Annotated in this window: 64 protein-coding genes and 3 tRNA genes (1 of these 67 running past the window's edge); 45 read left to right on the top strand and 22 right to left on the bottom strand. The window is 69.0% G+C overall.

Annotation, left to right across the window (positions count from 1 at the left end):
- Positions 1 to 1,514, bottom strand: partial view of a carbamoyl-phosphate synthase large subunit gene (carB, locus tag ACTOWL_RS22135; protein WP_441323436.1) — the start only. Its footprint begins 1,738 nt before the window's first position; 1,514 of the gene's 3,252 nt are visible here — the first part of the coding sequence; the start codon lies at positions 1,512 to 1,514; the stop codon falls past the left edge of the window.
- 189 nt (positions 1,515 to 1,703) lie between these two features.
- Between carB and ACTOWL_RS22130 the strand changes: the two genes are divergently transcribed.
- The 4 genes from ACTOWL_RS22130 to ACTOWL_RS22115 all read left to right on the top strand — a co-directional run bounded on the left by ACTOWL_RS22130 (position 1,704) and on the right by ACTOWL_RS22115 (position 5,348).
- Positions 1,704 to 3,080, top strand: a complete 1,377-nt coding sequence (locus ACTOWL_RS22130; protein WP_441323435.1) for an adenylate/guanylate cyclase domain-containing protein — start codon at positions 1,704 to 1,706, stop codon at positions 3,078 to 3,080.
- A 10-nt stretch (positions 3,081 to 3,090) separates the two neighbouring features.
- Positions 3,091 to 3,963 carry an aldo/keto reductase gene (locus ACTOWL_RS22125; RefSeq protein WP_441323434.1) on the top strand — a complete coding sequence of 291 codons (873 nt, stop codon included), beginning with the start codon at positions 3,091 to 3,093 and terminating at the stop codon, positions 3,961 to 3,963.
- A 329-nt stretch (positions 3,964 to 4,292) separates the two neighbouring features.
- Positions 4,293 to 4,610, top strand: a complete 318-nt coding sequence (locus ACTOWL_RS22120; RefSeq protein ID WP_441323433.1) for a hypothetical protein — start codon at positions 4,293 to 4,295, stop codon at positions 4,608 to 4,610.
- Positions 4,611 to 4,961: 351 nt separating this feature from the next.
- Positions 4,962 to 5,348: a PRC-barrel domain-containing protein gene (locus ACTOWL_RS22115; protein ID WP_441323432.1), complete on the top strand. Its 387-nt coding sequence runs from the start codon at positions 4,962 to 4,964 to the stop codon at positions 5,346 to 5,348.
- 59 nt (positions 5,349 to 5,407) lie between these two features.
- Here the strand turns inward: ACTOWL_RS22115 and ACTOWL_RS22110 are convergent, their stop codons facing one another.
- From ACTOWL_RS22110 to carA, 3 genes are all read right to left on the bottom strand, one after another.
- Positions 5,408 to 5,551: a hypothetical protein gene (locus ACTOWL_RS22110; RefSeq protein WP_441323431.1), complete on the bottom strand. Its 144-nt coding sequence runs from the start codon at positions 5,549 to 5,551 to the stop codon at positions 5,408 to 5,410.
- 68 nt (positions 5,552 to 5,619) lie between these two features.
- Positions 5,620 to 6,204 carry a GNAT family N-acetyltransferase gene (locus ACTOWL_RS22105; protein WP_441323430.1) on the bottom strand — a complete coding sequence of 195 codons (585 nt, stop codon included), beginning with the start codon at positions 6,202 to 6,204 and terminating at the stop codon, positions 5,620 to 5,622.
- A complete protein-coding gene (gene carA, locus ACTOWL_RS22100) occupies positions 6,204 to 7,364 on the bottom strand; it encodes a glutamine-hydrolyzing carbamoyl-phosphate synthase small subunit (protein ID WP_441323429.1) in 1,161 nt (386 codons plus the stop codon). Before carA ends, ACTOWL_RS22105 begins: the two co-directional genes overlap by 1 nt.
- Before the next feature lie 155 nt (positions 7,365 to 7,519).
- Between carA and ACTOWL_RS22095 the strand changes: the two genes are divergently transcribed.
- The 6 genes from ACTOWL_RS22095 to ACTOWL_RS22070 all read left to right on the top strand — a co-directional run bounded on the left by ACTOWL_RS22095 (position 7,520) and on the right by ACTOWL_RS22070 (position 15,589).
- Positions 7,520 to 7,975 carry a GatB/YqeY domain-containing protein gene (locus ACTOWL_RS22095; protein ID WP_441323428.1) on the top strand — a complete coding sequence of 152 codons (456 nt, stop codon included), beginning with the start codon at positions 7,520 to 7,522 and terminating at the stop codon, positions 7,973 to 7,975.
- Between the two features lie 213 nt (positions 7,976 to 8,188).
- Positions 8,189 to 8,452: a type II toxin-antitoxin system RelE/ParE family toxin gene (locus tag ACTOWL_RS22090; RefSeq protein ID WP_441323427.1), complete on the top strand. Its 264-nt coding sequence runs from the start codon at positions 8,189 to 8,191 to the stop codon at positions 8,450 to 8,452.
- 56 nt (positions 8,453 to 8,508) lie between these two features.
- Entirely contained in the window at positions 8,509 to 10,347 is a 1,839-nt protein-coding gene (gene dnaG / locus ACTOWL_RS22085) for a DNA primase (protein WP_441323426.1), read from the top strand.
- 160 nt (positions 10,348 to 10,507) lie between these two features.
- Positions 10,508 to 12,460, top strand: coding sequence for an RNA polymerase sigma factor RpoD (rpoD, locus tag ACTOWL_RS22080; protein WP_441323425.1), 1,953 nt, complete (start codon positions 10,508 to 10,510; stop codon positions 12,458 to 12,460).
- A 225-nt stretch (positions 12,461 to 12,685) separates the two neighbouring features.
- Entirely contained in the window at positions 12,686 to 14,179 is a 1,494-nt protein-coding gene (locus tag ACTOWL_RS22075) for a mannitol dehydrogenase family protein (protein ID WP_441323424.1), read from the top strand.
- Between the two features lie 183 nt (positions 14,180 to 14,362).
- Entirely contained in the window at positions 14,363 to 15,589 is a 1,227-nt protein-coding gene (locus ACTOWL_RS22070) for an MFS transporter (RefSeq protein WP_441323423.1), read from the top strand.
- A gap of 49 nt (positions 15,590 to 15,638) precedes the next feature.
- Here the strand turns inward: ACTOWL_RS22070 and ACTOWL_RS22065 are convergent, their stop codons facing one another.
- From ACTOWL_RS22065 to ACTOWL_RS22050, 4 genes are read right to left on the bottom strand one after another with little or no spacing between them, the layout of a single operon-like run.
- Positions 15,639 to 16,517: a TauD/TfdA dioxygenase family protein gene (locus ACTOWL_RS22065; protein WP_441323422.1), complete on the bottom strand. Its 879-nt coding sequence runs from the start codon at positions 16,515 to 16,517 to the stop codon at positions 15,639 to 15,641.
- A gap of 23 nt (positions 16,518 to 16,540) precedes the next feature.
- Complete coding sequence (locus ACTOWL_RS22060) at positions 16,541 to 17,389, bottom strand: ABC transporter permease (RefSeq protein ID WP_441323421.1); 849 nt, start codon at positions 17,387 to 17,389, stop codon at positions 16,541 to 16,543.
- Entirely contained in the window at positions 17,382 to 18,203 is an 822-nt protein-coding gene (locus tag ACTOWL_RS22055) for an ABC transporter ATP-binding protein (protein ID WP_441323420.1), read from the bottom strand. Before ACTOWL_RS22055 ends, ACTOWL_RS22060 begins: the two co-directional genes overlap by 8 nt.
- A 1-nt stretch (position 18,204) precedes the next feature.
- Positions 18,205 to 19,212 (bottom strand): ABC transporter substrate-binding protein, encoded by a 1,008-nt coding sequence (locus tag ACTOWL_RS22050; protein WP_441323419.1) that lies wholly within the window; start codon positions 19,210 to 19,212, stop codon positions 18,205 to 18,207.
- Between the two features lie 395 nt (positions 19,213 to 19,607).
- Here ACTOWL_RS22050 and ACTOWL_RS22045 point away from each other — a divergent pair, with 395 nt between their 5' ends.
- The 3 genes from ACTOWL_RS22045 to ACTOWL_RS22035 all read left to right on the top strand — a co-directional run bounded on the left by ACTOWL_RS22045 (position 19,608) and on the right by ACTOWL_RS22035 (position 20,427).
- Positions 19,608 to 19,916, top strand: coding sequence for a hypothetical protein (locus ACTOWL_RS22045; protein ID WP_441323418.1), 309 nt, complete (start codon positions 19,608 to 19,610; stop codon positions 19,914 to 19,916).
- An 85-nt stretch (positions 19,917 to 20,001) separates the two neighbouring features.
- Positions 20,002 to 20,077 (top strand) — tRNA-Ile (locus tag ACTOWL_RS22040).
- Positions 20,078 to 20,184: 107 nt separating this feature from the next.
- On the top strand, positions 20,185 to 20,427 hold the full coding sequence (locus ACTOWL_RS22035; protein ID WP_441323417.1) for a GIY-YIG nuclease family protein: 243 nt from the start codon (positions 20,185 to 20,187) through the stop codon (positions 20,425 to 20,427).
- A 27-nt stretch (positions 20,428 to 20,454) separates the two neighbouring features.
- Here the strand turns inward: ACTOWL_RS22035 and ACTOWL_RS22030 are convergent, their stop codons facing one another.
- From ACTOWL_RS22030 to rlmB, 3 genes are read right to left on the bottom strand one after another with little or no spacing between them, the layout of a single operon-like run.
- A complete protein-coding gene (locus ACTOWL_RS22030) occupies positions 20,455 to 21,024 on the bottom strand; it encodes an SMI1/KNR4 family protein (RefSeq protein WP_441323416.1) in 570 nt (189 codons plus the stop codon).
- Positions 20,969 to 21,187, bottom strand: a complete 219-nt coding sequence (locus ACTOWL_RS22025; protein WP_441323415.1) for a hypothetical protein — start codon at positions 21,185 to 21,187, stop codon at positions 20,969 to 20,971. The genes ACTOWL_RS22030 and ACTOWL_RS22025 overlap by 56 nt, the downstream gene beginning before the upstream one ends.
- An 11-nt stretch (positions 21,188 to 21,198) precedes the next feature.
- Complete coding sequence (gene rlmB, locus ACTOWL_RS22020) at positions 21,199 to 22,095, bottom strand: 23S rRNA (guanosine(2251)-2'-O)-methyltransferase RlmB (protein ID WP_441323414.1); 897 nt, start codon at positions 22,093 to 22,095, stop codon at positions 21,199 to 21,201.
- 128 nt (positions 22,096 to 22,223) lie between these two features.
- On the opposite strand from rlmB, the gene ACTOWL_RS22015 reads away from it, so the two are divergent.
- The 26 genes from ACTOWL_RS22015 (at position 22,224) to ACTOWL_RS21890 (ending at position 35,474) form a co-directional block, all read left to right on the top strand.
- Positions 22,224 to 22,308 (top strand) — tRNA-Tyr (locus tag ACTOWL_RS22015).
- A 56-nt stretch (positions 22,309 to 22,364) separates the two neighbouring features.
- Positions 22,365 to 22,438, top strand: a tRNA-Gly gene (locus tag ACTOWL_RS22010).
- Between the two features lie 48 nt (positions 22,439 to 22,486).
- Positions 22,487 to 23,677, top strand: coding sequence for an elongation factor Tu (tuf, locus tag ACTOWL_RS22005; RefSeq protein ID WP_441323413.1), 1,191 nt, complete (start codon positions 22,487 to 22,489; stop codon positions 23,675 to 23,677).
- Positions 23,678 to 24,017: 340 nt separating this feature from the next.
- Positions 24,018 to 24,326 carry a 30S ribosomal protein S10 gene (gene rpsJ / locus ACTOWL_RS22000; RefSeq protein ID WP_026873858.1) on the top strand — a complete coding sequence of 103 codons (309 nt, stop codon included), beginning with the start codon at positions 24,018 to 24,020 and terminating at the stop codon, positions 24,324 to 24,326.
- 10 nt (positions 24,327 to 24,336) lie between these two features.
- The gene (gene rplC / locus ACTOWL_RS21995) at positions 24,337 to 25,086 is read left to right on the top strand and encodes a 50S ribosomal protein L3 (RefSeq protein ID WP_441323412.1); all 750 of its coding nucleotides are present in this window, start codon (positions 24,337 to 24,339) and stop codon (positions 25,084 to 25,086) included.
- Positions 25,087 to 25,089: 3 nt separating this feature from the next.
- On the top strand, positions 25,090 to 25,710 hold the full coding sequence (rplD, locus tag ACTOWL_RS21990; RefSeq protein ID WP_441323411.1) for a 50S ribosomal protein L4: 621 nt from the start codon (positions 25,090 to 25,092) through the stop codon (positions 25,708 to 25,710).
- Entirely contained in the window at positions 25,707 to 26,033 is a 327-nt protein-coding gene (locus tag ACTOWL_RS21985) for a 50S ribosomal protein L23 (RefSeq protein ID WP_441323410.1), read from the top strand. The genes rplD and ACTOWL_RS21985 overlap by 4 nt, the downstream gene beginning before the upstream one ends.
- Positions 26,034 to 26,037: 4 nt before the next feature.
- Positions 26,038 to 26,862, top strand: a complete 825-nt coding sequence (gene rplB, locus ACTOWL_RS21980) for a 50S ribosomal protein L2 (protein WP_441323409.1) — start codon at positions 26,038 to 26,040, stop codon at positions 26,860 to 26,862.
- A 12-nt stretch (positions 26,863 to 26,874) separates the two neighbouring features.
- Entirely contained in the window at positions 26,875 to 27,153 is a 279-nt protein-coding gene (gene rpsS, locus ACTOWL_RS21975; RefSeq protein WP_342239776.1) for a 30S ribosomal protein S19, read from the top strand.
- Between the two features lie 3 nt (positions 27,154 to 27,156).
- The gene (gene rplV, locus ACTOWL_RS21970; protein ID WP_342239775.1) at positions 27,157 to 27,537 is read left to right on the top strand and encodes a 50S ribosomal protein L22; all 381 of its coding nucleotides are present in this window, start codon (positions 27,157 to 27,159) and stop codon (positions 27,535 to 27,537) included.
- Complete coding sequence (gene rpsC, locus ACTOWL_RS21965; protein WP_395682332.1) at positions 27,537 to 28,283, top strand: 30S ribosomal protein S3; 747 nt, start codon at positions 27,537 to 27,539, stop codon at positions 28,281 to 28,283. The genes rplV and rpsC overlap by 1 nt, the downstream gene beginning before the upstream one ends.
- Before the next feature lie 5 nt (positions 28,284 to 28,288).
- Positions 28,289 to 28,708, top strand: a complete 420-nt coding sequence (gene rplP / locus ACTOWL_RS21960; protein ID WP_088152687.1) for a 50S ribosomal protein L16 — start codon at positions 28,289 to 28,291, stop codon at positions 28,706 to 28,708.
- Between the two features lie 2 nt (positions 28,709 to 28,710).
- Complete coding sequence (gene rpmC / locus ACTOWL_RS21955) at positions 28,711 to 28,917, top strand: 50S ribosomal protein L29 (protein WP_309791387.1); 207 nt, start codon at positions 28,711 to 28,713, stop codon at positions 28,915 to 28,917.
- A gap of 14 nt (positions 28,918 to 28,931) precedes the next feature.
- Positions 28,932 to 29,213 carry a 30S ribosomal protein S17 gene (rpsQ, locus tag ACTOWL_RS21950; RefSeq protein WP_441323408.1) on the top strand — a complete coding sequence of 94 codons (282 nt, stop codon included), beginning with the start codon at positions 28,932 to 28,934 and terminating at the stop codon, positions 29,211 to 29,213.
- 3 nt (positions 29,214 to 29,216) lie between these two features.
- Positions 29,217 to 29,585 (top strand): 50S ribosomal protein L14, encoded by a 369-nt coding sequence (gene rplN, locus ACTOWL_RS21945; RefSeq protein ID WP_026873847.1) that lies wholly within the window; start codon positions 29,217 to 29,219, stop codon positions 29,583 to 29,585.
- Entirely contained in the window at positions 29,582 to 29,902 is a 321-nt protein-coding gene (gene rplX / locus ACTOWL_RS21940; RefSeq protein WP_441323407.1) for a 50S ribosomal protein L24, read from the top strand. Before rplN ends, rplX begins: the two co-directional genes overlap by 4 nt.
- A gap of 8 nt (positions 29,903 to 29,910) precedes the next feature.
- The gene (gene rplE / locus ACTOWL_RS21935) at positions 29,911 to 30,450 is read left to right on the top strand and encodes a 50S ribosomal protein L5 (RefSeq protein ID WP_441323406.1); all 540 of its coding nucleotides are present in this window, start codon (positions 29,911 to 29,913) and stop codon (positions 30,448 to 30,450) included.
- A 17-nt stretch (positions 30,451 to 30,467) separates the two neighbouring features.
- Entirely contained in the window at positions 30,468 to 30,773 is a 306-nt protein-coding gene (gene rpsN / locus ACTOWL_RS21930; protein ID WP_342241624.1) for a 30S ribosomal protein S14, read from the top strand.
- Positions 30,774 to 30,785: 12 nt separating this feature from the next.
- Entirely contained in the window at positions 30,786 to 31,184 is a 399-nt protein-coding gene (gene rpsH / locus ACTOWL_RS21925; RefSeq protein WP_342241625.1) for a 30S ribosomal protein S8, read from the top strand.
- Positions 31,185 to 31,195: 11 nt separating this feature from the next.
- A complete protein-coding gene (gene rplF, locus ACTOWL_RS21920; protein WP_429227181.1) occupies positions 31,196 to 31,729 on the top strand; it encodes a 50S ribosomal protein L6 in 534 nt (177 codons plus the stop codon).
- Positions 31,730 to 31,740: 11 nt separating this feature from the next.
- Positions 31,741 to 32,106 (top strand): 50S ribosomal protein L18, encoded by a 366-nt coding sequence (gene rplR / locus ACTOWL_RS21915; protein WP_429227182.1) that lies wholly within the window; start codon positions 31,741 to 31,743, stop codon positions 32,104 to 32,106.
- A gap of 11 nt (positions 32,107 to 32,117) precedes the next feature.
- On the top strand, positions 32,118 to 32,723 hold the full coding sequence (rpsE, locus tag ACTOWL_RS21910; protein WP_441323405.1) for a 30S ribosomal protein S5: 606 nt from the start codon (positions 32,118 to 32,120) through the stop codon (positions 32,721 to 32,723).
- Positions 32,716 to 32,907, top strand: coding sequence for a 50S ribosomal protein L30 (gene rpmD / locus ACTOWL_RS21905; RefSeq protein WP_441323404.1), 192 nt, complete (start codon positions 32,716 to 32,718; stop codon positions 32,905 to 32,907). Before rpsE ends, rpmD begins: the two co-directional genes overlap by 8 nt.
- Positions 32,908 to 32,933: 26 nt before the next feature.
- Positions 32,934 to 33,449 carry a 50S ribosomal protein L15 gene (gene rplO, locus ACTOWL_RS21900; protein ID WP_441323403.1) on the top strand — a complete coding sequence of 172 codons (516 nt, stop codon included), beginning with the start codon at positions 32,934 to 32,936 and terminating at the stop codon, positions 33,447 to 33,449.
- Positions 33,450 to 33,531: 82 nt separating this feature from the next.
- Entirely contained in the window at positions 33,532 to 34,884 is a 1,353-nt protein-coding gene (gene secY, locus ACTOWL_RS21895; RefSeq protein WP_441323402.1) for a preprotein translocase subunit SecY, read from the top strand.
- A complete protein-coding gene (locus tag ACTOWL_RS21890; protein WP_441323401.1) occupies positions 34,881 to 35,474 on the top strand; it encodes an adenylate kinase in 594 nt (197 codons plus the stop codon). Before secY ends, ACTOWL_RS21890 begins: the two co-directional genes overlap by 4 nt.
- A 46-nt stretch (positions 35,475 to 35,520) precedes the next feature.
- On the opposite strand, the gene ACTOWL_RS21885 is transcribed toward ACTOWL_RS21890, so the two are convergent.
- Positions 35,521 to 36,414, bottom strand: coding sequence for a LysR substrate-binding domain-containing protein (locus tag ACTOWL_RS21885; RefSeq protein ID WP_441323400.1), 894 nt, complete (start codon positions 36,412 to 36,414; stop codon positions 35,521 to 35,523).
- Positions 36,415 to 36,518: 104 nt separating this feature from the next.
- Here ACTOWL_RS21885 and ACTOWL_RS21880 point away from each other — a divergent pair, with 104 nt between their 5' ends.
- The gene (locus ACTOWL_RS21880; RefSeq protein WP_441323399.1) at positions 36,519 to 36,926 is read left to right on the top strand and encodes a RidA family protein; all 408 of its coding nucleotides are present in this window, start codon (positions 36,519 to 36,521) and stop codon (positions 36,924 to 36,926) included.
- 208 nt (positions 36,927 to 37,134) lie between these two features.
- On the opposite strand, the gene ACTOWL_RS21875 is transcribed toward ACTOWL_RS21880, so the two are convergent.
- Positions 37,135 to 38,151, bottom strand: a complete 1,017-nt coding sequence (locus ACTOWL_RS21875; protein ID WP_441323398.1) for a zinc-dependent alcohol dehydrogenase family protein — start codon at positions 38,149 to 38,151, stop codon at positions 37,135 to 37,137.
- Between the two features lie 133 nt (positions 38,152 to 38,284).
- Between ACTOWL_RS21875 and ACTOWL_RS21870 the strand changes: the two genes are divergently transcribed.
- Positions 38,285 to 38,638 carry a winged helix-turn-helix transcriptional regulator gene (locus tag ACTOWL_RS21870; protein WP_441323397.1) on the top strand — a complete coding sequence of 118 codons (354 nt, stop codon included), beginning with the start codon at positions 38,285 to 38,287 and terminating at the stop codon, positions 38,636 to 38,638.
- A gap of 29 nt (positions 38,639 to 38,667) precedes the next feature.
- Here the strand turns inward: ACTOWL_RS21870 and phbB are convergent, their stop codons facing one another.
- Entirely contained in the window at positions 38,668 to 39,390 is a 723-nt protein-coding gene (gene phbB, locus ACTOWL_RS21865) for an acetoacetyl-CoA reductase (protein WP_441323396.1), read from the bottom strand.
- Between the two features lie 87 nt (positions 39,391 to 39,477).
- Positions 39,478 to 40,650 carry an acetyl-CoA C-acetyltransferase gene (locus ACTOWL_RS21860; RefSeq protein WP_441323395.1) on the bottom strand — a complete coding sequence of 391 codons (1,173 nt, stop codon included), beginning with the start codon at positions 40,648 to 40,650 and terminating at the stop codon, positions 39,478 to 39,480.
- Between the two features lie 130 nt (positions 40,651 to 40,780).
- On the opposite strand from ACTOWL_RS21860, the gene ACTOWL_RS21855 reads away from it, so the two are divergent.
- The gene (locus tag ACTOWL_RS21855; protein WP_441323394.1) at positions 40,781 to 41,692 is read left to right on the top strand and encodes a 2-keto-4-pentenoate hydratase; all 912 of its coding nucleotides are present in this window, start codon (positions 40,781 to 40,783) and stop codon (positions 41,690 to 41,692) included.
- On the opposite strand, the gene ACTOWL_RS21850 is transcribed toward ACTOWL_RS21855, so the two are convergent.
- The gene (locus tag ACTOWL_RS21850; protein ID WP_441323393.1) at positions 41,580 to 42,890 is read right to left on the bottom strand and encodes an alpha/beta fold hydrolase; all 1,311 of its coding nucleotides are present in this window, start codon (positions 42,888 to 42,890) and stop codon (positions 41,580 to 41,582) included. The genes ACTOWL_RS21855 and ACTOWL_RS21850 overlap by 113 nt on opposite strands.
- Positions 42,891 to 43,250: 360 nt before the next feature.
- Between ACTOWL_RS21850 and phaR the strand changes: the two genes are divergently transcribed.
- The gene (gene phaR, locus ACTOWL_RS21845) at positions 43,251 to 43,895 is read left to right on the top strand and encodes a polyhydroxyalkanoate synthesis repressor PhaR (RefSeq protein ID WP_441323392.1); all 645 of its coding nucleotides are present in this window, start codon (positions 43,251 to 43,253) and stop codon (positions 43,893 to 43,895) included.
- Positions 43,896 to 43,912: 17 nt separating this feature from the next.
- On the opposite strand, the gene ACTOWL_RS21840 is transcribed toward phaR, so the two are convergent.
- The 4 genes from ACTOWL_RS21840 to glgX form a co-directional block, all read right to left on the bottom strand.
- On the bottom strand, positions 43,913 to 44,416 hold the full coding sequence (locus ACTOWL_RS21840) for a hypothetical protein (RefSeq protein WP_441323391.1): 504 nt from the start codon (positions 44,414 to 44,416) through the stop codon (positions 43,913 to 43,915).
- Positions 44,417 to 44,419: 3 nt separating this feature from the next.
- Positions 44,420 to 44,767 (bottom strand): DUF6152 family protein, encoded by a 348-nt coding sequence (locus tag ACTOWL_RS21835; protein WP_441323390.1) that lies wholly within the window; start codon positions 44,765 to 44,767, stop codon positions 44,420 to 44,422.
- A gap of 126 nt (positions 44,768 to 44,893) precedes the next feature.
- On the bottom strand, positions 44,894 to 45,370 hold the full coding sequence (gene bfr, locus ACTOWL_RS21830; protein WP_441323389.1) for a bacterioferritin: 477 nt from the start codon (positions 45,368 to 45,370) through the stop codon (positions 44,894 to 44,896).
- 101 nt (positions 45,371 to 45,471) lie between these two features.
- Positions 45,472 to 47,568 carry a glycogen debranching protein GlgX gene (gene glgX / locus ACTOWL_RS21825; protein WP_441323388.1) on the bottom strand — a complete coding sequence of 699 codons (2,097 nt, stop codon included), beginning with the start codon at positions 47,566 to 47,568 and terminating at the stop codon, positions 45,472 to 45,474.
- Between the two features lie 152 nt (positions 47,569 to 47,720).
- Here glgX and ACTOWL_RS21820 point away from each other — a divergent pair, with 152 nt between their 5' ends.
- Complete coding sequence (locus tag ACTOWL_RS21820; RefSeq protein ID WP_441323387.1) at positions 47,721 to 48,401, top strand: hypothetical protein; 681 nt, start codon at positions 47,721 to 47,723, stop codon at positions 48,399 to 48,401.
- Positions 48,402 to 48,487: 86 nt separating this feature from the next.
- Entirely contained in the window at positions 48,488 to 48,709 is a 222-nt protein-coding gene (locus ACTOWL_RS21815) for an antitoxin (protein ID WP_441323386.1), read from the top strand.
- 36 nt (positions 48,710 to 48,745) lie between these two features.
- On the opposite strand, the gene ACTOWL_RS21810 is transcribed toward ACTOWL_RS21815, so the two are convergent.
- Both ACTOWL_RS21810 and glgB read right to left on the bottom strand, forming a co-directional pair.
- Positions 48,746 to 49,189, bottom strand: a complete 444-nt coding sequence (locus ACTOWL_RS21810) for a DUF4279 domain-containing protein (RefSeq protein ID WP_441323385.1) — start codon at positions 49,187 to 49,189, stop codon at positions 48,746 to 48,748.
- Between the two features lie 38 nt (positions 49,190 to 49,227).
- Complete coding sequence (gene glgB, locus ACTOWL_RS21805) at positions 49,228 to 51,477, bottom strand: 1,4-alpha-glucan branching protein GlgB (protein ID WP_441323384.1); 2,250 nt, start codon at positions 51,475 to 51,477, stop codon at positions 49,228 to 49,230.
- Between the last annotated feature and the right edge of the window lie 59 nt (positions 51,478 to 51,536).

Raw genomic sequence — 51,536 nt, 5'->3', positions numbered from 1 at the left:
TTCGCCAGCCGGGCGTCGGAGAAGCCCATCCGCTTCAGCCGGGAGAAGCCCTGGGCGTCCTCGGGCAGGCCGTAGCGCCGCACCTCTTCCTCGGCGGCGACGATCTTCTCGATCTCGCGCAGGAACCAGGGGTCGAACTTGCAGGCGGCGCGGATCTCCTCGACCCCGAGGCCGAGGCGCATCGCCTGGGCGATCACCAGCAGCCGGTCATGGGTCGGGCGGGCCAGGGCGGCACGGATCACCTGCGGGTCCGGCGCGTCCATGGCGACGCCCGGGATCTCGACCTCGTCCAGGCCGGTCAGCCCGGTCTCCATCGACCGCAGCGCCTTCTGCAGCGCCTCGGCGAAGTTGCGGCCGATCGACATCGCCTCGCCGACCGACTTCATGCTGGTGGTCAGGGTCGGCTCGGCGCCCGGGAACTTCTCGAAGGTGAAGCGCGGCATCTTGACGACGACGTAGTCGATCGTCGGCTCGAAGCTGGCCGGGGTCACCTGGGTGATGTCGTTGGTCAGCTCGTCGAGGGTGTAGCCGACTGCCAGCTTGGCCGCGACCTTGGCGATCGGGAAGCCGGTCGCCTTCGAGGCCAGGGCGGAGGAGCGGCTGACCCGCGGGTTCATCTCGATCACGACCATGCGGCCGGTCTCGGGGTCGACCGCGAACTGCACGTTCGACCCGCCGGTGTCGACGCCGATCGCGCGCAAGACCGCGATCGAGGCGTCGCGCATCCGCTGGTATTCCTTGTCGGTCAGCGTCAGGGCCGGGGCGACGGTGACGCTGTCGCCGGTGTGGATGCCCATCGGATCGATGTTCTCGATCGAGCAGATGATGATGCAGTTGTCCGCCCGGTCGCGGACCACCTCCATCTCGAACTCCTTCCAGCCGAGGACGGATTCCTCGATCAGCACCTCGCGGGTCGGGCTGGCGGCGAGGCCGGAGCGGACGATCTCCTCGAACTCGACCCGGTTGTAGGCGATGCCGCCGCCGGTGCCGCCGAGGGTGAAGGACGGGCGGATGATCGCCGGCAGGCCGACGGCCGGCAGCGCGTCGATCGCCTCGGACAGGCTGTGCACCACCACGCTCTTCGGCGATTCCAAGCCGATCTCGTCCATGGTCTCGCGGAACTTGGCGCGGTCCTCGGCCTTCTCGATGCTGTCCCGCTTGGCCCCGATCAGCTCGATCCCCAGCCGTTCCAGCGTGCCGTTCTCGGCCAGCGCCATGGCGGTGTTCAGCGCCGTCTGCCCGCCCATGGTCGGCAACAGCGCGTCCGGACGTTCGGCCTCGAGGATGCGGGTGACGAACTCCGGCGTGATCGGCTCGATATAGGTCGCGTCCGCCAGCTCCGGATCGGTCATGATCGTCGCCGGGTTGGAGTTGACCAGGATGACGCGGTAGCCCTCCTGCTTCAGCGCCTTGCAGGCCTGGGCGCCGGAATAGTCGAACTCGCAGGCCTGGCCGATCACGATCGGTCCGGCGCCGATGATGCAGATCGAGCGGATGTCGGTGCGCTTGGGCATGGGGGGCGGCCTGCTGGGTACGGGGGGCACGCTCCCGAAGGAGCGCGCTCTTATAAGGAAGGAACGCGCGCGGGGAAAGCCCCGGGGCGACCGCATGGCGCAGGGCAGGGGCGACCTGTCGTCATCCGGGCCCTGGCGAAACCGGCTCCGGCGCCCCATTTGCAGCGCATCATCGGGCTGGAGGGCGGCATGGCGAAACCGGCGCAGGCGGCGCCCCTTGGCATCCTGGGCGCCATGGAGCGGGAGGGCCTGTCCTACGTCTTCTACGGCCGTGTCCTGGTGCTGGCGCTGCTGGCCCTCTACGTCGTGCTGACCATCCCGGCCGAGCGGTCGGTCGCCTATATCGGCCTGATGGCCGTCTTCCTGGTGCTCGGCCTGATCCCCTATCTGCTGCAGCGCCGCGGCAGCATCGGCGTCTGGGGCGTCGGCGCCTTCCTGGTGCTGGACGCGGTGGTGCTGACCTTCGTGATGGTGGCGCCGAACCCGCTGTTCGGGTCCGACCTGCCGGTCCAGTTCACCCAGCGAATTCCGAACTTCCTGTTCCTGCTGCTGTTCCTGTGCGGCGTGGCGCTCAGCTATTCACCCAAGCTGGTGCTGCTGGTCGGCGGGGCGCTGGCCGTGTCCTGGTCGCTCGGCTTCGCCTGGCTGGCGACACAGCCGGACAGCATCGTCACCAGCGCCGGCGATGTGGTCGACGGCCCGGACGCCAGTGCCAAGCGGGTGTCGATGCTGCTCGACCCGCACGCCGTCAGCAGCACGCTGTGGATGATCCAGACCGTCGTCCTGGTGCTGATGACGGTGGTGCTGGCGCTGGCCGTGTGGCGCTCGCGCAAGCTGGTCGGGCGGGCGGCGCGGATGGAGGCGGCCAAGGCGGCGCTGTCGCGCTACTTCTCGCCCAACCTGGTCGGCCGGCTCGCCGCGTCGGCGACGCCGCTCGGAGAGATCCAGCGCCAGCCGGCGGTGATCCTGTTCGTCGACATCGTCGGCTTCTCCGGCCAGGCCGAGGGGCTGGCGCCGGAGCGGGTGGTGGCGCTGCTGCGCAGCTTCCACCGGCGCATGGCGCAGCAGGTCTTCGCCCATGAGGGCACGATCGACAAATATATCGGCGACTGCGTGATGGCGACCTTCGGCACGCCGCAGCCCGGCCCGCGCGACGCCAGCAACGCGCTCAGCTGTGCCCGGGCGATGTGCAGCGAGGTCGAGCGCTGGAACGCCAAGCGGCAGACCCGCGGCGCGGTGCCGGTCGAGGTCGGCATCGGCCTGCATTACGGCCTGGTGGTGATGGGCAATATCGGCGACGAGCGGCGCCTCGAATTCGGCGTCGTCGGCGACACCGTCAACGTCGCCAGCCGGCTGGAGCGGCTGAGCCGCCGTCTCGCCGCCCGGGTGGTGGCGAGCGACGCGGCCGTCGTCCAGGCCGGCCGTGAGGGCTGCCCGCCAGAGGTGCTGGGGGCGTTCGACCCGGCCGGCCAGGCGGAGATCCGCGGCCGTCAGGGGTCGTTGACGATCTGGACCCTGGCCGCCGCCGGGGCGATGCCGCAGGATCGGATGGCGATCGCGGAATAGGAGGCACGGAATGACCGGCACTGACGGGCTGCGCCGCCGACCGGCGGGCGAGACCACGGTGGCGCTGCCCTCCGGCGCCGCCATGCCGATCCTGGGGCAGGGCACCTGGGGCATGGGCGAGGACCGGCGCGAGGCCGACGAGGAGGCGGCGGCGCTGGCCGCCGGGCTCGACCTCGGCCTGACCCTGATCGACACCGCCGAGATGTATGGCGAGGGCGGCGCCGAGGAGGTGGCGGGCCAGGCGATCCACGGCCGCCGCGACGGTGTCTTCCTGGTCAGCAAGGTCTATCCGCACAATGCCGGCCGGACGGGCGCGATCGACGCCTGCGAGCGTAGCCTGCGCCGGCTCGGCACCGACCGCATCGACCTGTACCTGCTGCATTGGCAGGGCGGGACGCCCCATGCCGAGACCATCGAGGCGTTCGAGCGGTTGCGGCAGGACGGCAAGCTGGTCGATTGGGGCGTCAGCAATTTCGACCGCGACGACGTGGCGGCCTGGGCCGGCGAGGCGGGCGGCGACCGCACGGCGACGAACCAGGTCTGCTACAGCCTGTCGGCGCGCGGCATCGAATGGGACCTGCTGCCCTGGTGCCAGGACCGCGGCCTGCCGGTGATGGCGTATTCGCCGCTCGGCCAGGGCCGGCTGCTCGGCAACCCCGGCCTCGGCGGCGTTGCCCGCCGGCACGGCGTGGCGCCGGCCACGGTGGCGCTGGCCTGGCTGCTGACCCGGCAGGGCGTCGTCGCCATCCCGAAATCCAGCCGGATCGAGCGCCTGCGCGACCACCGCAAGGCCCTCGACCTCGTCCTCGAGGAGGCCGACCTGGCGGCGCTGGACCAGGCCTTCCCGCCGCCGCGCCGGAAGATGCCGCTCGCCATCCTCTGACCGCCGGCCGGCCCACCCCGGATCGCCGTCGCTCTCTCGACCGGATTCGGTCCGGAGCCAATGGCCGTCATCGTTGATCGGGTATTGATAATTGAGTTTTCGTAAGGTTTTGCAATCCGCAGTGAATTCAGATTGTGTCCTCTTTGTGATCTCTTCGTGTTCTAAAAGGAATTTGGCGGCGTTCTCGCTTGGTTTGTAGCCGTATGCTTGCTGTTGTAGCTTCTATCGACGACGGAATCTTCAGGATAGGGCGTGGAATGGGGGAGCCGGCTGTTTCCCAGGGAACATCGCCGGTTGATGGAAGAGGGATCAACCCTATGTTGTCTGGTATGAAGCGTCTTCTCGTGGCCGCCTCGGCGGCTCTGCTCCTCGCCGGCGCCTCCGGCGCCGCCTTCGCCCAGGACCGGGCGCCCGCGCCAGTGGCCGCCCCGGCGGTGTGGAACGGACAGGGCGACGCGAACCTCGCCACCAAAGTGGACTGGCGTCGCGACAGCTGGCGGCACGACCGCCGGGACTGGCGTCGCGATCAGTGGCGCCATGATCGCCGCGACTGGCGCCATGACCGCCGCGATTGGCGCCATGACCGCCGGGACTGGCGCCGCAACAGCTGGCACGACTGGCGCCGCCCCTACAACCCCTGGCGCTGAAACTGATCGCGCCGTGATCCGAGAATGATCGAGGCCGGCCCTGCGGGGCCGGCCTTTTTCATCGGTCACATCCGGACCGGATCCGGCAGGGGCGGCTCGGCCGGGCCTGCCGGAGGCACCTCCGGTGGCGGCTGTCCCGGCCCGTCCGGCGGCGTGTCCGGCCGCGGATTCGGCATCGGCGGGCGGGTTGGGTTGTCGGGGGGCGGCTTCGGATCGCTCATCATCGCGGCCTCGCTTCTCCGGGAATAGCGGTCTCCTGGTCAATCGCCCGCCGCCGGCTCCGGTTCCGGGGGAACCGGCGGGCCAACCGGGCCGTTGATTCCGTGAGATCAACAACCCCGGGAGAGCGACATGCAGGCCCAGGCAGCCCGCGATCTCAGCACGCGCGAGACCGAGCGGCTGATCGCCAGCGACAAGGTCGAGAACACCCCGGTGCGGCGGCCGAACGGCGACCGGATCGGCACCATCCAGCGAGTGATGATCGACAAGCGCACCGGCCGCGTCGGCTATGCGGTGATGACCTTTGGCGGCTTCCTCGGCATCGGCGAGGACTACTACGCCCTGCCGTGGTCGATGCTGACCTACAACGAGGCGCTCGACGCCTATGAGCTGGACATCACCGAGGACCAGCTGCGCGGCGCGCCCGCGCACGACAGGGGCGAGCGCTTCGACTGGGACGACCGGCAATGGGCGCAGCAGGTGCACGACTACTACCGCGTGCCGCCCTATTGGATGTGACGACGAGTTCAGGCTGGGAAGACTTGAGGCGGCCCCGCGGCCGCCCCTTCTTTGCCCGGTCAGAAGATCCACCACAGCAGCACGGCGCCGAGAACGATGACCGCGAGCGTCATGGAGGCGTGGAGCACCCAGCGCATATGGCCGCTGGTCTCGCCCTGGCGGGCCTCGGTCTTGCTGAGCGTGGGCGGGCGGTCGTCCGGCATGTCGCCTCCTCTCGCTGGCAGTGGCCTTGGTGAAAAGGCAACGGCAGGGAGGGGAGGCGGGTTCCGGGCTATGCCGCCGGCGGGTCGGCCGGATCGGGGTTGGTCAGCGCCGTCAGCACGTGGTCGCGCCAGGCGCCGCCAATGAACAGGTAGTCCTTGGCATAGCCCTCGCGGACGAAGCCCAGGCGCTGCAGCAGGGCGGCGCTGCGGGCGTTCTCCGGCAGGTGGTTGGCCATCAGCCGGTGCAGGCCCAGCGGGCCGAAGGCATAGGGGATCGCCATCTCCAGCGCCTCGCGCATCAGCCCCTGGCCCTGCTGCGCCGCGGCCATCTGGTAGCCCAGCGTCGCCGCCTGGAAGGCGCCGCGCGCCAGCATGTTCAGGTTCAACTGCCCGACGATGCCGGCGTCCGGCCGGTCGATCCGGCGCAGCACCAGCCGCACGGCGCGGTCGTCCAGGAACAGGTCGACCGCCTCGGCGCCCCAGCGGCGCCAATGCGGCTCCGTCCGCCAGGCCGCGCTGCGCGGCGGCAGCCAGGGGCCGAGTTGGTCCCATTCCCGGTCGTGGAAGGCGGCCAGCGCCGCGCCGTCGGCCGGCCCGGCCAGGGTCAGGAAGACCCTGGCGCCGAGCAGGCGCGGCGGCGTGCGCTGCGGCATCAGCGCTTGTGGGCGTCGATCAGGTCGACGAAGCGCTGGAACAGGTAGTGGCTGTCCTGCGGCCCCGGGCTGGCCTCGGGGTGGTACTGCACCGAGAACACCGGCCGGCCCTTCAGCCGCAGCCCTTCGTTCGAGCCGTCGAACAGGCTGACATGGGTGACCTCGACGCTGTCCGGCAGGCTCTCGGCCAGCACCTGGAAGCCGTGGTTCTGGCTGGTGATCTCGACCTTGCCGGTGGTCAGGTCCTTGACCGGGTGGTTGGCGCCGCGGTGGCCGCGCGCCATCTTGCCGGTCTGGGCGCCCAGCGCCAGGGCCAGCATCTGGTGGCCGAGGCAGATGCCGAACATCGGCAGGCCGGTGTCGAGCAGCGCCTTGATCGTCGGCACGGCATAGGTGCCGGTCGCCGCCGGGTCACCCGGGCCGTTGGCCAGGAACACCCCGTCCGGGCCGTGGCTCAGCACGTCCTCGGCAGTCGTCGTCGCCGGCACCACGGTGACCTCGCAGCCGGTCGAGGCCAGGCAGCGCAGGATGTTGCGCTTGGCGCCGAAATCGATCGCCACGACCTTGCGCTTCGGCGCCTCCAGCGTGCCGTAGCCGGTGCCGAGCGCCCAGCGCGTCTGGTCCCAGCGATAGGTCTGGGTGCAGGACACCTCCTTGGCCAGGTCCATGCCCTCGAGGCCAGGCCAGGCCTCGGCCTCGGCCAGCGCCGTGGCGATGTCGAAATCGCCGTCCGGGGCGTGGATCACCACCCCGGTCGGGGCGCCGGCGTCGCGGATGCGGCGGGTCAGGGCGCGGGTGTCGACCCCGGCGATGCCGATCAGGCCGAAGGATTGCAGCCAGTCGTCGAAGTCGCGGGTGGCGCGCCAGTTCGACGGCTCGGTGATGTCGTCGCGCAGCACCAGGCCGCGCGCCGCCGTGGTCCCGGTCTCGACGTCCTCGGGGTTGGCGCCGACATTGCCGATATGCGGGAAGGTGAAGGTGACGATCTGCCCGGCATAGGACGGATCGGTCATGATCTCCTGGTAGCCGGTCATCGAGGTGTTGAAGCAGACCTCGCCGATCGCCCGGCCGGCGGCGCCGATGCCGCGGCCCCAAAGCACCGTGCCGTCGGCGAGCACGAGCGCCGCAGTGGCGCCGGGGGGCGGAGCGGTGTGGGACATGGCAACCTCGGGGTCTGAATTTCCAGGCATAAAGCACGGGTGGTTGCAAGATTCCAGCCCCTCTTGCCCGCGCTGGCGGAATGGCCGCCCCCTTCTCTTGCCTATGCCGGCCGAATGGCCGACATTCGCGCCGCTTCTGTCAGGAGGATCCGATCATGCTGCGCACCCAGTTCACCGACACGCTCAAGGAAGCGATGAAGGCCCGGGACGAGCGCACGCTCTCGACCGTGCGGATGATCATCGCCGCGCTCAAGACCAAGGACATCGACGCCCGCGCCAAGGGCAACATGGACGGCATCCCGGACGAGGAGATCCTGTCCCTGCTGCAGACCATGGTGAAGCAGCGGCGCGAGAGCATCGTCCTGTACCAGCAGGGCAACCGGCAGGATCTGGTCGACAAGGAGCAGGCCGAGATCGTGGTGATCGAGCGCTGGCTGCCCCAGGCGATGGGCGAGGCCGAGGCGGCGACGGCGATCGGCGCGGTGATCCAGGACCTCGGCGCCGCCGGCATGAAGGACATGGGCCGGGTGATGGCCGAGCTGAAGTCGCGCTACGCCGGCCGGATGGATTTCTCCAAGGTCTCGGCCGCGGTCAAGGCGCAGCTGGGCTGAGGAGCGGGTGGCATGCCGGCCGAAAGGTGACTATATTGGAGGTATGAAAAAGCCCGCGCCGATCCAGCCGCCGGACGATCCCGAAACCGCCGCGAAGCGTGCGGCGATTCGGGAAGGTTTGGCTGCACTCGATGCTGGTCGTTCGGTGCCTCATGAAGAGGTGCGGCGCTGGCTGTTGTCCTGGGGCACTGGGAAACGGCTGCCGAAGCCTGAGTGCAAGTAATCTGGTCGCCTCCGGCGCTGGACGATCTCGATCGTATTGTCGCCTATATCGAAGACAGCAATCCATGGGCGGCCTCCCGGCTTGCGGTGCAAATCATTAGCGCCGCCGACAGCCTGGAGCGGCTCCCGAGACGGGGCCGGCCCGGCATCGAGTTCGGAACGCGTGAGCTTGTCGTCGCCCCTTACGTCGTCGTGTATCGCGTCACGGATCGCGTTGAAATCGCTCGCATCTGGCACGGAGCTCAGAACCGCTGAGCCTGTACCGGGAATCGCGTTAGTCTGAGATGTTTCCCGCCCGATAGAACCTGTGCATGTCCCTTCCTCCCGGCTTCCTCGAAGAGCTGCGCACCCGCCTCCAGGTGTCCGACGTGGTCGGCAAGCGGGTGCCGCTGCAGCGCAGCACCAAGGGCGAGTTCAAGGCCTGCTGCCCGTTCCACAAGGAGAAGACGCCGAGCTTCACGGTCAACGACCAGAAGGGCTTCTTCCACTGCTTCGGCTGCGGCGCCACCGGCGACGCCATCGCCTTCGTGATGCAGCACGACCGCCTGTCCTTCATGGAGGCGATTGAGACGCTGGCCTCCCAGGCCGGGCTGGAGGTGCCGAAGGCCGAGCCGGAGGACCGGGCCCGGTTCGAACGGCAGAAGACGCTGTACGACGTGGTCGAATCCGCCTGCGCCTTCTTCGAGGCCGAGCTGCGCGGCGCCGCCGGCCGGTCGGCCCGTGACTACCTCAAGGGCCGCGGCCTGGACGGCGACACGATCTCGCGCTTCCGCCTGGGCTTCGCCCCCGGCGACGGCGGCAAGCTGATCAAGCATCTGCGCGGCCAGGGCTTCCAGGATTCGATGATCGAGGAGGTCGGGCTGGCCCGCCGGCCCGATGACGGCCGCGACCTCTACTCCTTCTTCCGCAACCGGGTGATCTTCCCGGTGGCCGACCGGCGCGGCCGCACCGTCGCCTTCGGTGGCCGGATCATGGAGGGGGACGGGCCGAAATACATCAACAGCCCGGACAACCCGCTGTTCCACAAGGGAAACCTCCTCTACGGCATGTCCCGCGCCCGGCAGGCGGCGTCGCAGGGCCAGACCGTGATCGTGGCCGAAGGCTACATGGACGTGATCGCCCTGGTCCGCGCCGGCTTCGAGGCGGCGGTGGCGCCGCTCGGCACCGCCTTGACCGAGGAGCAGATCGTCGAGCTGTGGAAGATGGCGCCGGTGCCGGTGCTGTGCTTCGACGGCGACGAGGCCGGGCGGCGCGCCGCCTGGCGGGCGATGGACCGGATCCTGCCGCAGTTGAAGCCGGACCATTCCGCCCGCATCGCCTTCCTGCCGCAGGGCGAGGACCCGGACAGCCTGATCCGCGGCTCCGGCGGCGGCGCGGCCATGCGGGCGGTGCTGGAGAGCGCGCTGCCGCTGGTCCGGGTGCTGTTCGACCGCCAGACCACGATGCACCGGCTGGAGACGCCGGAGGGCCGGGCCGGCCTGCGCGCCGGGGTCGAGGCCCAGGCCCGGCGGATCGCCGACCCGGCGGTGCAGGGCCAATACCTGGCCGAGCTGCGGGCCCGGTTCGAGGAGGCCTATCCCTGGCGGCCGAAGCGGCAGGAGTGGCGGCCGGGCGGCAAGCCGCCGGCGCCGGTCGGGCCCAAGCCGCAATCGATCCGCGACGAGCAGGACGACCGCCTGGCGATCTGCGTCCTGTTGTGCCTTCTCGCCGCGCATCCGGGCCTCGGCGAGGAGGTCGGCGAGGGCTTCACCAGGATCGAGATCCCCGATTCGGGCCTCGATTCGCTGCGCCAGTCGCTGCTGGCGCGACTCGGCGATTCGCATGGCCCCGAATCGGACTCCGACTCGGACGGACTTGATTCACAGCGGACACGGCCCTACCTGAGTGTTCCCGAAGCCGATGGATTGCCGCCGGCGTTGGTCGACCGCATTCGCAGGAAATGGCCCTTCACCCGGCCGGAGGCTCCTCTGGAGGAGGCGCGCACCGGCTGGGCCATGGTCATGGGGCATCTCGAGCTGCGCGCCCTCAGGCGCGAATTCGCGGATGCCGCGCGCGACCTGGCGCGGCAGGGTACGGAGGCCGCGCTGGAACGCTGGCACGGGCTGCGGCAGGAGATCGAGCGGCGGCAGGCGGTGCCGGGCGGGTTCTGACCCGCCGGGCCGGGATGGAGTTGATACCGCGCTAGGGCGGGGCAGGCATGATTCGAGTCGTGCCCCTTCCTTGCGCGCGGAAGCTTAGGTATGAGAGCCAGCTTCGGGCCCCTCTTGACAATGGGGCCCGACGGCGGCGGGCGAAGGGGCACGGGTGCAGATGGCAACCAAGACAGCTGCGGCAGCGGATTCGGCCGAGACGCGCGAGGACAGCGCGGACGGCGCCTCGATGGACGTGACCGTCCAGGCGGTGAAGAAGCTGATCGCCAAGGGCAAGGAGCGCGGCTACGTCACCATCGACGAGCTGAACGCCGCCCTGCCGCCGGACCTGACCTCGTCCGAGCAGATCGAGGACGTGACCTCGAACCTGTCCGAGATGGGCATCAACGTCGTCGAGAACGAGGAGTCGGACGACACCGCGGCGGCCACCGGCGATGCCGATGGCGAGGGCCGCAATGCCGGCAACCTCGACGACGACGATGTCGGCCGCACCGACGACCCCGTGCGCATGTATCTGCGCGAGATGGGCTCGGTCGAGCTCTTGTCGCGCGAGGGCGAGATCGCCATCGCCAAGCGCATCGAGGCCGGCCGGGAGATGATGATCGGCGGCATCTGCGAAAGCCCGCTGACCATCCGCGCTATGATCGAGTGGCATTCCTCCCTGAAGGACGGGAAGATGCTGCTGCGCGACATCATCGACCTCGACGCCACCTACGGCGCCAGCCCGGAGGGCGAGGCGCTGGCCATGAGCGCAAGCGCGAGCGAGGCCGAGGAGGAGCCCGAGCCGGAAGCCGAGGGCGAGGCCGCGGCCGGCGGGGCTGGCGAGGCAGGCGATGACGACGACGGCGGCATCTCCCTCTCCGCCATGGAAGAGGCGCTGAAGCCGCAGGTGCTCGAGACCTTCGAGTCGATCGAGCAGACCTACCAGAAGATGCACAAGCTGCAGGAGCAGCGCCTGACCCATATCCAGAAGGGCGAGGCGATCTCCAAGCAGGCCGATGCCAAGTACGACAAGCTGAAGGAGGACATGGTCCGCCTGATGGACGGCGTGCACCTCAACAATGTCCGGATCGAGCAGCTGGTCGAGCAGCTCTACGCCCAGAACCGCAAGCTGATGGGGCTGGAAGGCCAGCTCATGCGCCTGGTCGTCGAGGGCGGGGTCAGCCGCGAATCCTTCCTGCAGAACTATTTTGGCCACGAGCTCGACCCGAGCTGGATCGAGCGGGTGCGCGGCCTCGACAAGAAATGGGCCAAGTTCGCCGAGAAGAACGGCACCGGGGCTCAGCGGGTGCGCGGCCAGATCAGCCAGATCTCGGACGAGGTCGGCCTGCCGATCTCGGAGTACCGCCGCATTGTCTCGACCGTGCAGAAGGGCGAGAAGGAGGCCGGGCGCGCCAAGAAGGAGATGGTCGAGGCCAATCTCCGCCTGGTGATCTCGATCGCCAAGAAGTACACCAACCGCGGGCTGCAGTTCCTGGACCTGATCCAGGAGGGCAACATCGGGCTGATGAAGGCGGTCGACAAGTTCGAGTACCGCCGCGGCTACAAGTTCTCGACCTATGCCACCTGGTGGATCCGGCAGGCGATCACCCGCTCGATCGCCGACCAGGCGCGGACCATCCGCATCCCGGTGCACATGATCGAGACGATCAACAAGCTGGTTCGCACCAGCCGGCAGATGCTGCACGAGATCGGCCGCGAGCCGACCCCGGAGGAGCTGGCCGAGCGCCTGCTGATGCCGCTGGAGAAGGTGCGCAAGGTCCTCAAAATTGCCAAGGAGCCGATCAGCCTCGAGACGCCGATCGGCGACGAGGAGGACAGCCATCTCGGCGACTTCATCGAGGACAAGAACGCGGTCCAGCCGCTCGACGCCGCGATCCAGGCCAATCTGCGCGAGACCACCACGCGCGTCCTGGCCTCGCTGACGCCGCGCGAGGAGCGGGTGCTGCGCATGCGCTTCGGCATCGGCATGAACACCGACCACACCCTCGAGGAGGTCGGCCAGCAGTTCTCGGTGACGCGCGAGCGCATCCGCCAGATCGAGGCGAAGGCGCTGCGCAAGCTGAAGCACCCGAGCCGCAGCCGCAAGCTGCGCAGCTTCCTCGATACCTGAGCGAACGCGAGTTCCGGCTATGAACGGGCAGTCTTCGGGCTGCCCGTTTTCGTTTGGGCCTGGCACTGAGCGGACATTGCTGTCTTTCAAACTGCCATACTAGGATCGCAGCGGGATTCGAAAGGTTGTGTCCGGCATCGATCGGCGCTACCGCAGGGAAGACAAGATCAGGGAGAGGGCGCCGTCGATGCTTTGTGATCATTCCGGCCGCAAGGGGCGCGGCGCATGACCCAATCCTCGCGGCGGCTCGGGACGGCTGCCCTGGCCGGGCTGCCGGCATCAGTGGCGCGGCCGGGCTATGACCGCGATGCGGTCGCCACCGGCATCGTCCATCTCGGCATCGGCGCCTTCCACCGCGCCCATCAGGCGGTCTGCACCGACGACGTGCTGGCGGCCGGCGATCGGCGCTGGGGCATCCTCGGCGCCAGCCTGCGCAGCCCGGACACGCGCGACGCGCTGGTGCCGCAGGACGGGCTCTACACCCTGTCGGTGCGCGACAGCGACGGCGAGGCGCTGCGCGTCATCGGCGCCGTCCGCGACGTGCTGGTGGCGCCGGAATCGCCCGCCGCGCTGCTCGACGCGCTGTGCCGGCCCTCGGTTGCCATCGCCAGCCTGACCGTGACCGAGAAGGGTTACTGCCACGACCCGGCCACCGGCCGGCTGGACGAGAGCCATCCCGACATCGTCCACGACCTGGCCCATCCCGAGGCGCCGCGGTCGGCCATCGGCATCCTGGCCCGGGCGATCGCCCGCCGCCGGGTAGAGGGGCTGGCGCCCTTCACCCCGCTGTGCTGCGACAACCTGCCGGCCAATGGCCGCACCCTGCATCGCATCCTGTCGCGCTTCGCCGCGCTGGTCTCGCCCGATCTCGGCGCCTATGTCGAGGGCGAGATCGCCTGCCCCGAGACCATGGTCGACCGGATCGTGCCGGCCACCACCGACGAGGATCGCGGCCGGATCGCCACAGCACTCGGGGTCGAGGATGCCTGGCCGATCGTCACCGAGCCCTTCCTGCAATGGGTGATCGAGGACCGCTTCCTGTCCGGCCGCCCGGCCTGGGAGGCGGCGGGGGCGACGCTGGTGTCGGAGGTCGCGCCCTATGAGACGATGAAGCTGCGGCTGCTCAACGGCAGCCACTCCTCGCTGGCCTATCTCGGCTACCTCTCCGGCTGCGAGACGGTTGCCTCCGCGATGGCGGAGCCGGGCATCGCCGCCTTCGTCGAGGCGCTGATGGCCGATTCCACCCCGACCCTGACCCTGCCGCCCGGCGCCGATGTCGCGGGCTACAGGCGCTCGCTGATCGACCGCTTCCGCAACACGGCGCTGAAGCACCGCACTTGGCAGATCGCCATGGACGGGACGCAGAAGCTGCCGCAGCGGCTGCTCGGCACCGTGCGCGACCGGCTGGCGCGCGGCCTGCCGGTCGACCGCCATGCCCTCGGCGTCGCCGCCTGGATGCGCTACGTGGCCGGCACCGACGAGGCCGGCAAGCCGATCGACGTCCGCGACCCGCTGGCCGCCGACCTCGCCGCGATCGCGCGCAGGGCTGGGCCGGTGGCGGAGCACCTGGCGCCGGCGCTGCTCGGCGTCCGCGCCGTGTTCGGCGACGACTTGGCCGAACACCCGCAGTTCCGCGCCACGGTGACGCGCGCCCTCGACGCCCTGTACCGCCACGGCGCCAAGGCGACGGCCGCGTCCTATGCTCGCCTGGAGGGCTGAGATCCGGGCGTGACGTCTTCCGCGGGGCGCCATGCCTCGCGGGGATGCTTTACCGGAAGGTAAAATTTTTCGGCTGGAATGTCGATTCCCGGCCGGCCCGTTCGTCTTCAGCATGAGAGCCGGCGCTCCGGGGCGGGATGGTCCCCTCCGGAAGCGATCCGGCGCCATGCGGAAGAGGCCCCTATGTTGCAGCCGCGGACGGACAATTCCTATCGCTGGGTCATCATCGGTGTCGGCGCGCTCATGACCTGCGTCGGCATCGGCGCGATGTTCTCGCTGGCGATCTTCCTGCAGCCGATGGCGGCCGACACCGGCTGGAGCCGGGCCGGCATCTCCAGCGCCATGACCCTCAACTTCCTGGTCATGGGCGCCGCCGGCTTCGCCTGGGGCGCAATCAGCGACCGCATCGGCGCCCGGATCGTGGTGCTCAGCGGCGCGGCGCTGCTGGGGCTGGCGCTGGTCCTGGCCAGCCAGGCCACCACGCTCGCTTCGTTCCAGCTGATCTACGGCACGCTGGTCGGGCTGGCGGCCGGGGCCTTCTTCGCGCCGATGGTGGCCGCCGCCACCGCCTGGTTCGACACCCATCGCGCTTTGGCCGTGTCGCTGGTGTCGGCGGGCATCGGCGTGGCGCCGATGACCGTCTCGCCCTTCGCCGCCTGGCTGGTGGCGGCCTATGACTGGCGGACGGCGATGCTGGTCATCGGCATCGCCGCGTGGGTCCTGCTGCTGCCGGCCGGGCTGCTGGTGCGTCGGCCACCGGTCGCGGCTGGCGGCGCCGAGGCCCCGGCGCCGTCCGGCGAAATCGGCGACATGTCGGCGGGCAGCGCCTTCCGCACGCCGCAATTCGCGGTCCTGGCGGCGACCTTCTTCCTGTGCTGCGCCGCCCATTCCGGGCCGATCTTCCACATGGTCAGCTATGCCATCACCTGCGGCGTCGCGCCGCTGGCCGCCGTCACCATCTACAGTGTCGAGGGGCTGGCCGGCCTCGGCGGGCGCCTGCTGCTCGGCGTCCTGGCCGACCGCCTCGGCGTCAAGCGCGTGCTGGTGGCAGGGCTGCTGGTGCAGGCGGTCGTCATCGGCGCCTATCTGTTCGTCGCCAATCTCGGCGAGTTCTACCTGCTGGCCGTGATCTTCGGCACCGCCTATGGCGGCGTGATGCCGCTCTACGCCGTGCTGGCGCGCGAGTATTTCGGCCAGGCCGCGATGGGCACCGTGTTCGGTGCAGTGACCATGGCCTCCAGCATCGGCATGGCGCTGGGGCCGCTGGCCGGCGGCTGGGTGTTCGACACCTTCAGCGTCTACAACTGGCTGTTCATCGGGTCGTTCGGCATCGGGCTCGCGGCCGTCGTCATCGCGCTGGCCTTCCCGCCCTTGCCGTCACGGCAGAGCCGGCAGTTGCAGCCGGCGTGAGTGCCCGGCGCGCCGTCCCCGTCCTGCCGCGGGGACGGCGCAGCCGTCTTCAGGCCGCCGCCCGGTCGCGCGGGCCGATCGGGCGGTCGCCCTTTACCGTGGTGCGGTACAGGGTGCGGGCCAGATGCGGCGGGCAGCCGGTGGCCAGGTGGATGGTGGCGCGGTTGTCCCAGAACACCAGGTCGTGCGCCTGCCAGCGGTGCCGGTACTGGAACTGCGGCTGGGTCATGTGCGCGAACAGGCGGCGCAGCAACGCGTCGCTCTGCGGCCGCTCCAGCTCGACGATATGGGTGGTGAAGCCCTCGTTGACGAACAGCGCCTTGCGGCCGGTGGCCGGATGCACCCGCACCACCGGATGGGTCACCGGCGGCACCGACTTCGCCTGGTCCGCGGTCAGACCCGGCCGCAGCGAGCTCTTGGCCTGCTGCGCCACGTTGCGGGCGGTGTAGTCGTGCACGGCCGTGAGGGTCTCGATCTGCGTCTTGATCGCATCGTCCAGCGCGTCATAGGCGGCGGCCATGCTGACGAACAGGGTGTCGCCCTCGACCGGCGGCAGGGTCTGGGCATGCAGCAGCGACCCCAGGCTCGGCTCCGCCTTGTAGGACAGGTCGGAATGCCAGTAGCGGCCGGCATCGGCCAGGCCCAGCGGCGTGCCGTCCTCCCGCGTTTCGTTCGAGACGATCAGGATCTCCGGGTGCCCGGCCAGGTGGAAATGGTGCTGCACATGGATCTCCAGCTCGCCGAAGCGGCGGCTGAAATCGATGTGCTGCTGCGGCGTGAAGCGCTGGTCGCGGAACACCACGACCGAATTGGCCTCGAACAGCGACTTGACCCGGGCGAAGGTGGCGTCGTCCGGCGGGGCGGCGAGGTCGAGCCCGGAGATCTCGAGGCCCAGCAGCTCGGACAAAGGACGGGTGGTGAAGGACATGGCGGCGTTTCCGTTTCCGTCGATCAGGGGTTCTGCGTGCCCCAGCGCTCGACGGTGAGCCGGGACAGGGTGCGGAACAAGAGGCTTTCGACCAGCAGGCCGATCAGGATGATGGTCAGCAGGCCGGCGAAGACGTTGGCCGTCTCCAGCTGGTTGCGGTTGACGTAGATGAACCAGCCGAGCCCGCCGGAGCGGGAGGAGACGCCGAACACCAGCTCGGCGGCGATCAGGGTGCGCCAGGCGAAGGCCCAGCCGATCTTGAGCCCGGCCAGGATCGCCGGGAAGGCGGCCGGCACCAGGATGCGGACGACATAGGCGGCGCCGCCGAGTCCGAGATTCTGCCCGACCATGGCCAGCGGCCGCGGCACGGCGCGGAAGCCGGAATGGGCGGCCAGCGCCAGCGGCCACAGCACCGAATGGACGATCACGAACAGCAGGCTGGGCGTGCCCAGGCCGAACCACAGAAGGGCGATCGGCAACAGCGCGATCGCCGGCAGCGGGTTGAACATCGCGGTCAGGGTCGACAGCAGCTCGGCGCCGAGGCGGCTGGCGGTGGCCAGCCCGGCCAGGATCGCCGCGGCGACCACGCCGATGGCGTAGCCCGCCACCAGCACCTGCAGCGAGGCCAGGGTGCGCAGCGGCAGCTCGCCGCTGGCCACGCCCTGGCCGAAGGCGGCAAGGGTGGTCAGGAAGCCGGGCAGCAGCAGCGGGCTGCCGACGATCCGCGCCGTGATCTCCCACACCGCCGCCAGCGCCGCCAGGATCAGCAGCCGGCGCCAGGGCCCGGTGCCGATCCATCGCCGCGCGGGCGCCTCGGCCTTGGCCGGTCGCAGCGGCGACCCGGCCTGCAGCAGGCCCTGATAGTCAACCATCGGCCGTCTCCGAGTAGCCGATCTGGTCGGCGATCAGCCCGCCGATCCGGGCCTCCAGCGCGGCGAAGGCCGGGTCGCCCCGGTCGGGTCCGCGGCCGCCCGGCAGGTCGATCACGGCGCGGATCCGGCCGGGATGCGCGGTCATCACCACGATCCGGCTGCCGACCACGATCGCCTCGTCGATCGCATGGGTGACGAACAGGGTGGTAACGCCGGTCTCCTCGCACAGCGCCAGCAACTCCTCCTGCATCCGGCGCCGGGTCATGGCGTCCAGCGCGGCGAAGGGCTCGTCCATCAGCAGCACCTCGGGCCGCAGCGCCAAAGCGCGGGCGATGGCGACGCGCTGCTTCATCCCGCCCGACAGCGTGTTCGGATACTGGTCGGCCACCCGCGCCAGGCCGACGCGCTGCAGCATGTCGTCGGCGGTCGCCTCCGCCTCGGCCCGGCGGGTGCGCCTGGCCCAGGACAGGGCCGCGACCAGGTTGCGCCGCACCGTCAGCCAGGGCAGCAGCTGCTCGAAATCCTGCAGCACCATCATCCGGTCGGGTCCGGGGCGCGACACCGGCCGCCCGTCCAGCAGCACCCGGCCGGACGCGGGCGGCAGGAAGCCGCCGATGCTCTTCAGCAGGCTCGATTTGCCGCAGCCGGACGGGCCCAGCAGCACCAGCCGCTCGCCGCGGCGGATGTCCAGGCTGACATCCTCGACCGCGGTCACGGTCCGGCCGTCGACGGCATAGGACAGGGTGACGCCCTCCACCCGCAGCGCCGGTGCCGCAGCCAGTTCGGGAACCAGGGCGAGGGCAGGGGCCGCCATCTCAACTGCCCTGCCGGTCGTGCAGCGGCGGGAAGAACAGGTCGCGCCAATCCGATGTGGTGGTCTTGATCTGGCCGATGCGGTGTTGGAATTCGACGAATTTCAGGATGTTTTCGGGCGCCACGGTGTAGCGCGTGTCCGCGGCGGTGATCAGCGCCTCGACGAAGGGCTCCGGCAGCTTCGACGATTCGGCCGCGATGTACAGCTTCGCTGCCTCGGCCGGGTGGGCCTGGATGAACTGGTCGGCGCGGTCCAGCGCGGTGACGATCGCCGCCACGGTCTTCGGGTTCTCGGCATAGAAGGCGCCGGTGGCGTAGATCACGTTGAAGGTGTGCGGTCCGCCCAGCACGTCGAAGCTGCTCAGCACCCGGTGGATCTTCGGGTCCTGCAGCTGCTGGTTCTGGAACGGCGGGGCGCCGAAATTGGCGGTGACCTCGGAGCCGCCGGAGAGAAGGGCCGCAGTTGCGTCCGGATGCGCCATGCTGACGGTCAGGTCGTCCAGCTTCGTCGCCTGGTCCTCGCCGAAGGCCTGGGCCGCCGCCATCTGCAGCAGCACCGCCTGGAACCCGACCTTCACCGCCGGCAGCGCGATCCGGTCCTGGTCGGTGAAGTCGGCCAGCGTCTTCACCTGCGGGTTGCTGGTGGTCAGGTAGATCGGCATCGAGCCCAGCGCGGCGATGCCCTTGACGTCGATCGACCCGCGGGTCTTGGCCCACAGCGTGATCGCCGGCGGCGCCCCGGCCGCGGCCACGTCCAGGCTGCCGGACAGCAGCGCCTCGTTCATCGCCGCGCCGCCGCTGACCTGGATCCACTCGATCTCCGGCGCCGGCAGCCCGGCCTCGGCGACCGCGGCCTCGATCAGCTTCTGCTGCTTGGCCACGATCATCGGCAGGTAGGAGATGCCGAATTGCTGCGCGATCCGCAGCGTCTCGGTCTCGGCCTGCGCCGTTGGGGCGGCCAAAGCGAGCAGCGTCGCGGCGGCGGCGAGGAGGGAAAGGCTGGGGCGCATGGTGGCGGTCTCTGGCTGGGCGGCAATAGGACGAAGATTTGGGGGAAAGCTGGAAATATCAATCCAATTAGTTTGTGTTATATGTTATATATCAAAATTATTATGTGATTTATCCCTCATCCGACCCGGCTATGGACTTCCGTCCCGAGTCTGAACCGATACCGTCCGACTCTGTAACGAGGCTGTAAATCCGACAATAGAACCGTCGAAATCGCCTGCCGACGACACGGTGGGTTCTTCGGATGCAGGGAAACGGTCTCCGTCCGTTCCCAAATATCTCTTGAGAAGAGGCGAGTCGAGGCGCATCATTATTTGTGCGGTGCCGATGATTCGGCGAGTCGGTTGCCTTTGCGCCGCACCGCCCGACGGCGCTCCATCGATCGGAAGGAGATCTGATGGACATCGTGACCTTGATCATCCAGCTCGTGGCAGGTGCGGTCGGCGGCAATGTGGCCGGCGCCGCGCTCAAGCAATACAATCTCGGCACTCTCTGGAACTCGGTCGCCGGCATCGTCGGCGGCGGCATCGGCGGCCAGATCCTGGGGGCGATCGTCCCCAGCCTCGGCGCGGCGGCCGCCAGCGGCAGCCTCGACATCGGCTCGATCATCGGCCACATCGTCGGTGGCGGCGTCGGCGGCGGCGTCCTGATGGTCATCGTCGGCATCATCAAGCAGATGATGGGCGGCGGCCAGAAGGCCCAGTAACCGGGTCGCGGCGCCCGGACGGCCCACGCCGGGCGCCGCAACCGACTTCCCCGCGCCGGCGCCGCTTGCTAGAAGGGCGCCGGACGGGCCTGTAGTTCAGCGGTTAGAACCCGCCGCTCATAACGGTGTTGTCGCAGGTTCGAATCCTGCCGGGCCCACCACGCTTCGCCCTTACGGGCTTCGCGTGGCGCAGCCACGCCGAAACCGTTAGGGCGAAGCAGTGTCCGGCGTAGCTGGAGCGCAGCGGAAGCGAAGACGGACTGGCGCCGTGTGGTACGTCTACATCATCCGAAGCACGGCCTCTCCCGACCAGGAGTACGTTGGTGCCTCCGCTGATCTGAAACAGCGGATCGCCGATCACAACGCAGGCAAATCCACCCACACAGCCAAGTTCAAGCCCTGGGAGTTGGTCTGGTACTGCGCTTTTCCGGATAAGCTCAAAGCCCTGGCGTTTGAGAAGTACCTCAAATCGCACTCCGGCAGAGCTTTTACGAAGAAGAGGTTGGTCTGATTCGCCACGCTGGGGTCGTGTGCTGACTTAGGGAATCGAATTTCGGGCTGCCAGAAGCTGGGTGATGTGCCCCTGCTCGCCATACATCAGCTTCGATAGATCGACGCCGGAGGCCCAGGCTCCTATCCACTCTTCGAAACTGGGCGATTCCTCGAAGAACGCATCAGCCCAATCGTCGCCGTCATGTACGTTCGGATCGAAAATCTGCACCCGGAAGTTCGGATCGGAACAGTCGACACACGACAGAATGGCGCATCCCCAATGGCAGATCGGCAGGAGCCTTTCCGGCCATTCGCAAAAGGGGTCCTCTGAGGCGCCGTCTCGGAGCTGCCGGTAGATGGCAGGCCCGGTCTTGCCCGTGTCGTCCGGCACGCCGTTCGTCAGGCCGATCAGCCCATAGCCAGGTCCGAAGCCTCCGTTCCCGATTTCCGTGTAGATGCGCTTCAGCAGCGGCGGAAACGAGAAGCCGAGCTGTCTTTCGTCATCGGCAATATCGTTCGGGTCGGCTGGTTGCAACCGCGCTGGCGAGAACCCGTCGAGATCAGTGATTTTCGTCGCAATCCGGCGCCGGATTGCGACGATGGTGAGATCGTCCATCATCTGGCCCCCTTTGGCCCAGCTTATCCTGCTTGCGGATGATCCCCGCGTCGACTCTGCCTGGAGAATGGACGCGGTGGTCAGCAGGATCGGCGGTGCCCGCAGCGATCGCCTTCGCATCCTCCAGCCCCGCCATGATCTTGTCGAAGGCCTTCCGGGCCATGATCTCCTCCGTCAACTCCCCCTTGCCGCCTCGTACAGCGCAATCGCAGCCGCGTTGGAGACGTTCAGGCTGCCGATCGGGCCCTGGGTCGAGAGCCGGGCCAGGACGTCGCAGGTCTCGCGCGTCAGGTGGCGCAGGCCCTCGCCCTCGGCCCCCAGCACCAGCGCCACCCGATCGCCCTGCATCGCCTCGGCCAGGGTCGCCTCGCCCTCCTCGGCCAGGCCGATCCGGCGGAAGCCCCATTCGCCGAGCGATTCGAGGGCCCGGGCCAGGTTCTTCACCCGGGTCAGCGGCACGTGCTCGACTGCGCCCGACGCCGCCTTGGCCAGCACGCCGGTGACCTCGGGCGTGTTGCGGTCGGTGACGATCACGGCCAGCGCCCCGAAGGCCGCGGCGGAGCGCAGGATGGCGCCGATATTGTGCGGGTCGGTCACCTGGTCCAGCACCACCACCACGCTACGCTTCTGCGTGGTTTCGCGCAGCTCCGCCTCGCGGCCGAGATCGTCGATGTCCGGCGCGTCCAGCGGCTTGACCTCGAGCGCGATGCCCTGGTGCACGGCCCCCTTGAGGAAACGGTCCATCAGGGCGCGGTCGACGATCTCCGGCGCCGGGCGGTCGATGCCGGCCTCGGCCGCCTGCGCCAGGGCGTCGGACAGATTCGCCAGCCCGGCCTCGGTGCATTGCACCCGGGTGATCTCCCGCTCCGGATTCAGGATCGCGGCGACGGCGGCGTGGACGCCGTAGAGGTAGCGGTCGGGCTCGCGCGCCGGCGGCCGTCCGTCGGGGGCACGGCCGCCGGGGCCGCGCTGATCCGGGCGCTGGCCCTGGTGGGGCCCCTGGTGCGGGGTGGGTCGCGGCGCGTGGGACGGGGCGGCGCGGGGCGGGCGGTTCTGGGGTGTGCGGGTCATCGCCGTCCTGTGCGCTGTGAGGCGGGCGGGGTCAAGATTACGATTTTCGCATCACGCATGCTTGACTTCCGCGCCGGGATGTCGATATTCCGCCCCGCCATTCGCCGAGCCGTGCGGCGAAGCCCTTTGGAGGGGTGGCCGAGTGGTTAAAGGCAGCAGACTGTAAATCTGCCCGCATAGCGTACGCTGGTTCGAATCCAGCCCCCTCCACCAAGGCCCGCTTGGCTTCGATGTCACGGTCGAGGACATGGCGCGTCCCGGACTTCCGGGCGGGTGTAGCTCAATGGTAGAGCAGCAGCCTTCCAAGCTGAATACGAGGGTTCGATTCCCTTCACCCGCTCCATCCGGGACACACAGGTCCCAACCGCGAACGAATTAGGGTTTCGAGAGAATGGCGAAGGCGAAGTTTGAGCGGACGAAGCCGCACTGCAACATCGGCACGATCGGTCACGTGGACCATGGCAAGACGTCGCTGACGGCGGCGATCACGAAGGTGTTGGCGGAGTCGGGCGGGGCGACGTACACGGCGTACGACCAGATCGACAAGGCGCCGGAAGAGAAGGCGCGCGGGATCACGATCTCGACGGCGCATGTGGAATACGAGACGAAGAACCGCCACTACGCGCATGTGGATTGCCCGGGCCACGCCGACTACGTGAAGAACATGATCACGGGCGCGGCGCAGATGGACGGGGCGATCCTGGTGGTGTCGGCGGCGGACGGCCCGATGCCGCAGACCCGTGAGCACATCCTGCTGGCGCGCCAGGTCGGCGTTCCGGCGCTGGTGGTGTTCCTGAACAAGGTCGACATGGTCGACGATCCGGAGCTGCTGGAGCTGGTCGAGCTCGAGGTCCGCGAGCTGCTGTCGAGCTACGACTTCCCTGGCGACGACATTCCGATCATCCCGGGCTCGGCGCTGGTGGCGCTGGAGGACGGCGACAAGAAGCTGGGCCACGACGCGATCCTGGAGCTGATGGCGAAGGTGGACGCGTACATCCCGCAGCCGGAGCGTCCGAAGGACAAGCCGTTCCTGATGCCGATCGAGGACGTGTTCTCGATCTCGGGCCGCGGCACGGTGGTGACGGGCCGGATCGAGCGCGGCATCGTGAAGGTCGGTGAGGAAATCGAGATCGTCGGCCTGAAGCCGACGGTGAAGACGACCTGCACCGGCGTCGAGATGTTCCGCAAGCTGTTGGACCAGGGCGAGGCGGGCGACAATGTCGGCGCGCTGCTGCGCGGCACCAAGCGCGAGGAGGTCGAGCGCGGCCAGGTTCTGGCGAAGCCGGGCTCGATCACGCCGCACACCGAGTTCAAGGCCGAGGCGTACATCCTGACGAAGGAAGAGGGCGGCCGTCACACGCCGTTCTTCACCAACTACCGTCCGCAGTTCTACTTCCGGACGACGGATGTGACCGGGGTGGTGGAGCTGCCGGAAGGCACTGAGATGGTGATGCCGGGCGACAACATCTCGATGAAGGTCACGCTGATCGCGCCGATCGCCATGGATGAGGGGCTGCGCTTCGCCATCCGCGAAGGCGGCCGCACCGTCGGCGCCGGCGTCGTCGCCTCCATCATCAAGTGATGATGGCTTGAAGGATCATGGGGCGGGGGCTTCGGCTCCCGGCTCGTGAAGGACCAAGGACCGTACCTCCGTTCCCCGCCGCAAGGCGGCACGGAAAGGGCGGCCCGGGATGAGAGGGGCGACGGGCGACAAGCCTTGAGCCTCGCGCATGGCGGGCCCGATCACGAAAGCGTCACAACCGGCATTCCGGGCGTGACATTCGGGGCGGGCTCGGTTATGAAACGCGCCTCACCCGAGCCCCCTCGCGGCTTGGGTGAGTTTTTTTTTGGACTGTTCGCGACGTGGGGGCCGGAATGAGCCGGTTTTCCACCTCTCGGCAAGAACACTCGGATACAGAACGATGGACAGTCAGAACATCCGTATCCGCCTCAAGGCGTTCGATCATCGCGTGCTCGACCAGTCGACCAGCGAGATCGTCAACACCGCGAAGCGGACCGGTGCTCGGGTGCGTGGGCCGATCCCGCTGCCGACGAACATCGAGCGCTACACCGTCAACCGCTCGCCGCATGTCGACAAGAAGTCGCGCGAGCAGTTCGAGATCCGCACCCACAAGCGTCTGCTCGACATCGTCGACCCGACGCCGCAGACCGTCGATGCTTTGATGAAGCTCGACCTTGCGGCCGGTGTCGATGTCGAGATCAAGCTCTGAGGCGGTGACGATGCGCTCCGGATTGATCGCCCAGAAGCTGGGCATGACACGAATTTTCGACGCCGAAGGCCAGCACGTCCCGGTCACGGTCCTCAAGCTCGACGGCGTCCAGGTCGTCGCGGTGAAGACCGAGGAGACCGACGGCTACACCGCGGTGCAGCTCGGTGCCGGCAAGGCCAAGGTCAAGAACGTCTCCAAGGCGGTTCGCGGCCACTACGCCAAGGCCGAGGTCGAGCCGAAGAAGAAGCTGGTCGAGTTCCGTGTCAGCACCGACGCGCTGCTGACCGTCGGTGACGAGCTGACCGCCGACCATTTCGTGGCCGGCCAGATCGTCGACGTCACCGGCACCTCGATCGGCAAGGGCTTCGCCGGCGTCATGAAGCGCTGGAACTTCGCTGGCCTGCGCGCCTCGCACGGCGTGTCCGTCTCGCACCGGTCGCATGGTTCGACCGGCCAGCGGCAGGACCCCGGCAAGGTGTTCAAGAACAAGAAGATGGCCGGCCATCTCGGTGCCGAGCGGGTGACGGTGCAGAACCTCACCGTCGTCACCACCGATGTCGAGCGCGGCCTGATCATGGTCAAGGGTGCGGTCCCGGGCGCCGAGGGCGGCTGGGTGCTGATCCGCGACGCGGCCAAGCGGCCGGCGCCGAAGGACGTCCCGTTCCCGGGTGCGGTCCGCAAGGCTGCCGCCGAGACGGCTGCTGTCGAGGCCGGAGCCGTTGAGGCTTCTGGGGCCGACAACGCCGGCCAGGAGGGCTAAGCGATGAAGATCGCCGTCAAGACGTTCGACAACACCAGCGCCGGTGAGATCGATCTCGACGATTCCGTGTTCGGTCTCGAGGTCCGCACCGATCTGCTCGCCCGCATGGTGAACTGGCAGCTGGCCAAGCGCCGCTCCGGCAACCACAAGACCAAGGGCATCAGCGAGATCAGCGGCACGACCAAGAAGCCCTACAAGCAGAAGGGCACGGGTCACGCCCGCCAGGGCTCGACGCGGTCGCCGCAGTTCCGCGGCGGCGCCCGGATCTTCGGGCCGGTCGTCCGCAGCCATGCGCACGACCTGCCGAAGAAGGTCCGCAAGCTGGCCCTGCGCCACGCGCTGTCCTCCAAGGCGGCCGACGGCAAGCTGGTCGTGGTCGATGCGGTCGTGGCCGACAGCCACAAGACCAAGGGCCTCGCCGCCAAGCTGACTGCGCTGGGTCTCGACTCCGCGCTGATCCTGGCCGGCGAGCAGATCGACACGAACTTCGCCCTCGCCGCGCGGAACCTGCCGTCCATCGACGTTCTGCCCAGCCAGGGCGCCAACGTCTACGACATCCTGCGCCGTGACACCCTCGTGTTGTCGCGCCAGGCGGTCGAGCAGCTCGAGGCCCGCCTGAAATGATCCGCTCTCGCAAGAAGAAGGCCGAGGCCAACGTCACCCCGCGGATGTACGACATCATCCGTGCGCCGGTGATCACCGAGAAGGCGACGCTCGCCGCCGGCCACAACCAGGTCGTGTTCAAGGTGCCGCTCGACGCCACCAAGCCCGAGATCCGCGGCGCGGTCGAGGGTGTGTTCGGTGTCAAGGTCACCGCGGTGAACACGCTGATCGTCAAGGGCAAGACCAAGCGCTTCCGGGGTGTCCCGGGCAAGCGTTCGGATGTGAAGAAGGCCGTCGTGACGCTCGCCGAAGGGCAGCAGATCGACGTGACCACGGGGGTTTGATCCGATGGCCTTGAAGACATTCAATCCCATCACCCCAGGCCTGCGCCAGCTGGTCCAGGTGGATCGCTCGGGCCTGTGGAAGGGCAAGCCGGTCAAGACGCTGACCGAGGGCCTGACCAAGAAGGGTGGCCGCAACAACACCGGCCGCATCACCGCCTTCCACCAGGGCGGCGGGCACAAGCGCACCTACCGGATCATCGACTTCAAGCGCCGCAAGCTTGGCGTCGTCGGCACGGTGGAGCGGCTGGAGTACGATCCGAACCGGACCGCCTTCATCGCCCTCGTCACCTATGAGGACGGCGAGCAGGCCTACATCCTGGCGCCGCAGCGCCTGGCTGCGGGCGACAAGATCGTCTCCGGCGAGAAGGTCGACATCAAGCCCGGCAACGCCATGCCGCTGCGCAGCATGCCGGTCGGCACGATCGTCCACAATGTCGAGCTGAAGGCCGGCAAGGGCGGCCAGCTGGCGCGTTCCGCCGGCACCTACGCCCAGCTCGTCGGCCGCGACATGGGCTATGCCCAGCTGAAGCTGGCCTCGGGCGAGCTGCGCATCGTGCGCGGCGAGTGCTTCGCCACCGTCGGCGCGGTCTCGAACCCGGACCAGTCGAACATCTCGATCGGCAAGGCCGGCCGGAACCGCTGGCTCGGCAAGAAGCCGGTCACCCGCGGCGTCGCCATGAACCCGGTCGACCACCCGCATGGTGGTGGTGAAGGCCGCACCTCGGGCGGCCGTCATCCGGTCACCCCGTGGGGCAAGCCGACCAAGGGCCGCAAGACCCGCAGCAACAAGGCGACGGATAAGCTCATTATCCGCCGTCGCAAGAAGTAAGGGAGAGCGACGGTGGCACGCTCCGTTTGGAAGGGCCCGTTCGTCGACGGCTATCTGCTCAAGAAGGCAGACAAGTCGCGCTCGTCGGGCCGGAACGAGATCATCAAGATCTGGTCGCGTCGCTCGACCATCCTGCCGCAGTTCGTCGGCCTGACCTTCGGTGTCTACAACGGGCAGAAGTTCCTGCCGGTGGTGGTCAACGAGAACATGGTCGGCCACAAGTTCGGTGAGTTCTCGCCGACGCGGACGTACTACGGCCACGCGTCGGACAAGAAGTCGAAGAGGAAGTAAGCGATGGGACAGGAGAAGAACCCCCCTCGCCTTGCGGAGAATGAGGCGCGCGCGTTCGCGAAGACGCTGCGCACCAGCCCCCGCAAGCTGAACCTCGTCGCTCAGTCGATCCGAGGCAAGGATGCGGCCAAGGCGCTGGCCGAGCTCACTTTCTCCCGCCGTCGCATCGCCGACGACGTGAAGAAGGTGCTGCAGTCGGCGATCGCCAATGCCGAGAACAATCATCAGCTGGACGTCGATCGGCTCTACGTGGCCGAGGCCTATGTCGGGCGGCAGATCGTCATGAAGCGGTTCCATGCCCGCGCCCGCGGTCGTGCGTCCCGCATCGAGAAGCTCTGGTCGAACCTCACGGTCATCGTCCGCGAGCGGCGGGAGACGGCGTAATGGGTCAGAAAGTCAATCCGATCGGCCTGCGGGTCGGCATCAACCGGACCTGGGATTCGCGCTGGTTCGCGACCAAGGACTATGCCGGCCTGCTGCACGCCGATCTCAAGATCCGCGAGTTCCTTGAGAAGCGACTGGCCCAGGCGGGCATCAGCCGCATCGTCATCGAGCGGCCGGCGAAGAAGGCGCGCGTCACGGTCTACACCGCCCGTCCGGGCGTGGTGATCGGCAAGAAGGGCGCCGACATCGAGAAGCTCCGCCAGGAGCTGGCGAAGATGGCCGGCAGCGAGGTCAGCCTGAACATCGTCGAGATCCGCAAGCCGGAGATCGACGCCAAGCTGGTCGCCGAGAACATCGCCAGCCAGCTGGAGCGCCGCGTCGCCTTCCGCCGCGCCATGAAGCGCGCGGTGCAGAATGCGATGCGCCTGGGCGCCCAGGGCATCCGGATCAACTGCGGCGGCCGCCTCGGCGGCGCCGAGATCGCCCGCACCGAGTGGTATCGCGAGGGCCGCGTGCCCCTGCACACGCTGCGCGCCGATGTCGACTACGGCACGGCGACGGCGAAGACCACCTACGGCACCTGCGGCGTCAAGGTCTGGGTGTTCAAGGGCGAGATCCTCGCCCATGACCCGATGGCCCAGGACAAGCGGGCGGCCGAGGCGGCCGCCGGCCCGTCTTCGGCCCGGCCGGAGCGTGGCGATCGTCGTGACGACCGTCGTGGCCGCGATCGCGGTCGGGAGGGCTGAGGATCATGCTGAGTCCCAAGCGCACCAAGTACCGCAAGCAGCACAAGGGCCGGATCCACGGCGTTGCGAAGGGCGGCACCACGCTGAACTTCGGCGCCTACGGCCTGAAGGCGCAGGAGCCGGCCCGCCTGACGGCGCGGCAGATCGAGGCGGCCCGCCGCGCGATCACCCGCCACATCAAGCGTCAGGGCCGCGTCTGGATCCGGATTTTCCCGGACGTGCCGGTGTCGTCGAAGCCGGCCGAAGTCCGCATGGGTTCGGGCAAGGGCGCGCCGGAGTTCTGGGCCGCCAAGGTCAAGCCCGGCCGCGTCATGTTCGAGCTCGACGGCGTGCCCGGCGACCTGGCGAAGGAAGCCTTCGCCCTGGCCGCCGCCAAGCTGCCGATCGCCTGCAAGTTCATTGCCCGCCTTGGAGAGGAGGTCTGACCATGGATATCGAAGACGTCCGCGCCAAGACGCCGGACCAGCTGAAGGACGATCTGCTCGCGCTGAAGAAGGAGCAGTTCAACCTGCGCTTCCAGGCCGCGTCGGGCCAGCTCGAGAACACGGCGCGGGTCCGCGTCGTGCGCCGCGACATCGCGCGCATCAAGACCGTCATGGGCCAGCGCGGCAAGGATGCCGCGCTGGCCAAGTAAGAGGATTGTGAGCCATGCCGCGGCGCGTGCTCATCGGGACGGTTGTGTCCGACAAGACTGAGAAGACCGTCACGGTCCTCGTCGAACGCAACCTGATGCACCCGGTCTACAAGAAGTTCATCAAGCGGACCAAGCGGTACCTCGCCCATGACGAGGCCAACGTTTGCAAGGTCGGCGATCGCGTCTCGATCATCGAGACCCGGCCGATCAGCAAGCGGAAGTCCTGGCTCGTCCTGTCCGAGGCCGAGGCGAGCGCCATCGGCGCCTCCGCCGACCCCGCTGTTTCGGGAGCGTAAACCATGATTCAGATGCAGACGAATCTGGACGTCGCCGACAATTCAGGCGCTCGTCGGGTGATGTGCATCAAGGTGCTGGGCGGTTCCCACCGCCGGACCGCCACCGTCGGCGACGTCATCGTCGTGTCGATCAAGGAGGCGATTCCGCGGGGCCGCGTGAAGAAGGGTGACGTGCATCGCGCCGTCATCGTTCGGACCGCCAAGGAACTGCGCCGCCCGGATGGCTCGACGATCAAGTTCGACCGCAACGCGGCCGTGCTGATCAACAAGCAGGGCGAGCCGGTCGGCACCCGCATCTTCGGGCCGGTGACTCGCGAGCTGCGGGCCAAGAAGTTCATGAAGATCATCTCGCTCGCCCCCGAGGTGCTGTGATGGCTGCGAAGATCAAGAAAGGCGACCAGGTCGTCGTCCTCGCCGGCCGTGACAAGGGCAAGAAGGGCGAGGTCATCGAGGTCCGTCCGGCCGACGACCGCATCGTCGTCCGCGGCGTGAACATCGTGAAGCGCCACACCCGCCAGTCCGCGAAGACGCAGGGCGGGATCGTGGAGCAGGAGGCTGCGCTGCACGTCTCGAACGTTGCGCATGCCGACCCGAAGAGCGGCAAGCCGACCCGCGTCGGCTTCAAGACGCTCGAGGACGGCCGCAAGGTCCGGGTCGCCAAGGCCTCCGGCGAAGTGATTGATCGGTGAGGATGGCCATGGCTCGTCTCAAAACCCAATACGACAAGGTCATCCGGCCGAAGCTGAAGCAGGACTTCGCCTATGCGAACGACCTGCAGGTGCCGCGGATCGAGAAGATCATCATCAACATGGGCGTCGGCGATGCCGTCGCCGACAGCAAGAAGATCCAGGCGGCCGTCGCCGAGCTGACCCTGATCTCCGGCCAGAAGCCGGTGGTCACCAAGGCCCGGAAGTCGATCGCGGTCTACAAGCTGCGCGAAGGCATGTCGATCGGCACCAAGGTGACGCTGCGCAGCGATCGGATGTACGAATTCCTCGATCGCCTGGTGAACATCGCCCTGCCGCGGGTCCGCGATTTCCGCGGCCTGTCGGCGAAGTCCTTCGACGGCCGGGGCAACTACGCCCTCGGCATCAAGGAGCAGATCGTGTTCCCCGAGATCGACTACGACAAGATCGAGACGGTGCGGGGAATGGACATCGTTATCGTGACGAGCGCGAAGACCGACGAGGAGGCGCGTGCGCTTCTCAAGGCCTTCGACTTCCCGTTCGTCAGCTGAACGAGCAAGGATAGATCATGGCCAAGAAGAGCTCGGTCGAGAAGAACAAGCGTCGCGAGAAGCTGGCGAAGGCATTTGCCGGCCGCCGCGAGCGCCTGAAGACGATCGCCAACGACCAAAGCCTGCCGATGGAGGACCGTTTCGCTGCCCGCCTGAAGCTGGCGGAACTGCCGCGGAACTCCTCTCCGGTGCGCATCCACAACCGGTGCGAGCTGACCGGTCGCCCGAAGGCCTTCTACCGGCGCTTCAAGTTGAGCCGTATCGCGCTGCGCGAGCTGGCCTCGCGCGGGCAGATCCCCGGCATGACCAAGTCGAGCTGGTAAGGAGTACGGACCATGTCGCTAAGTGATCCGTTGGGCGATCTGCTCACCCGTATCCGCAATGGCCAGCGTGCCGGCAAGGCCGTGATCGAGACCCCGGCCTCGAAGCTGCGCACCAATGTCCTCGACGTGCTGAAGCGCGAGGGCTACATCCGCGGCTACGAGACCCATGAGGTCAGCACCGGCATCTCGGCCACCAAGGTCGAGCTGAAATATGCCGAGGGCCAGCCGGCGATCCGCCGCATCGACCGCGTGTCGAAGCCGGGCCGCCGTGTCTATTCGGGCATCAAGGACCTGCCGAAGGTGTATAACGGGCTGGGCATCTCCATCCTGTCGACGCCGCGCGGCGTGATGTCGGACGTCGAGGCCCGCGCCGCCAATGTCGGCGGCGAGATCCTCGCCCGCGTGTTCTGAGGAGACCGGCGATGTCACGAATCGGCAAACACGCGGTCAAGGTTCCGGCTGGGGTTGACGCTTCGGTGTCGGGCCAGGCCGTCTCGGTCAAGGGCAAGCTCGGTCAGCTCAAGCTCGCGGTCAACGACGAGATCAAGGTCTCGATGGAAGACGGCGCGATCAAGGTCGAGCCGAAGAGCCAGTCGCGCCTGGCGCAGACCATGTGGGCCACCAGCCGCACCCTGATCAACAACATGGTCGTGGGCGTCAGCACGGGCTTCACCACCAACCTCGAGATCAACGGCGTCGGTTACCGCGCCGCGGTCCAGGGCAAGGAGCTGGTGCTGACCCTTGGCTACAGCCACGAGGTGCGCTATCCGATCCCCGAGGGGATCACGATCAAGTGCGAGAAGCCGACCTCGATCGCGATCACCGGCTTCGACAAGCAGCGCGTTGGCCAGGTCGCCGCGGAGATCCGCGGGTACCGGAAGCCTGAACCCTTCAAGGGCAAGGGCATCAAGTACGAGACCGAGACCCTCCTGCGCAAAGAAGGCAAGAAGAAGTAAGGACGGCCGGGATGACCACCAAGACCAACGAGTTGCGCGAGCGCCGCAAGGAACGTCTCCGCCACAAGCTGAGCCAGGCCCGCTATGGCCGGGTCCGCCTGTCCGTGTTCCGCTCTTCGAAGCAGATCTATGCCCAGGTCATCGACGACCAGGCCGGCAAGACCCTTGCCGCCGCCTCGTCGATCGAGAAGGACCTGCGCGGGTCGCTGAAGACCGGCGCCACCATCGAGGCCGCGGCCGCGGTCGGCAAGCTCCTGGCGGAGCGGGCCAAGGCGGCCGGGGTCGAGAAGGTCGTGTTCGATCGTGGACACTACCTGTATCACGGCCGGGTCAAGGCCCTAGCCGATGCCGCCCGTGAGGGCGGCCTGGACTTCTGAGGAGCACGCGGATGGCACGCGAAAGCAGAGACACGCGCGGTCCTCGGGATCGTGGCGACAAGCGCCCGAGCGAGCGGGATGCCGGTGAGGAGCTGATCGAGAAGCTCGTCCACATCAACCGCGTCGCGAAGGTGGTGAAGGGCGGCCGGCGCTTCGGCTTCGCCGCCCTGGTGGTCACCGGCGACGGCCGCGGCCGGGTCGGCTACGGCTCGGGCAAGGCCCGTGAGGTGCCGGAGGCGATCCGCAAGGCGACCGAGCAGGCCAAGCGCAGCATGATCCGCGTTCCGCTGCGCGAGGGCCGGACGCTGCATCACGACATCCTGGGTCACTTCGGCGCCGGCAAGGTCCAGCTCCGTAGCGCCACCCAGGGCACCGGCATCATCGCCGGCGGTCCGATGCGCGCGATCTTCGAGGCGCTGGGCGTCCAGGACGTCGTCGCCAAGTCGATCGGCACGTCGAACCCGCACAACATGATCAAGGCGACCTTCGAGGCGCTGCGGACGATCGAGGGCCCGCGGGCCGTCGCCGCCCGCCGCGGCAAGCGCGTCGCCGACATCATCGGCGCCCCGGGCAAGCGCGAGGGTGGCGTCGAGGTGGTGGAGGCCGCGAATGGCTGACAAGTCGACCGTGATCGTCACCCAGGTCGGCAGCCCGATCGGCCGCCGGCAGGATCAGCGCCAGACGCTGATCGGCCTCGGGCTGAACAAGCTGCATCGCACCCGCGAGCTGGAGGACACTCCGTCTGTCCGCGGGATGATCGAGAAGGTCAAGCACCTGGTGCGGGTCGAGCAGGCGGGCTGAGCCCCGTCTGTTCCTGAGGAGCAATCATGACGAAACTCAACGATCTCCGCGACAATGCGGGCGCGCGCAAGTCGCGCATCCGCGTCGGCCGCGGCATCGGCTCCGGCAAGGGCAAGACCGGCGGCCGTGGTGTGAAGGGACAGAAGAGCCGTACCGGCGTCGCCCTGAGGGGCTTCGAAGGCGGCCAGATGCCGATCTACATGCGGCTGCCGAAGCGGGGCTTCAACAACAAGAAGTTCCGGTCGAACTACGCCGTGGTCAATCTCGGCCGCCTGCAGAAGGCGATCGAGGCCGGCCGGGTCGACGCGGCCAAGCCGGTCGACGCCGAGGCGCTGATCGCCGGCGGCCTGGTCGCCAAGTCGCTGGACGGCATCCGCCTGCTGGCCAAGGGCGAGCTCACGGCCAAGGTCACCCTGCACGTCCACAGCGCCTCGGCGGCTGCGGTCGCGGCGGTGGAGAAGGCCGGCGGCTCGGTGGTCCAGACCAGCCCGGCTCCGGCCGAGGCTGTCGAGAATGACGCAGGGGCGTCGTCCCAGGCTTAACGCCGCCGTCCAACACGGGTAAAACAGGGGCGGGGACCGCGCATATTCGCAGTCCCCGCCCTTTTTCATTCGAGGCCTCGCAATGGCATCCGCTGCAGAACAGCTCGCTGCAAACCTGAACTTCGGTGCCTTCGCCAAGGCCACGGAGCTCCGCAAGCGCATCTGGTTCACCCTTGGCGCGCTGATCATCTACCGAATCGGCACCTATGTGCCGATTCCGGGCATCGATCCCCGCGTGCTGTCGGAGATCTTCGCCCAGCAGGGCGGCGGCCTCCTCGGCATCCTCAACATGTTTGCCGGCGGCGCGCTGGGTCGGATGACCATCTTCGCGCTGAACATCATGCCGTACATCTCGGCCTCCATCATCATCCAGCTCCTGACGGCGGTGTCGCCGACGCTCGAGGCGCTGAAGAAGGAGGGCGAGGCCGGGCGCAAGAAGATCAACCAGTACACCCGCTACTTCACCGTGGTCCTGGCCACGGCCCAGGCCTATGCGCTGGCGGTCGGGCTCGAGAGCGTGAGCGGCTCGATCGGCCCGGCGGTGGTGGATCCCGGCTGGTACTTCCGCTTCACCACGGTCGTGACCATCGTCGGCGGCACCATGTTCCTGATGTGGCTGGGCGAGCAGATCACCTCACGCGGCGTCGGCAACGGCATCTCGCTGATCATCTTCACCGGCATCGTCGCCTCGCTGCCGCACGCCCTGGTGCAGATGCTGGAGCTGGGCCGGACCGGCGCGATCTCGGCCTTCGTCATCCTGGTGCTGCTGGTGCTGTGCGTGGCGGTGATCTTCTTCATCGTCTACATGGAGCGGGCGCAGCGGCGACTCCTGGTGCAGTACCCGAAGCGACAGGTCGGCAACCGCATGTTCGGCGGCGAGAGCTCGCACCTGCCGCTCAAGCTCAACACCTCGGGCGTGATCCCGCCGATCTTCGCCTCGTCGCTGCTGCTGCTGCCGGCGACGCTGGTCGGCTTCGCCGGCAACCAGGCCGACGGCGCCGGCGGCTGGGTGTCCTGGATCGCGACGCAGCTGGCCCACGGCCAGCCGCTGTTCATGGCGCTCTATGCCGGGCTGATCATCTTCTTCTGCTTCTTCTACACCGCGATCGTCTTCAATCCGGAGGAGACGGCCGACAACCTGAAGAAGTATGGCGGCTTCATTCCCGGCATCCGCCCGGGCAAGTCGACCGCCGACTACATCGACTACGTGCTGACCCGGGTCACGGTGGTCGGCGCCGCCTATCTGACGGTGGTCTGCCTGCTGCCGGAGTTCCTGACGTCGCAATATGCGGTGCCGTTCTACTTCGGCGGCACCAGCCTGCTGATCGTGGTCACGGTCACCATGGACACCGTGGCCCAGGTCCATTCCCATCTCCTGGCCCATCAGTATGAAGGGCTGATCAAGAAATCGAAGCTGCGGGGGAGCCGTCGATGAATTTGATCCTGTTGGGCCCACCCGGGGCAGGGAAGGGGACGCAGGCGAAACGGCTGGAGGAGCGGTACGGGCTGAAGCAGCTCTCGACCGGCGACATGCTGCGGGCGGCGATCGCCGAGGGCACGCCGCTCGGCCGGCAGGTGAAGGAGATCCTGGATCGCGGCGATCTGGTGCCCGACGAGGTCATGCTCGACATGATCGCGGAGCGGATCGCCCAGCCCGACTGCGACCGCGGCTTCATCCTCGACGGCTTCCCGCGTACCGTGCGCCAGGCCGAGGGGCTGGACGACATGCTGGGCCGGCACAGCAAGGCGCTGGCCGTGGTGATCGAGATGAAGGTCGATGAGGCGGCTTTGTTCGCCCGTGTCGCCAACCGCGCCTCCCAATCCACCGAGAAGCGCTCCGACGACACCGAGGAGACGCTGCGCAAGCGCCTTGCGATCTATCGCGAGCAGACCGCGCCGATCATCCCCTACTATCGCGGCAAGGGGCTGTTGAAGGCGGTCGACGGCATGGCCGACATGGACACGGTCACCCGGCAGATCGAGGCCATCCTCGGCCTGCAATCGGCGGACGTCTCGGCCACCTGACCGGACCGGCCGTGAAGATCAGGGGCGGCCCTCGGGCCGCCTTTTTTTATGGGCGCAGATCGGCCGAGGCGGCTGCGACGATCCAGTCGCGGAAGGCGCGGATCTTGAGCCGGTGGCGCTGGTCCGCGGCGTAGACCAGCCAATAGCCCTTGGCGCGGTCGACCAGGAGCGGGAACGGCGCGACCAGCCGTCCGGTGGCCAGGTCCTCGGCGAAGAAGTCGGGCGTGACCAGGGCCGCTCCGAGCCCGCCGACCGCGGCCTGCGCCGAGGCTGCCTGGTTGTCGAAGCGCGGCGCCGGCTTTCGCAGTGCCGCCGGGGCCTCGACGCCGGCCGCCTCGAACCAGGCATCCCAGCTCATGCTCATGCCGATCAGCGGCAGCGACAGCACGTCCGCCGGTTGGCGCAGCCCGGCCGCGAGCCGGGGCGCCACCACGCAGGCGAGGCGGACCTCCAGCAGCCTGTGGGCGACGAAGCGCGGCGGAAAGCCGCTTGGCCCGGCGCGGATCTCGATATCGGCGGCGAGCTCGCCGTCGATGCTGTCGCCGAGCTCGGTGCTGGTGGCGAGCTTGACCGTAAGCTCCGGATGCGCGGCCTGGAAGGCGCCCAGCCGCGGCGCCAGCCAATGGGTGGTGAAGGTGGGCACCGACACGACCGTCAGGCTGCGGCCCGCCGCATCCACCTCGCTGCCGAGTACGGCGCGCAGCCGGCCGAAGGCGTCGACCACCTCGGCCGCCAGCCGCTCCCCAGCCTCGGTCAGGGCCAAGCTGCGGCCGCGGCGGGCGAACAGCGGCGCCCCCAGCCGCTCCTCCAGCCGCTTGACGTGGTAGCTGACGGCGGCCTGGGTCAGCCCCAGCTCCGCCGCCGCGCGGGTGAAGCTGACATGCCGCGCCGCGGCCTCGAAGGCGTGCAGGGCGGGCAAGGGCAGGCTGTCGGTCGGCATGGCCCAGTATAAGCCTGGCTTATGATCGGCGGCGAGGCCTTGCGTGGTTCGGTCGGAAGGGATGGCGCATCGTCCGTCCATCCTTTCCAGCCAGGACGCCCACGATGCCCGCCGACTCTCTCACCTTCCTCAACCCCGATACCATGCCGGCGCCGAACGGCTATTCCCAGGTGGTGCTGATCCCGGCCGGCGCCCGCCTGGTCCAGCTTGCCGGCCAGGTCGGCATCCGCCCCGACGGCTCGATCGCCGGACCGGACTTCGCCGGCCAGGCCGAGCAGGCCTTCGAGAACGTCAAGGCCGGCCTGGCGGCCGCCGGCAGCGGCTTCGAGCACGTCATCCGGCTCGGCATGTTCGTCACCGACTTCGCCGCCCAAGGCCCGACCCTGCGCGAGGTGCGCGACCGCTACGTCAACCGCGTGGCGCCACCGGCCAGCACCACCCTGCAGATCGCGCGCTTCTTCCGCGAAGGGCTGTTGTTCGAGCTCGACGTGCTCGCCGTGGTGCCGGGATGAGCGCGGCGCCGGCCGTCCTGCCGGCTCGGCGGCCGACGGCGCTGCGCCGCCTCGCCGGAAGGGCGCTGTCGTTCGCGTCGCTGCTGCGGCGCCGCCGCCCCGTGCTGCGGCCGGGCGACCTCTCCGAACATCTCCGGGCCGATCTGGGTCTCGAGAGATGGCGAGGCTGGCAAAGGCCCTCGGACCTCCCCCCAGGCCCCTTCTAAGGTCACCCGATCGCGATCACGATCTTGCCGACATGGCCGGCCGCCTCCAGGTGGCGGTAGGCGTCCTTGGCCTGCTCGAACGGGAAGACCCGGTCGATTACCGGGCGGATGCCGGCCTGCGCGATGTGCCGGTTCATCGCCTCGAACATCTGGCGCGAGCCGACATACAGGCCGCGCAGCGTCACCGACCGGCCGATCAGCGGCGTCGGCTCGAACGGGCTGCCGGCGGTCAGCACGCCGATCAGCTGGACGAAGCCGCCGATCCGGGTGGCGGCGATCGACTTCGGCACCGTGCCGGCGCCGCCGACCTCGATGACATGGTCGACGCCGCGCCCGCCGGTCAGCCGCAGCACCTCCTTCTCCCAGTCCGGATGGCGGCGGTAGTTGACCAGCTCGGCCGCGCCCAGCGCCTTCGCCTGCTCCAGCTTGGCGTCGCTGGAGGAGGTGGCGATCACCCGGGCTCCGGCGGCGCGGGCGAATTGCAGCGCCAGGATCGAGACGCCGCCGGTGCCCAGCACCAGCACGGTCTCGCCCGGCTGCAGCGGATGCTGGCCGCCATAGAGCGCGTTCCAGGCGGTGACCCCGGCGCAGGGCAGGGCCGCGCCCTCCTCGAAGCTCAGGTGGTCGGGCAGATGCACCAGCCCGTCCTGGTCGAAAACGCGGTGCTCGGCCAGCACGCCATGGGCGGCGCCGCCCAGCGCGCTGGCCGGATCGGCGGTGTCGATCTCGCCGCCGATCCAGCTCTGCATGAAGATGCCGGCGACGCGGTCGCCGACCTTGACCCGGGTCACGTCCGCGCCGACCGCCACCACCTCGCCGGCGCCGTCCGACAGCGGCACCAGGTCCGGCAGCGGCGCGCCGCGACCGTAGCGGTTGGTGGCGACCATCAGGTCGCGGTAATTCAGCGACGCCGCGCGCAGCCGGACCAGCGCCTGGCCTCGGCCGGGGACCGGGGTCTCGGTCTCGGCGAGGGTAAGGTCGTCGATGCTGCCGATGCGGGGGAAGCGGTACTGGCGCATGGCTCCAGGTCTCCGATGTGTCGGGATCGCCGCCGGATAGCGGCATGGGTGCCATGTTGCGGCTTGCAGGCCTTGGCGCAAGAAGGCAACATTTCTTGCCATAGGATACTCTTTTGCACCTATGGAGACGACAATGCCGCCACGAGATCAGGCCCGCCGGTCCTATGGCTGTGCGGTCGAGGTCACGCTCGCCGTCATGGGCGGCAAGTGGAAGCCGGTGATCCTGTACCAGCTGCTGGACGGGCCGCGGCGCTTCGGCGAGCTGCGCAAGCATTTCGGCGGCGTGTCGCAGCGCTCGCTGACGCTGCAGCTGCGCGAGCTGGAGACGGACGGGATCGTGCACCGGCAGGTCTTCGCCGAGGTGCCGCCGCGGGTGGAGTACTCGCTGACCGAATACGGCCGCACCCTGGCGCCGGTGCTCGACGCCATGAGGGCCTGGGGCCAGAGCTTCCGGGACCGGGTGGAGGGAACGGCCGAAGCCGCCTAGGGGAGGGCCGAGGCCCTCCCCGGGGCGCATCAGTACATATGCTGGCCGCCGTTGATCGACAGGGTCGAGCCGGTGATGAAGCCGCCCTCGTCATCGACCAGGAACAGCACGCCGCGGGCGATCTCCGACGCCTTGCCCAGGCGGCCGACCGGCACGCGCGCGACGATCTTCTCCAGCACGTTCGGCGGCACGGCGCGGACCATGTCGGTGTCGATGTAGCCCGGCGCGATGGCGTTGACGGTGACGCCCTTGCCGGCGCCTTCCTGCGCCAGCGCCTTGGTGAAGCCGTGGATGCCGGACTTCGCCGCGGCATAGTTCACCTGGCCGTACTGGCCGGCCTGGCCGTTGATCGAGCCGATGTTGACGATGCGGCCGAAGCTGCGGGCGCGCATGCCGTCGATGACGCAGCGGCACATGTTGAAGCAGGAGCCGAGATTGGTGTCGATCACGGCGTCCCAGGCCTGGCGGTCCATCTTGTGGATGGTGCCGTCGCGGGTGATGCCGGCATTGTTGACCAGCACCTCGACCGGCCCGAGCTCGCTCTCGATCCTGGCGATCGCGGCCTGGCACTGCTCGTAATCGGCGACGTCGAACTTGTAGACGCTGATGCCGTGCCGCTCGCTGAAGGCGCTGGCGGCCTCATCGTTGCCGGCATAGGTCGCGGCGACCTTGTAGCCCTTCTCCTTCAGGGCGAGCGAGATCGCCTCGCCGATGCCTCTCGTCCCGCCGGTCACAACCGCTACACGTGCCATGTGACGTCCTCCCAGGGTTGGATTTGAGGGCCGCCGGCCGCGACGAGAACTCGGCGGGCGGCCCGGGAAAATCGGCGGCTGCCGCTCTCAGCGTTCGACGCAGAGAGCGATGCCCATGCCGCCGCCGATGCACAGGGTGGCGAGGCCCTTCTTCGCGTCCCGCCGGCCCATCTCGTACAGCAGGGTGGTCAGGATCCGCGCGCCCGACGCGCCGATCGGGTGGCCGATGGCGATGGCGCCGCCATTGACGTTCACCCGGGCCGGGTCCCAGCCCATGTCCTTGTTCACGGCGCAGGCCTGGGCGGCGAAGGCCTCGTTGGCCTCGACCAGGTCCAGCTGCTCGGCGGTCCAGCCGGCCTTCTTCAGCGCCGCGCGGCTGGCCGGGATCGGGCCCGAGCCCATCACCGCCGGGTCGACGCCGGCCGTGGCCCAGGAGGCGATGCGGGCGAGGGGCGTGATGCCGCGACGCGCGGCCTCCTCCTCGCTCATCAGCACCAGCGCCGCGGCGCCGTCATTGAGACCGGAGGCGTTGCCGGCGGTGACCGTGCCCTCCTTGTCGAAGGCCGGGCGCAGCTTGGCCAGCACCTCGATCGTGGTGTCCGGCTTCAGGTACTCGTCGGCATCGATCACGACATCGCCCTTGCGGCCCTTGACCGTGACCGGCACGATCTCGTCCTTGAACCGGCCCTCGCGCTGCGCCGCACCCGCCTTCTGCTGCGACGCCAGGGCGAAGCGGTCCTGCTCGTCGCGGGTGATCTGCCATTGCCGGGCGACATTCTCCGCCGTGTTGCCCATGTGGTAGCCGTTGAAGGCGTCCCACAGCCCGTCGCGGATCATGGTGTCGACCATCTTGGCGTCGCCCATCTTGGTGCCGCTGCGCAGATGCAGAGCATGCGGCGACAGCGACATGCTCTCCTGCCCGCCGGCGACGACGATGCGGGCGTCGCCCAGGGCGATCGCCTGGCCGCCCAGCGCCACGGTGCGCAGGCCGGAGCCGCAGACCTGGTTGATGCCGTAGGCGGTGGCCGATTTCGGGATGCCGGCGCCGATCGCGGCTTGGCGCGCCGCGTTCTGGCCGGTGGCGGCGGTCAGCACCTGGCCCAGCACCACCTCGTCGACCTCGGCGGCGTCGACCTTGGCCCGACCCAGGGCCGCGGTGATCGCGGCGATGCCCAGCTCATGCGCCGGCACGGCGGCGAAGGCGCCGGCGAAGGCCCCGACCGGCGTGCGCGCGGCTGCGGCGATGACGACATTGGCCATGGAGGCGTTTCCTCATGCTGTCCGGCGCGGTCGGGCCGCACCGGTCGAATTGCGCTAGGATGACGATAGCCACGGCACTTCCGACTGCGCAACCGCCACGGAAATGCCGGACAAAGGGGGAGGGAAGCCGATGCGCAAGGCGAGGTTGCGGCTGGCGGTGCTGGCCACGCTGGTGGGAACGATGCCAGCGGCGGCGGCCGAGGATTGCGCCGCGATCGCCACGCGCGCGGCCGCGGCCTGGCGGGCGACGACGACGGTGTCCGGCCTGGCCGGGATCGACGCCGCCACCGCCGCCTGCGTCCAGAAGACGCTGGTCCGGGACCTCGCCCGCGACCTGGGGCAACCGGTCGGCTACAAGGTCGGGCTGACCGGCAAGGCGATGCAGGAGTGGCTGGGCGTCGACCATCCGGTGTCGGGCGTGCTGCTCGCCGGAATGCTGCGCAGGCCGCCCGGAGGATGGACGATCTATCCGCCGCTTTCGCCGGGAGCCGCGAAGAAGAAGGACGATGGCCCGATCTCGGCCAACTATGCGGCACGCCCCCTGGTCGAGGCCGACCTGATCGCCGTGATCGGCGACGCCGGCGTCAACCAAGCGAAGACGCCGGGCGAGGTGTTGGCGCATCTTTCAGCTCTGTACCCCTTCATCGAGCTGGCCGACCTCGCCCTGCCGCCGGACGAGAAGCCGAGCGCGGCCTCGATCGCCGCGGTCAATGTCGGCGCCCGCCTCGGCGTTCTGGGAGAGCCCATTCCGATCGAGCCCGGCTTCGCCGACAGGCTGGCGACGATGACGGTCTCGCTGACCGACGGCACCGGCAAGGTGCTGGCCGAGGCGCCGGGCGCCGCCATCCTCGGCCACCCGCTCAACGCGGTGATCTGGCTGGCGCAGGACCTCGCGGCACGGGGCGAGGCGCTGCAGCCGGGTCAGCTGGTCAGCCTCGGCTCGTTCGGCCCGCCGGTGCAGCCGGTGCCGGGCGGGACCGTGACGGCGCGTTACGACGGGCTTTCGGCCGCGCCGGTGTCGCTGTCGGTCGACTTCCGATAACGGCGGCCAGCCATTCCGCCAGCGGTCGCCAGACCTGGGCCTCGGCGCCGCCGGCCACCACCATGCCGATATGGCCGATCGACGGCTCGATCCGTTCGGCGCCGGGCATGCGCTCGGCCAAGGCCCGGGCGCTGGCCGGCGGCACGATGCGGTCGCGCGCCGGGATCAGGTGCAGGCTGGGCCGGCGGATCGCCTCCGGCCGCACCGGCGCGCCGTCGATCCGCCACAGGCCGCGGCCGGGCATGTTCTCGCCGTACCAGCCGGCCAGGCATTCCAGCGCCACCGGGCCGGGCAGCGGGATGCCGTCGTTCAGCCAGTCCTCCAGGGCGACGAAGCGCGCCGCTTCGGGTGAGCCGGGGTTCAGCCGGCCGAAGGCGCTGAACTTGCGCAAGGCGGTCAGCGGGTCGAGCATGGTGAACAGCGCCTGGATGCCGTCGCGCGGCAGCACGCCGAGCGCGGCGACGATCGGCAGGCTGGCCGCCGCCGCCATCCGGCCGATCTCGGCCTGGTGCGGCGCATCGGCATGGAAGTCCCAGGGCGCGGCCATGAAGGCGATGCCGGCGATGTCGTCCGGCCGCCGCGCCGCCAGCGCCGCCGCCAGCGTGCCGCCCATGCAGTAGCCCAGCAGCCCGACCGGCCCTTTCGCAGCCACGATGGCAGCATCCAGCGCCGGCTCCAGCCGCCGCAGGATCACGTCGGTCAGGGTGAAGTCGTGCTCGGCCGCGTCCGGCACGTCCCATTCCAGCAGCAGCGGCCGCAGGCCCTGCGCCGACAGGAAGCGCAGCAGGCTGCGCTCCGCCGTCAGGTCCAGCACATAGGCGCGGTTGACCATCGACGGCACCACCAGCAGCGGCAGCCCGTCGGCAGGACCATAATCCCGCAGCCGGGCCGACCCGTCCTGCCACAGCACCGGCGGCTCCGGCAGGTCGCGGCGATAGGGGTGGCGGGCGTAGCGCTCCAGCCCGGTCAGGAAGGCGGCGGCGCGCCGGGTCCCTTCCCGCGCCAGGGCCGCGCCGGCGGCGTCAGGCGCCAGGCTTGCGAGGCGTTCGGCGGCGCGGCGCAGCGGCTCCGGCCAGAGCGGCTTCAAGCCGGGCAACGCGCTCTTCGAGAGCGGCAATGCGGCGATCCCGCTCAGCCAGCTCGCCGCCGCCGCGGCCAGATGCAGCGGCAGCGGCCGCGGACCCAGGCGCGGCGTCATCGCCGACCCATCCGCCCAGCCCGGCCACGACCCGCGACACATGGCCAGGGTCCAGCAGGGCGGCCCAGCCGCGCAGCGTCTCGGGGTCGGTCAGGGTTGCGGTCCAATGCTCTTGCCAGAGATCGAGGAAACGGCGGGCCAGGTCGTCTGGGCTGCCGCCGTCGCCGGGCGGCGGGTCGTGGGGTGGTTTCGGCGCAGTCATCGGCGGCGATCATAGTCGGCCCCGCCGGGCCTGCCTATGCCCGGCGCGTGTTGCGATGCGAAAGGATCGTGACATGCCGGCCTGGTCGGACCAGTATAGCCACAAATCCGTCAAGGGCGGCCGTGTGCCCGCGGCCCCAAGAAGCGATAGGGACCCCCATGCCGACCAGTCAGGCCGCCCCTGGAACCGCCCCGTCGGCCGAGGAGCCGAAGAGCGCTCCCATCACCATCAAGAAATACGCCAACCGACGCCTCTACAACACGGCGACGTCGAGCTATGTGACGCTCGAGAACCTGGCCCAGATGGTCAAGGATGGGACGGAATTCCTGGTCTACGACGCGAAGTCTGGCGAGGACATCACCCGCTCGGTGCTGACCCAGATCATCGTCGAGGAAGAGGGCAAGGGCGGCCAGAACATGCTGCCGATCGGCTTCCTGCGGCAGCTGATCGCCCTGTATGGCGACAACCTGCAGTTCATGGTGCCGCGCTACCTCGAATCCTCGATGGAGGCCTTTGCCCGCAACCAGGACCAGATGCGCCAGTACTTCAAGGACGTCAGCGGGGTCTTCCCCTTCGGCGCCTTCGAGGAGATGGGCAAGCAGAACATGCAGCTGTTCGAGCGGGCGATGCAGATGTTCACGCCCTTCGCCGCCGGCAAGGGCGGCAAGCCGCCCGGCGCCGACCCGGGCGAGGCCGCGGCCGGTCCGGCGGCGCCGGCGGAGCAGGGATCGATCGACACGCTGCGGCAGAAGCTGGACGACCTGCAGCGCCAGGTCGAGGAGATCACCAAGCCGAAGGGGTGACCTGACCCGGCCGGCGCTCAGCCGTAAGCGATCAGCCGGCCGAGCGCGCCGGCGAGGAACCACAGCACGATCGACCCCGCCGCCTGGACCCGGCCGAGCAGCGGCGGGGTGTGGTCCCAGTCGGACAGCGACCGCTGCCACAGCCAGCGGAAGGCGAGCGCGTTGGCCAGCGCCGCCGCGATCACCAGGATCTTCAACTGGAACACGTCGGTCGCGGCCAGCGGCCCGGCATCGGCGGCGAACAGCGCCGCGCCGGTCGCGGCCATCAGCACCAGCCCGACCAGCGCGACCCGGGTCAGCAGGCGCGACACCACCAGGACCGGCAACCCGCGGCCGAAGCCGACGAGGCGGAGGTCGAGCAGCCCGATACCGCCGACCAGCAGCACCAGCCCGAGCAGATGCAGTAGGTTGGCCACCGGGTAGAGCCACAGCGAATCGCGCATCAGTGCGCCGAAGGGCGAGTGCTCGAGCAGCGCCGCGCTCTCGGCGAGGAGGCCGCTGCCGCTGGGGCCGTGCTCCATCGTTCAGCGCAGCTCGACGGTGCGGCCGTCGATCGTGATCCGCTCGGCCCGCATCTCGTCCGCGACCACCCGGCTGGGATAGCCGACCACGGTCACCGGCTTACCGACGGTCAGATCCTCGCGCGGCAGGCCGCGCCGGTCCATGCGCGACGGCGGCGACAGCACCACATGCCAGGTCTTGCCGTCCTGGGTCAGGGTGATCTGGCCATGCGGGTTCTGGTAGCTCGCGGTCTCGATCGGCCCCGAGAGCGTGAGCGCGGTGTTGGCGTCGTAGGAGCTCCAGCCGTGATGGGCCAGGGCGGTGGCGGGGACGAGCGCCGCCAGCAGGACGATCGGCACGCTGCGGGGCATTGGTTCCTCCGGGCGCTGATGGATCTCCGTATCAGGTTGGGTGCCGGGCTCGCGGTGCAATGTCCGGGACCGAAAAAAAAGCCCCGCCGAAGCGGGGCTCTGTCGAAGCGCGCGAAGAGGCCGGGCTCAGCTCTCTTCGCTGGACACCAGCTGGATGTAGTTCTGCAGGCCCATCTGGGCGATCAGGTACTGCTGCGATTCGAGCCAGTCGATGTGCTCCTCGGTGTCGTCGAGGATCTTCAGCAGGATGTCCTTGGAGACGAAGTCGCGCACCGATTCGCAATGCGCCATCGCCTCCTTCACCGTCTTCTGGTTGAAGGTCTCGAGGCCGAGGTCGGATTCCAGCATCTCCGGCACGGTCTCGCCGATCCCGAGCTTGCCGAGATCCTGCAGGTTCGGCAGGCCTTCCAGTACCAGGATGCGCTCGATCAGAAGATCGGCGTGCTTCATCTCGCCGATCGATTCCTCATACACCTTCTTGGCCAGGCGCTTGACGTCCCAGTTCTTGAGCATCCGCGCATGCAGGAAATACTGGTTGATCGCGGTCAACTCGTTCTTCAGCACCGCGTTCAGGTGGGTGAGAACCTTCTTGTCGCCCTGCATCGTCGCCTCGGCCGGTGTTCGTCAATTCGAGGAGCGCACCTTAGAACGATTACAGGAATCCGTAAAGTTTTACTTTCTGTGATTGAGAAACAGTCGCAGCTTTATTGCAAATCATTCTTGATCTCTGCTGGTGAGGCGGCGCCAAGCGCCAGCAGCACCAGGCTTTCCGCCGTCAGTGGATAGGCCGCCGCCTCCAGCCGCGGCACGCTCGGGGTCCGCGCCGTGTCGAGCCAGGGATGCCAGGTTCCGAGGGGCGGCAGGGCGAACTCCATCCCCTCCAGCCCGGGATTGAGCAGCAGCAGCAGCGGCGGCGCGCTCGGTTCGCTCAGCAGCACGCCGAGAGCGGTGCCGGCCGGGTCGTCCCAATCGGCCGGGGCCATGGCCTGGCCGTCCGGCCGCAGCCAGGCGATGTCGGGCAGGTCGTCCCGCCCGCTCGGAGCGCCGTGCAGGAAGCGCGGCTGGCGCAGGGCCGGGTGGACCCGGCGCAGCGCCACGACCCGCGCGGTGAAATCGAGGAAGCCGGGGTCGGCGGCGGCCCAGTCCAGCCAGGTCAGCGGCCCATCCTGGCAATAGGCGTTGTTGTTGCCCTGCTGGCTGTGGCCCAGCTCGTCGCCGCCCAGCAGCATCGGCACGCCCTGGCTGAACAGCAGCGTCGCCAGCAGGTTGCGCCGCCGCCGCACCCGCCGCGCCAGGATCGCCGGATCGTCGGTCGGCCCCTCGACGCCGAGATTGTCGGAATGGTTGTCGCCGGTGCCGTCGCGGTTGCCCTCGCCGTTCGCCTCGTTGTGCTTCTGCGCATAGGAGACGAGATCGGCCAGGGTGAAGCCGTCATGGGCGGTGACGAAGTTGACGCTGGCCCGAGCACCGCGGCCGTCATGGTCGAACAGGTCGGCGGAGGCGGACAGGCGCCGCGCCAGCTCCGGCCGCGACCCGGGATCGCCGCGCCAGCTGCGGCGGATGCCGTCGCGGTAATGGTCGTTCCACTCCGACCAGCCCGCCGGGAAGCCGCCGACGCGCCAACCGCCCGGCCCGATGTCCCAGGGCTCGGCGATCAGCTTGCACGGTGCCAGTATCGGGTCCTGCGCCACGGCCTGCAGGAACGGCGCGGCGGGGGTGAAGTCGCACTCCACCCGGGCCAGGGTGGTGGCCAGGTCGAAGCGGAAGCCGTCGACATGCGCCGCCTCGACCCACCAGCGCAGGCTGTCCATCACCATCTGCAGCACCCGCGGATGGCCGAGGTCCAGCGCATTGCCGGTGCCGGTCGGGTTGAACGGCTCGCGCCGGTCATGCGGCGTGTGCTGGTAGTAGGACAGGTTGTCGATGCCGCGGAAGTTCAGGGTCGGGCCGAAGACGTCGCTCTCCGCCGTGTGGTTGTAGACGACATCGAGGATCACCTCGATGCCGGCCCGGTGCAGCGCCTTGACCGCATTGCGCAGCGCCTCCAGCGGGGGCAGGGCACCGGCATAGGCCGGATGCACGGTGAAGAAGGCGGTGGTGTTGTAGCCCCAGTAGTTCTTCAGGCCGCGCTCGACCAGCGCCCGCTCGTCGAGGAAGGCATGGACCGGCATCAGCTCGACCGCGGTGACGCCGAGCCGGCGGAGGTGGTCGACCATCACCGGATGGGCCAGGCCGCCCAGCGTGCCGCGCAGCGGCTCCGGCACGCCCGGGTGGCGCATGGTCAGGCCGCGGACATGGGCCTCATAGATCACCGTGTCGGACCAGGGCGTGCGCGGCGCCTCGTCGCCCTCCCAGTCATGGGCCGGGTCGATCACCACCGATTTCGGCACGAAGGCGGCGCTGTCGCGCGGGTCGAAGGACAGGTCGGCGGCCGGGTCGCCGCGGGTGTAGCCATGCACCGAATCGTCCCAATGGAAGCCGCCGGCAAGACCGCGGGCATAGGGGTCCAGCAGCAGCTTGTTCGGGTTGAAGCGGTGGCCGTCGAGGGGCGCGTAGGGGCCGTGGACGCGGAAGCCGTAGACCGTGCCGGCCCCGGCGCCGGGCAGGAAGCCGTGCCAGACCTGGTCGGTGCGGGCCGTCAGGTCCCGGCGCGCGACCTCCTGCCGGCCCTCGGCATCGAACAGGCACAGCTCGACCCGCTCGGCATGGGCGGAGAACAGGGCGAAGTTCACACCGTCCTCGGTCAGCGTGGCGCCCAGCGGCCACGGGCGGCCGGCCGGAATCCGATCGGGCAGCGGCATTGCGGGGTTCCTTCGATCCTGTCCCGCGGGCAGGATGGGGCCCGCGGGCGGCGGCCGTCCACCGGCCATCGCGCCGCCGCGACCACCGACACGTTTTCACCAAGTTTCGCCGCTAGGCGTTGCCCAGCCGACCTGCCGAAAGGACCGACCGCGTGACGACCCTCGCCGATCCCGATCACAGCCCGGCCGGGCCGGTCGATCCGCATCCCGTTCCCCCGCGTGACGGGGAAGGGCCGCGAATCGCCGTCATCGCCGCGATCATCGTCGCCTTCGTCGCCCTGGTGGTCGCGATCTATCTCGGCGTCGAGAGCCGCAGCGCCGGCCAGTCGCGCGACGGGCTGCAGGCCAGGCTGGAAACGGCGGAGCAGGAGCTGGCGGCGCTGAAGCGGGCCGGCGCCGACCGCGACGCGCTGAAGGCCGAATCGGAGAAGCTGCAGGGCCTGCTGCAGCAGGGCCGGTCCGCTCTGGCCGAGGCCACCCAGCGCCGCGACCAGGCGGCACAGCAGGCCGATGCGGCCGCGGCGCGGGTCCAGGCGACGCAGGACCAGGCGAAGGCCGCCGATTCGCAGCTCGCCGGCAAGCAGGGCGAGATCGCCGACGCCAATGGCCGGCTGGAGCAGCTGCGCGCGCAGGAGGCGGCGCAGCGCGACAGCTACGGCCGGTTGAACGCCGATTCCGCAGCGGTGAACGGCCAGCTGGCGCAGGCGACCGAGCAACTGGGCAAGACCCAGGGCGACCTGGCCACGGCCCGCCAGCAGCTCGCCGACCTGCAGGCCCAGATCGCCCGCACCGCCGAGGAGCTGAAGCGCCAGCCCGAGGCGCCGAACCCGTAGCGGCAGGGCGACAGTTCGGTCCGGACGTCGTAGGCTGGGTTCGCGTCTGCGAACCCAGCGTGCGGCTCAGACTTCCGGAGGATGCCATGGTCACGGCCCGCGTGTTCCGGTCCGGCAATGGCCAGGCCGTCCAACTGCCGAAGCAATTCCGCTTCGAGGGGCGGGACGTCGAGGTTTTCCGGCGTGGCGACGAGATCGTGCTGCGCGAGAAGCGGCGCGGCATGGCTCGCGCCTTCGAGTTGTTGGCCGAGCTTCCGATCGGCATCGAAGGTCGCAACGACCTGCCCCCGCAGGAGAGGAAATCGTAGATCGAGTTCGCGGCCGCGAACCCAAAGTATCTCGGACTATTGGAGTTTCAGCCGGTCGACGACATATCCGTCGATAACCACCGAGATGTCGAATGGAATGTCGAGGGCGACAAACGGCTTGAGCGCATCCGGCGCCACCTCGAAGCCGGCGCCGCCGTGATTCGAGCGGTAACCGCAGAAGATGTCGATTCGGGCGCGCGCCTTGAGGTCGCGGAGGTAGGCGATATGCGGCGCGATCACCTGCCACAGGGCACGGAGATGCTCCGAAAGGTCGCATTCCTCCGGTACGGGCGGCTGGAAATGCCATGCCGCATCTTTCGCTGGGGCTGATCCGGGACGACGGCGATCGCCGCGTTTGCGCCGCATCGTCGGCTGGACCCCGAGTGTCCGCGTGATCTCGTCATGCGGCAGATCATCCGCAACGATGCGCAGGCAAGCCGTGAAGGCCTGGTAGATCGGCTCGTCATCGGCTTCCGGCACTTCTGTGCTCCTGCCCCGAGGCGTGGGCCTTGGCGGCTTCACCCCGCCCATTCGAACAGCACGGTCGCCAACGGCGGCAGGGTCAGCAGCATCGAGCAGGGGCGGCCGTGCCAGGGCGAGGCCTCGGCCTCGACCCCGCCGAAATTGCCCATGCCGGAGCCGCCATAGACCGCCGCGTCGGTGTTCAGCCGCTCGACCCAGCGGCCGCCATGGGGCACGCCGATGCGATAGCCCTGGCGCGGCACCGGGGTGAAGTTCGACACCGCCAGCACCGGCCGGTCGGCCTCGTCGCCGCGGCGCAGCCAGACCAGGATCGAATCGGCGCTGTTGCTGGCGTCGACCCAGTCGAAGCCCTGCGGCTCGCAATCATGCACATGCAGTGCCGGCAGCTCGCGGTACAGCCGGTTCAGGTCGCCGATCAGCCGCTGCACCCCGGCGTGGCGCTCGGCCTCCAGCAGGTGCCAGTCCAGGCTGCGGTCGTGGTTCCATTCGTTGCGCTGGGCAAACTCGCCGCCCATGAACAGCAGCTTCTTGCCCGGATGGGCCCACATGAAGCCGTAATAGGCCCGTAGATTGGCGAATTGCTGCCAGTCGTCGCCCGGCATCTTGCCCAGCAGCGACCCCTTGCCGTGCACCACCTCGTCATGGCTCAGCGGCAGCACGAAGTTCTCGCTGAAGGCGTAGAGCAGGCCGAAGGTCAGGTCGGAATGGTGCCAGTGGCGGTGCACCGGATCCTTCTGCATGTAGCGCAGGGTGTCGTTCATCCACCCCATGTTCCACTTGTAGCCGAAGCCGAGCCCGCCGAGATGGGCCGGGCGCGACACCGCCGGCCAGGCGGTCGATTCCTCGGCCAGGGTGGTCACGCCCTCGTGCCGGCCGAACACCTCGACATTGGTCTGGCGCAGGAAGTCCACCGCGTCCAGGTTCTCGCGGCCGCCGAAGCGGTTCGGCACCCATTCCCCGGCCTTGCGGCTGTAGTCGAGGTAGAGCATCGAGGCCACGGCATCGACCCGCAGCCCGTCGACATGGAAGCGGTCGAGCCAGAACAGGGCGTTGCCGAGCAGGAAGTTGCGCACCTCGGCCCGGCCGTAATTGTAGATCAGCGTGCCCCAGTCCTGGTGCATGCCCTGGCGCGGATCGGCGTGCTCGTAGAGCGCGGTGCCGTCGAACCTAGCCAGGCCGTGCTCGTCGGTCGGGAAATGCCCGGGCACCCAGTCCAGGATCAGCCCCAGCCCGGCGCGGTGGCAGCGGTCGACGAAGGCGGCGAAATCCTCCGGCGGGCCGAAGCGGCTGGTCGGGGCGTAGAGGCCGATCGGCTGATAGCCCCAGGACCCGTCGAACGGATATTCGCTGATCGGCAGCAGCTCGATATGGGTGAAGCCGAGTCCGGCGGCGTAGGGGATCAGCTGGTCGCCCAGCTCACGCCAGGACAGCGGCCGGCCGCCTTCCTCCGGCACCCGGCGCCAGGATCCCGGATGGACCTCGTAGATGCTGATCGGGGCACCGCGCCGTTGCGCCGCCGCGCGGCCGGCCAGCCACTCGGCGTCGTCCCAGCTGGGGTCGGGCAGGCCGTGCACGATCGAGGCGGTCTTCGGCGGATGCTCGGCCCGGAAGGCGAAGGGGTCGGTCTTCAGCGGCAGCAGGTCGCCGTTCGGGCCGCGGATCTCGAACTTGTAGGCCGCGCCGGGGCCGACGCCGGGCAGGAAGATCTCCCACACGCCGATGCCGGGATGCAGCCGCATCGGGTGCAGCCGCCCGTCCCACCTGTTGAACTCGCCGACCACGGCGACGCGGCGGGCGTTCGGCGCCCACACGGCGAACACCGTGCCGTCCACCCCGTCCAGCGTCCGCGGATGGGCGCCGAGGCGCTGGTACAGCTCGAGATGCGTGCCCTCGCCGAGCAGATGCAGGTCGATCTCGCCGAAGCTGGATGGGAAGCGGTAGGGGTCCTCGATCTCCCACACCCCGCCGGCCGTACCGTAGTCGATGCGCAGCCGGTAGTGCTGTGGGAAGGGGCGGTCGATGCGGCCGTCGAACACGCCGTCGGGGTGGCGCCGGTCCAGCCGGGCCAGCACCGCGCCGCTGTCCGGGTCGATCGCCTCGACCGCCGCGGCGTCGGGCCGGAAGCAGCGCAGCACCGTGCCGTCGCCGGCGGGATGGGGGCCGAGCACGCCGAACGGGTCGCGGTGGTCGGACGCGATCAGCGCCGCGATGTCGGCCGGGTCGGTCAACCTGTTCCGGGCGTCCGTCGCGGCCGACGGGCGGGGATCGGTTCGCGTCATCGGCATCTCCATCCTCCCGTGATCTTGACTGGTTCCTGCCGGAAACAACAAGGGCGGATCCGGGA

It is taken from the genome of Inquilinus sp. CA228 (genome assembly GCF_052078665.1).
Classification (GTDB): Bacteria; Pseudomonadota; Alphaproteobacteria; order DSM-16000; family Inquilinaceae; genus Inquilinus.
Note: the sequence above shows the minus strand (reverse complement) of the source record. Positions and strands in the feature narration are given on the sequence as shown.

What these genes read in the sequence shown, in the direction of transcription:
- rpsE (WP_441323405.1), top strand. Translation starts at nt 32,118, where the DNA reads ATGGCACGCGAAAGCAGAGACACGCGCGGTCCTCGGGATCGTGGCGAC.
- rpoD (WP_441323425.1), top strand. Translation starts at nt 10,508, where the DNA reads ATGGCAACCAAGACAGCTGCGGCAGCGGATTCGGCCGAGACGCGCGAG.
- ACTOWL_RS21985 (WP_441323410.1), top strand. Translation starts at nt 25,707, where the DNA reads ATGATCCGCTCTCGCAAGAAGAAGGCCGAGGCCAACGTCACCCCGCGG.
- ACTOWL_RS22120 (WP_441323433.1), top strand. Translation starts at nt 4,293, where the DNA reads ATGAAGCGTCTTCTCGTGGCCGCCTCGGCGGCTCTGCTCCTCGCCGGC.
- ACTOWL_RS22070 (WP_441323423.1), top strand. Translation starts at nt 14,363, where the DNA reads ATGTTGCAGCCGCGGACGGACAATTCCTATCGCTGGGTCATCATCGGT.
- ACTOWL_RS22065 (WP_441323422.1), bottom strand. Translation starts at nt 16,517, where the DNA reads ATGTCCTTCACCACCCGTCCTTTGTCCGAGCTGCTGGGCCTCGAGATC.
- rplN (WP_026873847.1), top strand. Translation starts at nt 29,217, where the DNA reads ATGATTCAGATGCAGACGAATCTGGACGTCGCCGACAATTCAGGCGCT.
- dnaG (WP_441323426.1), top strand. Translation starts at nt 8,509, where the DNA reads ATGTCCCTTCCTCCCGGCTTCCTCGAAGAGCTGCGCACCCGCCTCCAG.
- ACTOWL_RS21835 (WP_441323390.1), bottom strand. Translation starts at nt 44,767, where the DNA reads ATGCCCCGCAGCGTGCCGATCGTCCTGCTGGCGGCGCTCGTCCCCGCC.
- phaR (WP_441323392.1), top strand. Translation starts at nt 43,251, where the DNA reads ATGCCGACCAGTCAGGCCGCCCCTGGAACCGCCCCGTCGGCCGAGGAG.
- ACTOWL_RS22050 (WP_441323419.1), bottom strand. Translation starts at nt 19,212, where the DNA reads ATGCGCCCCAGCCTTTCCCTCCTCGCCGCCGCCGCGACGCTGCTCGCT.
- rpsN (WP_342241624.1), top strand. Translation starts at nt 30,468, where the DNA reads ATGGCCAAGAAGAGCTCGGTCGAGAAGAACAAGCGTCGCGAGAAGCTG.
- rpsQ (WP_441323408.1), top strand. Translation starts at nt 28,932, where the DNA reads ATGCCGCGGCGCGTGCTCATCGGGACGGTTGTGTCCGACAAGACTGAG.
- rlmB (WP_441323414.1), bottom strand. Translation starts at nt 22,095, where the DNA reads ATGACCCGCACACCCCAGAACCGCCCGCCCCGCGCCGCCCCGTCCCAC.
- rplC (WP_441323412.1), top strand. Translation starts at nt 24,337, where the DNA reads ATGCGCTCCGGATTGATCGCCCAGAAGCTGGGCATGACACGAATTTTC.
- rplF (WP_429227181.1), top strand. Translation starts at nt 31,196, where the DNA reads ATGTCACGAATCGGCAAACACGCGGTCAAGGTTCCGGCTGGGGTTGAC.
- ACTOWL_RS21850 (WP_441323393.1), bottom strand. Translation starts at nt 42,890, where the DNA reads ATGACGCCGCGCCTGGGTCCGCGGCCGCTGCCGCTGCATCTGGCCGCG.
- phbB (WP_441323396.1), bottom strand. Translation starts at nt 39,390, where the DNA reads ATGGCACGTGTAGCGGTTGTGACCGGCGGGACGAGAGGCATCGGCGAG.
- ACTOWL_RS22060 (WP_441323421.1), bottom strand. Translation starts at nt 17,389, where the DNA reads ATGGTTGACTATCAGGGCCTGCTGCAGGCCGGGTCGCCGCTGCGACCG.
- ACTOWL_RS21815 (WP_441323386.1), top strand. Translation starts at nt 48,488, where the DNA reads ATGGTCACGGCCCGCGTGTTCCGGTCCGGCAATGGCCAGGCCGTCCAA.
- rplD (WP_441323411.1), top strand. Translation starts at nt 25,090, where the DNA reads ATGAAGATCGCCGTCAAGACGTTCGACAACACCAGCGCCGGTGAGATC.
- ACTOWL_RS22055 (WP_441323420.1), bottom strand. Translation starts at nt 18,203, where the DNA reads ATGGCGGCCCCTGCCCTCGCCCTGGTTCCCGAACTGGCTGCGGCACCG.
- ACTOWL_RS21890 (WP_441323401.1), top strand. Translation starts at nt 34,881, where the DNA reads ATGAATTTGATCCTGTTGGGCCCACCCGGGGCAGGGAAGGGGACGCAG.
- ACTOWL_RS22115 (WP_441323432.1), top strand. Translation starts at nt 4,962, where the DNA reads ATGCAGGCCCAGGCAGCCCGCGATCTCAGCACGCGCGAGACCGAGCGG.
- rpmD (WP_441323404.1), top strand. Translation starts at nt 32,716, where the DNA reads ATGGCTGACAAGTCGACCGTGATCGTCACCCAGGTCGGCAGCCCGATC.
- glgX (WP_441323388.1), bottom strand. Translation starts at nt 47,568, where the DNA reads ATGCCGCTGCCCGATCGGATTCCGGCCGGCCGCCCGTGGCCGCTGGGC.
- rplE (WP_441323406.1), top strand. Translation starts at nt 29,911, where the DNA reads ATGGCTCGTCTCAAAACCCAATACGACAAGGTCATCCGGCCGAAGCTG.
- ACTOWL_RS22030 (WP_441323416.1), bottom strand. Translation starts at nt 21,024, where the DNA reads ATGGACGATCTCACCATCGTCGCAATCCGGCGCCGGATTGCGACGAAA.
- carA (WP_441323429.1), bottom strand. Translation starts at nt 7,364, where the DNA reads ATGTCCCACACCGCTCCGCCCCCCGGCGCCACTGCGGCGCTCGTGCTC.
- ACTOWL_RS21870 (WP_441323397.1), top strand. Translation starts at nt 38,285, where the DNA reads ATGCCGCCACGAGATCAGGCCCGCCGGTCCTATGGCTGTGCGGTCGAG.
- ACTOWL_RS21885 (WP_441323400.1), bottom strand. Translation starts at nt 36,414, where the DNA reads ATGCCGACCGACAGCCTGCCCTTGCCCGCCCTGCACGCCTTCGAGGCC.
- ACTOWL_RS21840 (WP_441323391.1), bottom strand. Translation starts at nt 44,416, where the DNA reads ATGGAGCACGGCCCCAGCGGCAGCGGCCTCCTCGCCGAGAGCGCGGCG.
- rplP (WP_088152687.1), top strand. Translation starts at nt 28,289, where the DNA reads ATGCTGAGTCCCAAGCGCACCAAGTACCGCAAGCAGCACAAGGGCCGG.
- ACTOWL_RS21855 (WP_441323394.1), top strand. Translation starts at nt 40,781, where the DNA reads ATGCGCAAGGCGAGGTTGCGGCTGGCGGTGCTGGCCACGCTGGTGGGA.
- ACTOWL_RS22075 (WP_441323424.1), top strand. Translation starts at nt 12,686, where the DNA reads ATGACCCAATCCTCGCGGCGGCTCGGGACGGCTGCCCTGGCCGGGCTG.
- ACTOWL_RS22130 (WP_441323435.1), top strand. Translation starts at nt 1,704, where the DNA reads ATGGCGAAACCGGCGCAGGCGGCGCCCCTTGGCATCCTGGGCGCCATG.
- secY (WP_441323402.1), top strand. Translation starts at nt 33,532, where the DNA reads ATGGCATCCGCTGCAGAACAGCTCGCTGCAAACCTGAACTTCGGTGCC.
- ACTOWL_RS22095 (WP_441323428.1), top strand. Translation starts at nt 7,520, where the DNA reads ATGCTGCGCACCCAGTTCACCGACACGCTCAAGGAAGCGATGAAGGCC.
- ACTOWL_RS21880 (WP_441323399.1), top strand. Translation starts at nt 36,519, where the DNA reads ATGCCCGCCGACTCTCTCACCTTCCTCAACCCCGATACCATGCCGGCG.
- ACTOWL_RS21860 (WP_441323395.1), bottom strand. Translation starts at nt 40,650, where the DNA reads ATGGCCAATGTCGTCATCGCCGCAGCCGCGCGCACGCCGGTCGGGGCC.
- tuf (WP_441323413.1), top strand. Translation starts at nt 22,487, where the DNA reads ATGGCGAAGGCGAAGTTTGAGCGGACGAAGCCGCACTGCAACATCGGC.
- rpmC (WP_309791387.1), top strand. Translation starts at nt 28,711, where the DNA reads ATGGATATCGAAGACGTCCGCGCCAAGACGCCGGACCAGCTGAAGGAC.
- ACTOWL_RS22045 (WP_441323418.1), top strand. Translation starts at nt 19,608, where the DNA reads ATGGACATCGTGACCTTGATCATCCAGCTCGTGGCAGGTGCGGTCGGC.
- ACTOWL_RS22105 (WP_441323430.1), bottom strand. Translation starts at nt 6,204, where the DNA reads ATGCCGCAGCGCACGCCGCCGCGCCTGCTCGGCGCCAGGGTCTTCCTG.
- ACTOWL_RS22110 (WP_441323431.1), bottom strand. Translation starts at nt 5,551, where the DNA reads ATGCCGGACGACCGCCCGCCCACGCTCAGCAAGACCGAGGCCCGCCAG.
- rpsC (WP_395682332.1), top strand. Translation starts at nt 27,537, where the DNA reads ATGGGTCAGAAAGTCAATCCGATCGGCCTGCGGGTCGGCATCAACCGG.
- rplR (WP_429227182.1), top strand. Translation starts at nt 31,741, where the DNA reads ATGACCACCAAGACCAACGAGTTGCGCGAGCGCCGCAAGGAACGTCTC.
- ACTOWL_RS22125 (WP_441323434.1), top strand. Translation starts at nt 3,091, where the DNA reads ATGACCGGCACTGACGGGCTGCGCCGCCGACCGGCGGGCGAGACCACG.
- rpsH (WP_342241625.1), top strand. Translation starts at nt 30,786, where the DNA reads ATGTCGCTAAGTGATCCGTTGGGCGATCTGCTCACCCGTATCCGCAAT.
- rplB (WP_441323409.1), top strand. Translation starts at nt 26,038, where the DNA reads ATGGCCTTGAAGACATTCAATCCCATCACCCCAGGCCTGCGCCAGCTG.
- rplO (WP_441323403.1), top strand. Translation starts at nt 32,934, where the DNA reads ATGACGAAACTCAACGATCTCCGCGACAATGCGGGCGCGCGCAAGTCG.
- ACTOWL_RS22025 (WP_441323415.1), bottom strand. Translation starts at nt 21,187, where the DNA reads ATGGCCCGGAAGGCCTTCGACAAGATCATGGCGGGGCTGGAGGATGCG.
- glgB (WP_441323384.1), bottom strand. Translation starts at nt 51,477, where the DNA reads ATGCCGATGACGCGAACCGATCCCCGCCCGTCGGCCGCGACGGACGCC.
- rplV (WP_342239775.1), top strand. Translation starts at nt 27,157, where the DNA reads ATGGGACAGGAGAAGAACCCCCCTCGCCTTGCGGAGAATGAGGCGCGC.
- bfr (WP_441323389.1), bottom strand. Translation starts at nt 45,370, where the DNA reads ATGCAGGGCGACAAGAAGGTTCTCACCCACCTGAACGCGGTGCTGAAG.
- rpsJ (WP_026873858.1), top strand. Translation starts at nt 24,018, where the DNA reads ATGGACAGTCAGAACATCCGTATCCGCCTCAAGGCGTTCGATCATCGC.
- ACTOWL_RS21875 (WP_441323398.1), bottom strand. Translation starts at nt 38,151, where the DNA reads ATGCGCCAGTACCGCTTCCCCCGCATCGGCAGCATCGACGACCTTACC.